Here is a 57,671-nt window from a genome sequence, read left to right on the forward strand (position 1 = left end):
TCATTGAAAAACTAATGCTCTTTAAAATATGGCCCCCATCAAGCGGTAGGATTGGCAATAGATTAAACAGATTGAGAAAGGCATTAAATACCGCAAGACCGGCAAAGAACATCTCACCAGTGACTAAATAAGCCACCAGCAAAAAGATCGATAAGATCAAACCAAACATCGGGCCCATAATCGAAATAACTACGTCTTGCCAGCGGGTATTTATTTTCTCATCGCTCAGAGCCAATCCGCCCAGAAATGGCACTAAGTAAATTCCTTTCGTTTTCATACCAAAGTATTTCATCGCTCGCACGTGGCCATATTCGTGAAACACCAAACAAGCAATCAATGCTAAGGCAAATTGAAACGAGAATAACCATGAATATGCCGCCAAACTGGCAGAAGCAAGTACCACTTTTATCAGTTTGGCACTTTTAAGCGCTTTCATACCCAGAGAAACCAAACCAATTAGACTGAATTTGCGCTCAGGCGTTGGTGGGTTAAATGGCACTTGTTGCTCGATATCTTTACTGTTTCGCTGCCCAGATAGAATGGTTTCACCATTGACGGTTGCGACAAATTCTAGTGAGAACGGTTGCCATACTAAGCGCGTCTCTAAACGACAGTTCAGTTCTTTATCACCGCTTAACAATGAAAACTGATGCTCAGTTTGCGCTTGGCGATCTGAATCGGCGTCAAGCTGAGAAACCAATTGGTTATCCCAATAGAGTTGTTGCCAGCCGGCAAGCGAGCCTTCTAAGCGTAATGGCTTGCCTAACAAATCGATGGAGAGTAATTGCAACTTATTGACCTATTAATTTGATATAACAACGCTGCAGATTATGCCTACCAAGTCTAAGCAGGTAAAGTAAATGGTCACTGCGTGACGTTGTCACTCTTGTTAACCCTATGAATCGTATGATTTTGTTTGCTTTTTAATCGACGGGTGGATAATAGGCTTTTTTATGCTGTTAATGGGGTGCAAATGAGTAAAGCCCTTTATTTTCGGAAGATAAAGTGCATAATAACCGCCGTTATTAATACCTTAAGAAATGTGAGTCCATTATGTCTTCTGAAGCAACTATGCTAGAACGCTGCCAATCAAAATGTGAACTATGTGCTGCTGAAGCACCATTAACGGCATTTGCTGTTCCTCCGCACAGCCATGTGACAGTAGATTACGCGATTATGGTTTGTGATAAATGTTTGGGCGAGATTGAAGATCCGCAAGACATTAACCATTGGCGCTGCCTTAACGATAGCATGTGGAGCCAAGTACCTGCGGTACAGGTCACGGCTTGGCGCCAACTGACTCGCTTAAACAGTGAAACTTGGGCGCAAGACGCGCTAGACATAATGTACATGGAAGAAGATCAAATGAACTGGGCAATGACGGGGATGTCTGCTGACGACAAACCATTCGATTGCAACGGCGTTGAACTTAAAAAAGGTGACGACGTAACGGTAATCAAAGACCTGCCAGTGAAAGGTACTAACCAAGTTATCAAGCAAGGTACGGTTATCCGTGGTATCAGCATCGGTAATGATCCTAAGTTGGTTTCAGGTAAAGCCAATGGCGGTCAGTCTATGTACGTGATTGCTGAGTTTACTCGTAAGAAGTAACTTCTTGCTGAACTAAATCGAGTATTAAAAAAAGCGCTCACTCAAGAGCGCTTTTTGTTTGCTGTTTCATCAGCTTATTTTACCAGTAACAGTCTACCCGTTATGGCTGGAAGCGAAATCTGGTTACCAGTATCAGTCAGATCAATCACCTCGCCACTGAGCAAATCGACCAGATGCGTTGTGGTTTTCAAGCGCGATAAATCAATCGTCAATGTGCGTGGTGTATCTGCGGTATTGAGCGCGTAGATAATTTGTTGACTGCTGTTGACCTTTAAGTCGGCGTAAAGCGCGTCATCAAGCCAAAGATTGCGGCGTTCACCAGCATAAAGCGCTGGATATTGGCTGCGTATCTCCATCAATTTGCTTAGATAAGCCTTCAATTCCGCCTGTTCCGGACTAAGTGTACTTGTTGTCACCCCCTCGATTTTAGCGCTCGAACGTGCAACGTGATCATCACATAGCCCTTGGTCAACACAATCAGTGCTGACTTTCGCGGCAAAGTTTGCGACTTCGTCACCAATCTCTTCACCGTAGTAAAGTGTAATTGGCCCTGAATAGGCAGCAAGAAAACTATAAGCGGCTTTGTGGCGTTTTGCATAATCACCCAGTTGACCACGTTGAATTAAGTCGCCTAGACGCACTAAGTCATGATTACCGATCATTAGATTTGGCATTGCATGATAAGGCGAATTAGATCGACTATTCCAACTGGCATCTAGCGCACGAGCGTTACCTTTAACGCCCGACTCTTCAACTGCCAGTGCTTGAACTAATCCATAACGAAGCGGAAAGTTAAACGCCGATGCTAAACCTGGTGCACTATCGCTGCCATATATTGTACGGGTAATTTCGTCAGCGCCGCTCCAAGCCTCACCGACCATATACCCTAGCGTTCCCCACTCTTTACCGGCAACCAAGTTGTCATTTGCAGCCTTTTCTACCGCATTATGAATGTTACGCCAGCTTTCTAGGGGCAATTGATAGGCTTGATCCAGTCGCCACCCATCGATAGCGAACTGCTCAATCCAGTAAGTTGCGACCTCAGTAAAGAAAGCCTCACTGTCTTGGTTGGGATAAGTAACATATTGTCCTGGGTAACCTTGCTTGGATGTTAGTGAAGGTAACTTACCTGTTGGAGAGGCTTTAACACCATTGATATGTGTATGGCCAAACACGCCGTCAAGCAATACGTATAGACCTTTGGCATGGGCTTTATCAATCAGTTCTTTTAACTGCTCGTTGGTGCCAAATTTAGGGTCAACGTTGAAGTAGTCACAAGCAAAGTAGCCTGTTGCATCAAGCTTATCATCAGTCCCTTGACCTGCACATGAATCAAACACTGGCGTTAACCAGAGTGCATTCATATTAAGATTCGCAATATAATCTAAACTGTCGATGACTCCTTGCAAGTCGCCATTGTGGTGCGAATTGCCATAACCAACACCATAATCATGATTAGGGTCACTATCGACGAACGATTCCAACATCACTTGGTAAATGCGTAGGTCACAAGCACGGTTATTATCGGCGTAACAACCATAATCAAGTTGACTATCAACCACTTCTAACCCCAACGATGTTACTTGGTTGGCATCGAGGATAAATTGATAAACGCCCTGATCAGTAATCGTGATCTGGATATTACCGTTACCTGCGTCTTGCATACTTACCATCCCCTGGGTCGTTGCAAATGCAGTAAAGCCTAAGTTGACGCTACTCCAATCCTCTGATGCAAGCTTAAACTCATACGTCCCAGGAGTGAAATAGCCATTAAAGGTATAAAGACCATCACCGCTGTAGACCATCTCATTATCTGTGCTCCAGCCATTCATTGAACCGCGAACATAGACGTTAGTATTGCCGTAGGGTGCAACATCAACTGGTTCTGTGCTGCTAGTTAGCCCCTCACCTTGCGTACCATTTTGCGGTTGTACGAACACGGCTGCCGTTAAGGCTGGTACCGTAAAGGTGCTATTGTTGAATGTTGCCTGCTTAACTTGTGGATCATCTGAATTAAGCTGAGCACTATGCAGCTCAAAACTTTGCGCCCCAGCCACCGTCAATTGTTGCGATGAAGTGTTAGCATTGATGATGACCATGATCGCATCGTTATTGTCATCAAGATCCGCACCGACAGAAACACCATCATTGACTGACATCGCAATCAATCCCGGTAACGCTTGATTGCCAGTGTTGTGGAAACGCACTCGATCGATCACTTCTTGCTCTGTGATCAGCTTTAGTAGAGGTGTCGAGGCACGAACCTGTAACAACGTCTTGAACGCGCTGTCTGTCCACTCGATATCGGTGGCAGAAGCAACGGTGTTAGGGTTTTTGATGACGGATTGGATAGCGCTCCAATTGGCTTGGTCTTTATCCGCTCGTGGTAAACCGATGTTCCAGTTATTGGACTGTTTACTGAAATCGACTTTGTTGTACCAATCTCCGCTGTCATAGCTGTCACGCTCCATCGATTTCGAGCGTAATAACTCAGAGCCCATATGCAAGAAAGGCACCCCTTGGCCAAGCATGACAGTTGATAGACCAACGATCTGCATTCTTGCTCGGTCCGCAGGGCTAACCTCAGCGGCGGCTTTATATTGGTTGAAATCCCACAATGTTTGGTTATCGTGTTTCGATACATAGTTGATCGACTCTTGAGGATCGAGAGTGTAAGCCGCGCCTTGTCCACCATATTGATAGTCTCGGCCATACACAACGCTGCCACTGTAGGTTTCAAGTGGATAGTTTTGTAAATTACCCGCCATACCATAACGGATCAGATCCATTTTCGATTTTAACGCATCATCAAAGCGGTTGCCTGCATTCGCAAAACCTGGAGTTTTCAGCAGCGCATCACCACTGTCGAATGGACCGCCACCACGAACACCATCGCGCAGTCGATCGTTATAGGTACCGATCCCCGTTCCTGCCATTGGCCATTGTGTTGCGTTCTCGCCACGTTGGCCGTTGGCGACTTCACCAAAGTTCCACCCTTCCCCATAAAACCAAGTATCAGGGTCAACCTGTTTGGTTTTCTCGTAGATGTGTAGCATGCTTGATTTCATTAAATGACCCATCAGGTCGAAACGAAAACCATCGATTTTGTAATCTGTCGCCCACATCATGACACTGTCGGCAACCAGTTTCTCGAACATACGGTTTTCAGAGGCGGTGTTGTCACAACAGCTAGAGTTTTCGACCGCGCCTGTGATTGGGTTAAGACGGTGGTAGTAACCCGGAACCGTCTTATCAAGTACCGATTTGTCGTACAGACCTGATGAGTATGTGTGGTTGTATACCACGTCTTGTACTACACGGAATCCCATTTGATGGAGTTTCTGTACCATTTCGCGGTATTCGCGTATGCGGTCAGTACCATCATTTGATACCGCATAGCTTCCCTCTGGCGCACTATAATGGAAAGGATCGTAACCCCAGTTGAAACCGTCTAATGGGCGAATGTCGGCGAGGAGAGCCTGCGCTTCACCCGTGCTTGGGTCCGTCTGCTCTAACAGCTCAATAATAGTCGAGCTGCGGCTGGTTCCGTCACTACATAAGGTCGCTTCAGGGTTGATCGTACAGAGCTTTTCAACGCTATCATGTAAATTGACGGTTTTCGCTTCGTCTTCAGGGACAGATGCTAAGTCGTAACTTGGCAATAAGTGAATCGTAGTTAAGCCTGCCTGACTAAGCGCTTCAAGTTGCTGAACACTTTCTCTTTCTTGCTCCAAGAAGGCACCATACTTACCATTACGTGCCCGCGAACCTTTGCTATCGCTGACACTAAAATCGCGAATATGCAGTTCATAAATAATATTGTCTTCTGGATTATCGAGTTCTGGAATAGGTTGAGTATCCCAACCATGCGGTTTGGTTGGCGCTGAGCTCAGATCAACCAGTTGTGAGTGCAAACTCGATGTACTGAGTGACAAAGAGTACGGGTCGGTTGCCATCATCCACTCAACGTGGTCAGTTTTAGGGTGATAGGCCTTAACACGATAGCGATAGAAAACATTTTCCAGCTCGCTACTTGCTTGGTAATGCCAGATGCCGGTTTGAGAGTCTCGCGTCATCGCGACTGGTGAGCTTGGCAATAGGCTTTTTTCGTTATCATAGAGATAGAGTTCAACCAGTTGCGCGGTTGGTGCCCACAAAGAAAAATTCGCGGTGTCAGCTTCAATCCAACTGCCGAGTTTGGCTTCGTCAGCGTCGTTTTCTCCCGCCGTGTATAGCTCATCAATGACGCCCGGAATTTGCACGCGAGTTGCAACCAAAGGTTGGCCATCTTGGTCGAGAGCGACGGCAATCAGCTGACCTTGTAGTATCGCTTTTGCTTGTTGTTCGGTGATAGCGAGCGAAAATTGCGTGCGACCATTGAGGTGTGGGTATTTAGTGTTGTCGATTTGACCAGCAAGCAACAAGTCATGCTTAGTGAATTGCTGCGGTTGGTTGATATCACCAGCGCCATCGCGTGTCGACCACAGTTGGTAGCTCGCAGCAGCCGAATGATCGAACCATGCCAATGTATCAGTACTTAGCCAGTGCGCTGCCGCACCTGATAACGTTACAACGCTCTGCTCGATTGGTGAATATTTGAGTGTTGAATTGCCATGGGTAGTGTAGAGCGTATTGCCTTTAGAGAACTCTATTTTCAGATCGTCCCCTCCAAGGGCCTTATCATTGCCCTTATGGACGATAAAGTTCATACACGAACCATGATTATCTTTTAAAGAGACAACAAATTTGGCGCCAAACTCAGGATCAATTTCTTGAAACGTCAGAGGATTATCCCAAGCAACGTTTTCTAGTGCTTGCTCATCAATGGCATCACAGCTGCCGTTATTCCATAGATGCAATCCCCAATCGGTGTAGTTGCCATCGGCACGTCGATAATAAATCACGGCTTGTTGGTAATGTGGCGCCGGTTGCGTCGAGGTATTATCAGGGCTGCTAGGATTGGGGTCGATAGAGTCAGGAATACCATCACCATCGTCATCACTTGAGGCAAAATCACCGAGCCCATCGCCGTTGGTATCACGACTTTCAAAGCGATCCTTAGGAAAAAGATCAAGCTGGTTAATCGCACCATCGCCGTCTATGTCTTGGTCATCAGCATCGGCAATGCCATCACTGTCGTAATCACTTGGCTGACTCGCTGCGGAGTACGGATCACTGCCTAGTCGCTGCTCATCATCGTTACTCCACCCGTCTCCATCGATATCTTGATCGAGCCGATCGGGGATTTTATCACCGTCTAAGTCGGCCGGTTGGCTATTGGCATCGTATGGACTGGTTCCTTCCGCCCACTCGTTTAAGTCACTAAAGCCATCGTTATCATCATCAAGATCGGCGTGGTCGCCAATGCCGTCGTTATCAGAATCGACTGATTCTTGAAAATTGTTAGGAAAACGGTCGATTTGATTGGCAACGCCGTCACCATCGCTATCGATACCTATGACTGGCTGTCCTGCCTCATCTAAATACAGCGTGGTATTATTCAACTGACCCTTTTGACGTTTGATCTCTTTACCCAGTACTTTGATACCCAGCTCCAACCGATTTAGGATCAGTTGGCGGTCTTGCTGTTGATAATCACTGGGTAAAATTTGACTCAATGCTTTTGCGCTCGCGGCAAGGGTCAGATTGTTTTGGGCGAGGTAATCGCTATCCAAGCGCAGCTTGGGTTGGTGTAGATAACGACGCAGTTTGTTGGTTGCGCGTTTCTCACTAAGTCCGCTCGCCATTTGCAATGAAATATAGGTAGTAAAAGGTGTAATCAAAGTGGTATCTGCTGGTGCAAGCATGGCGTAATCACGCGCCGCAGTGACACCCGGAATATCACTGTCGATTGATTGGCCACGCTTAACCTGAGCGATGAGTAATGCTTGACGTTCATCATTGGTTAAACCACTTAAGGAGATGGAAGCATACCCATTTTGATCGGTTATAGCCGATGGCTCTTGACTGCTATAGGTAAAGTCACCATTGATGTCTAACCACACTTGGGCATTATCTATGTACCCATCCATTACTTGGACGTCTAGTTGATCATTACAACCGGCAAGCAATCCTAGCGATGCCATAGCAAGGCTGAGTTTTGTTAGCTTGATGTTCATTATATTAATCCGTTATTAATTCACGTTCTTGTTTATGAGTGAGTCGTAACAACTCAAGCTAACGTTATAAGTTCACTTAGAATGATTACCTCATCCTATCTTTCTGATTCGGAAGGCGTAGAGCGTGGGGATGAGAAAAATAACTTGTATTGAGATCACAATAAGCACACCCATATCGATCATGAAATTACTAGATTTGGCGCTATTTAGTGAGTTGTGTGACAGTTTGTAGTAGGAGATGAAGGAGAAACTGTAGCAATAGCACAACATGTCTTATTGATGAGAATTATGACACTGTGCCAAAGTTTAAATCGTACTCAATGGTGAACGTAACCAAAGCGTGGCGACAAATTGCACCTACAAAAAAGCCAGCAACAAGGCTGGCTTTCTAAAATCGTCTATTTGAATTTAACGATACAATCCAATATCTCTTTGCATATGCCCAGATAAATCAGTTGCATAATGTGCACGTGGTTCACTGTTATCAACAAATAGAATATCTAATAAGTGTGCAATCAATCCTTTGAAAGAAACCGAGTAGGTTTTTTTATCCATAGAGATAGGAGCATTGATGCTACCCATTTGCATTGCTTGTGCCATGATTGCCTCTCTATAAACTGTTGTAGTTCGTTTTGATGGGCTAATGATAGGCAATAATTTACTGGTCAAAAAATGACAAATTTTCTTTTTTTAAATTAGAAAAACTAATGAAACAACTCATTAACAGACGTAAGTGCGCTCTATCTAGTAAATCTGCATATTCTTTCATTGTCAGTCATTATTAATGAATAATAATTTTTCAAACCACATGCCTTGCGTTGGTTTTTTACACATATTTTACAAGTTAATGTGTCTTGATACGCAAGGCATGATACTACGACAATACAATTACTTATTCAGCATTAGTCGCGATTTCAGGTGTTTGCTTGCGTTGCTTGATCATCGAAGCAACAACCGCAATGGTCATTGTCGCTAATAACACCATTAGAGACCACAAGGTTGGGATCTCCCAATCACTACCGACCAACATCATTTTGATACCAATAAATACCATAATGAATGACAGCGCCGGCTTAAGGTAAATAAACTTATCCATCATGCCTTGTAAAACAAAGTACAAGGAACGCAAGCCGAGTAGCGCGAATACGTTCGCAGCCAAAACCAGAAACGGCTCGCGTGTAACAGCAAAGATCGCAGGGATGGAATCTAAAGCAAACATCACATCCATAAACGCAATCACTGCAATCACGATGAACATAGGTGTTGCAACACGTCGCCCTTGCTCAATAACAGTGAGCGCATTACCTGAAAATGACTCACTGACAGGGATCCAACGGCGAATTAACCGCTCCGGTAGCGGGTTTACCGACTCTTCACCTTTGTCACGCGCTAGCTGAATACCCGTCCAAATCAAAAATAGTGCGAATAGATACAGCACCCAGTGGTATTGCGCCAGTAATTGCGCGCCGACCGCAATCATGACTGCACGCAATAACAGCGCGCCAATCACCCCCCATAACAGAGCTCGCGGACGTAAATGCTCTGGCACGAGGTATTGGTGAAAGATGATCGCAAACACAAACAGGTTATCGACGCTGAGTGATTTCTCAAGCAGATAGCCTGTGATAAAAGCAATGCTAGCATTATGTGCGCTATATTCACTGCCTGGTGCATATACATCCCAAAAAAGATAAATGCTTGCAGCAAATAGAAACGCCAATGCAAACCAGATGAGGCTCCAGATTGCCGCTTTTTTGATCGTTACTTTGCCACCACGCGTTTGCCAAATATCAAGGCTAACCAGTGTTAGGGTCAGAAGTGCAAAGCTGATGTAAGTTATTGGGGTCATATGTCCTCCTAAAACGGAGGGATCGCGTTGAAAAAAGATGACGTGTAACGATCCCTACCGCAAACAAAACCTCTACACAGCGAGTAAAGCTGTGCAGTATTTGAATACGTTGGTCTCGTCGAAACACACTGATACCGCCTATCAGTGGTGTTTATACTTACCGGATAGAAACAACGACTATCGAGATGACGATAAGTAAACCATTGGCGACTACTCCCCAAACAGCGCGGATTTTATGCCTCAATTTGGCGTTCGTCTATAATAAAAATCAAAAAAAGAGCAAAAAAATGCTCTTTTTTTAGTTGCTAATTAATAGTCAAATTCCGCCAAACGGTACAAAATACACTAAGGCAGTCCAGATCCCTATCCAACTAGCAATCACAGCGATATCTATCCAATCTTTACTCCACATAACTCCCCCCTTGAGTGCGATATCACGCAAGCTTGGACTCATAGAAGTATTAGCAACCTTTATGCCAGCGCTGATTAATGTCAGTTATGTTAGCTCGATTGAGCGCCTCTGGCTGGTCAGTCAAAAGGTCGATTAAGCAATCTGCCATCGAGACAGTGGTCACGATCCCCTCGCCCTGCATGTACGTTATTGCTTCATAGCCTTCTTTGCCTTTCATGGTATAGGCAGATGAAGTTCCACAATAAACTTTATTTTCTTCAACAGGTTGCCAAGTTCCGTCACGTTCTAAAAGCATCAGGTTCTTAATACGTTCACCCATTGGGGCATCGCATAAATAGTCAAAGCTTAACTGATGGGTATACGGATATGAGCCATCTCCAGTACCAACGACACCATTGTTGAGTGCATTGTTAATTGCCCCTTCTAATATTTGGGCAATATAGCGTCCTTCGATATGGTAGATACCAATAGGCACGGCAAAGGGCAATAATTTTCCTGCTATATCAGCAATGGAGATGCTACCCGCACTGAGTGAGTTGCGCACCCCACCGGCATTATGAATGGAAAAATCCACTTGATGACCGAGTTTACTCATCTTATACATAAAGGACTCAGCCACTAAAGGCGCAATTTCGCTCGGCCCCTGTTCATCAGGAATACGGACATGACGCAATTTACGCTCGCAAACGGCAATAACTTGCTTTTGCAACTGTCGAACTTGGCTGGTGTATTTTTCTTCAAGCAGTGCTTGCAGATCGCGATCTTTTTTACATACCACGACATTGGGGTGATTATCGATGTAGGATCGCGCGACCTGATAAGGGGAATCATTGTGGGTTTCGCTCATATTGGCATCAATAAACAGCCGACGACCAAGCAGTAATTCATTCTTACCGTTAAAGCTAAGTAGTGTCCCATCGGCGGCAAATTCAAGATCACAGTGACCTAGGCTCAACGCATGTAATCCCGCTTGAACGACGTACGTTTGCTTCACTTTAACGCCATAATCGTCATCTTTAACTAAACCTAGACCGCTAAAATCACCTTGCAGCCGGTGACTGTGACCGCCGACTACAACGCTAATGCCATCGACATGATTCGCCAGATCAAGGTCGGCCTCATAGCCCATATGGCTAAGAAGAATAATCTTATCGATGCCACTGGCCTGTATAGCTGCTACGGTGTTTTTCGCCGTTTCAATAGCATTGACGAATGGCGTATCCCAGTCGGGATTCGAGATGTCGGCCATTTTGTCCAGTGCTAATGAAAAAATCGCCAGCTTTTCACCATCGACAGATTTCTCTATCCATTGGGCACGATTTTTTTGCGCATCGAAACTGACAACTTTGCTGTTGTTGCCAAGCTTGATTGGTTTTGCGGCCAATTCATTTGACAGATCCCAGTTACCGGCAAGTAACGGAAATTGAATTCTATTGGCAAAATGTGCCACGGGTTCGTTGCCCATGTCCAATTCGTGATTGCCCAGTGCCATTACATCAATATTGAGCGCATTTAACATGGTGGCATTGGCTTCGCCTTTAAAGAGCGAAAAATACAGCGTGCCTTGGAAGCAATCCCCGGCATGCAAAAAAATAAAGCCTTGCTGGTTTTGCTCTGCTTGTTGTTTTAGCTGTTTGACGCGAGTCGCGATACGGGCGAAACCACCCGCGCTTACAAACGGGGCAAGTTCGACACCATCGACCGTAATGGCCAGTTGGAGCGATGTAGGTTCAAAGTACGAATGTGTATCGTTGATGTGCGCTAGACGTAGTTTCGTTGTTTTATTGTTTTTATCTGTCATATACCTTCTCTCTGTTCCATTACATCGTACCGCATTCAATATGACAGATTCATTATATTTCACATTAATTATGAAAACTGAATTCAGGCGACATTAAAAACTTTGATCTATTAGCGCTAAAGCGATTTAACCTTGATTACCACTCATATGTCACATTGTGAGCTAAATGTCTGCTATAACACGGTTTTTCTATTATGCTTAAATGAATAACAGCGTAATGGAGTCACTCTATGAAGCTAGAGCGCATTGAGATTTCCGGTTTTCGCGGCATTAAGCGCCTATCAATTGCATTCGATGAACTCACCACATTAATTGGTGAAAACACATGGGGAAAATCTTCGTTACTCGACGCTTTATGTGTCGCTCTCCCACCTGAAGGTGTGCCCTATCAATTTGAAATGACAGACTTTCATGTTGATTATTCCATCGCCCATCCACAGTCTCAGCATTTACAAATCGTGCTCAGTTTAGTCTCAACTGAAAAACAAGAAATCCATTCTGGACGCTATCGTAAAATTAAGCCCATTTGGGTTGATGACCCACATAATGGCTATCGGATTATCTATCGTTTGAGCGCTTCACGTGATGGGCACAATATCACCACCCGATATAGTTTTCTTGATGCAAATGGCAATCCACTTGCTCTTCATCATTCAGAAAAATTGGCGCAAGAGCTAATGTCACTGCATCCGGTCATTCGTCTTAAGGATTCACGTCGCTTTGAACGGCCTATTGTGAGCCATAAAGATGTGAATACTCGGATTGAAAAACGTATCGATAATACCTATCGGCGTTTAATGGCGATTCCAGGACATGTTAATAAAGGCGAAATGCGCAGTAGCATTAGTTCAATGAACGCATTAGTTGAGCACTATTTCTCGTTTAAACCGAGTAGTCGAAAGAATATGCGTAAACAGCGCGATGGTATTTTTTATAATGCAGCTCCGGGGTCTAAAAGTCTCGCCCAAGTTGTTGAAGAAACAAAAGATAAGCAAACCCGACTGCTTTTGATGGGGTTGCTCAATGCCTACCTCCAAGCGAAGGGGCCGAATACCCTGCGCCGCTGTGCACGGCCTTTATTGATCGTGGAAGATCCTGAGGGTAGATTGCACCCAACCCACCTAGCTCGAGCTTGGGGGTTATTACAATTATTACCAATGCAAAAGATCCTTACGACAAATAGTGGCGATCTATTGCGCCAAGTACCGTTATCTAGTATCCGCCGTTTAGTCAGACAGTCTGATCGAACAATTACGACCTATTTATCTGACCAAAAACTCGGTCATGACGAATTACGCCGCATTGGTTTTCATATTCGATTTCATCGTTCAGGCGCCCTGTTCGCTCGCTGTTGGTTATTGGTTGAAGGAGAGACTGAGGTTTGGCTGTTCAACGAACTTGCCAATCAATGTGGGTATAATTTGGCAGCAGAAGGTGTTCAAATTATTGAATTTGCACAGTCTGGTCTTAAATCTTTGATTAAAGTTGCTAAGGCTTTTGGCATTGATTGGCACGTGGTTACTGATGGCGATCCAGCAGGTAAAAAATACGCGGCCACAGTCAAAAGTCAGCTCGGACATGATCAAGAAAGGCATCGCTTAACGGAGTTACCTGATCGTGATATTGAACACTTCCTTTACAACAACGGTTTTGAAGCGTTCTTTAAGCACATGCTTAAGATTCCACTCGATCACCCAATCCCAGCAAAAAAAGTCGTCGTTCGTGTCCTAAAAAAATACGCGAAACCCGATCTCGCATTGGCGATAGTTTCTCATTGCGAAGAAAAAGGCATTGAAGGCATTCCTATCTTACTGCGTTGGACTTTAAAGCGCGTAGTGACAATGGCGAATGGCAACACATAAAAAAGCGGCACCAAACTAGGTGCCGCGTATCAAAACGGTTGATACAAATTAATCGGGGGTATCCCTAACAACATGGAGCCATGTTCAGGAATGCATCACAGACTAAGGGCGAGCTTGCAAACCACCATTTGCCTGAGATTGAGTTGACCGTTGATGTAACCACACTCCGCTTGTTTTCATTAGATATCCAAAAATTCCACCTAAAATCAGCGAAGGAACCACCAGTTTCCAGTTACCCTCTGCAGCAAAGGTTGCACAACAACCGATAAAGGTGCCGGGAATGTAACCGAGCCAGGATTTCTTTGCTTGAATACACATAACGAACGCAACCACTGCCGTAATCACATAACCTGCAATTTCCAATGAAGCGAATTGCGAAGCGTGGATGATCACCATCGCCCAAAAAACACCGCTGATATTGGTCATCAAACTGATTGATAGTCCTTTCAGGCCATCATTAGGTGAGGCAAAGAAACTGGTGCATCCGAGGAAGCCAGCCCAAGAAAGTAACCCCAGTGATACCGCGATCCAACCCCATAAGCCAGAAAGAATGCCAGTAGTAAGTGATATTGCAACGAGAGTGCTCATAACGTCTTGCCTTGTGTGGTTTGACACATCAAATGTACAAGGCACCATGGTAAGCAAAATACCGCCCAACAAATAACGATTCGATCACATTATCAAAGCAACAATGGTGTATGAATTTCATTAAATTGTGATGCAATCGATATTTCAACAGATATAGGAAATATCAGGTTAGCTCTACAACACGCTTGGTTTGCCTTTCATCATCCTAGCGCCCTCGCGCTTAATGCATTCGACCAGTGGATTTTCAACCATATCAGCACGCCAGATAAATGAGAGTGTTCTCTCCATATTAAGGTCAGGCACATTCAAAGCGATAAGCTTGCCACTATCAATAAAACGTTCAACGTCGAGATAAGGCAAACAAGTGAGATACTGACCATTTTCGACCATGCTGCGAAGCACAGGAACATGGTCGTATTCGCGCCAAACATCAAGGTCTGCAATTAGGTGATGCATTGAACTGTCAAAAATCATTCGTGTCCCACTACCATGTTCGCGTAACACCCATTTCGCTTGTTGCAGTTGAGCCAAACTAATGGTTTTGTGCTTAGCAAACGGATGGTGTGCGGCGGCAACGACTGTTAGGTGATCACGACACCACACTTCTTGTTCAATCCTATTGTCGTCACAGCGTCCTTCGATGATGCCAAGATCATATTGGTAATCCAAAACACCTTGGATCACGATATCGGTACTCTCGACACTGAGAGCAACTCTCATTTCAGGAAATGAATTATCAATAATACTGATGAGATCAGGAACTAAATGTTCAGCGGGTGTTTGGCTCGCGCCCAGCTTAATGGTGCCGCTTAACAAATGCTGATCATAAAACCCCATTTCTATCTGCTGGGCATCTTGCAATAAGCGTTTAGCTTTAGGCCGTAACCACATTCCCCAGTGCGTTAAGGCCATCTGCTTTCCTTGACGTTCAAACAGAGGTCGACCAAGCATTTTTTCGAGTTGAGCCAACGACATACTGGTCGCCGACTGAGTTAACGCTAATTTATCTGCAGCTTGGCTAACACTGCCTGTATCGGCAACGGTGTCAAAAACCGCAAGCTGTTTTAATGAATAACGCATCGCGTTCCAATCCTTGTGAGTAAGGTGACATTGTCACCAAATAAACTTAACGATTATCAAACTGTTACTCGTCTATAAGCAAGCCGTTTCATTTTACCTAGCTTCGTAACCATATCAATAATTTTGATACGGTTTTTAAATATTATCAATTTTACCTTTAGCACCTGACATCGTAGTTTAAATGGGCAGTGACGCAAAGTTCACTGTTTAATCAAGGAGTTATTTATGAATTTGATAGTCGGGAGTGCGTATGTCGACAGCGCAAGCGAATAACCAGTGCTTCTCACCCTCAGAAATGATGGCAGAGGCTGAAAAATTCGCCCTAAGTAAAACGAAAAAATCTAGCACCATGACATTAGGTCTTGCCGTGATGGCTGGCGCTTTTATTGGACTCGCTTTTCTGTTTTACATCACAGTGACAACCGGAAATAACGATACAGGCTGGGGTATTAGCCGTCTTGCTGGCGGACTGGCGTTCAGTATGGGATTAATTTTAATCGTGATATGCGGTGGTGAGCTATTTACCAGCTCAGTACTATCGAGTATTTCTTGGGCGAATAAGCAAATCAGCTTTGGCAAGATGGTTAGCATCTGGGGCAAAGTTTATGTCGGGAACTTTATCGGTGCCATGTTGTTGCTTGCGATCGTCACCGCGGCTGGTTTATACCAAATGGACCATGGCCAATGGGGATTAAACGCTCTCAATATTGCCCAACATAAGTTACACCATACAAGACTGCAAGCATTTGCTTTAGGGGTGTTATGTAACCTTTTGGTATGTCTCGCAATATGGTTAACCTTCAGCAGTACTAACGCACTGACCAAAGCAGCAATGACCATTATGCCAGTGGCGATGTTTGTCTCTAGTGGGTTCGAACACTGCGTCGCCAATATGTTTATGGTGCCACTTGGAATCGTTATTCAAACGTTTGCACCTGACAGTTTTTGGCAACAAGTTGGCGCCAGCGCTGGGCAATATGCAGACTTGAATATTCACCAGTTCATCGTGGCAAATCTCATTCCAGTGACACTCGGCAATATTGTTGGTGGCGCCGTGCTCGTTGGCCTCGCTAACTGGAGTCTTTATCGTCGGCCACAACTTAAATCCGCAAATGTACAAGCAATCACAACAACAACTCAGATAAATACGGCTAAGGAACTTACTATGAACAATAACATCACAGCAAACGACATTATGAACACCCAAACAGTAGTATTGAGCTCGGATACACTGGTTCCAGTTGCCATTGATACGCTACTCGACAATCAACAAGTTAGCGCGCCAGTATGTGATATTGAAGGACGTTTAGTTGGCTTTTTCTCCACGCATGACGTTATGGTTGATCTTTGGTGCCAAGACTATATTCCACAAAAACAACAAAAGGTGGTCGATATTATGTCGCGTGATGTCGTCGCAATTGATGCGCGAGATAAGCTGGTTGATATCGCCGAATTCCTGTGTATCGACAAAGATCAGCTTTATCCAACGACGAGTATGGGTATTGCAACCCATCTGACAACACTCTCTCTGGAAGAACGTGCGAAAGCGATAAAAGTACACAAGCCACATGTTTTGCCAGTACTAGAGAATGGTCGATTAGTCGGTGTGATTGAGCGTAAGGATGTATTACAAGCGTTACGTCCAATCTACGGTGAACGTATTACTGTCGTCAATGAACAACACTTAGAAACCGCGTAACAAAGCTCGTTCATTTGCTAAGGTTTTGGTTAGGAAATAAGTCGCTTGACCAAAAAAGCCCCCAACTTAGGTTGGGGGCTGTTTGCTTTTGATGGGCAGAAATTACTTTTTAATACCTTCAACATGCAGTTCCATGTCTACGTAGCTTGACGCTCCCATCACGGCGATGTTGAAATCAGCAAGCTCAAGACGTGTTGTGCCGTAGAAGCCAGCTCGTTCACCACCCCAAGGGTCTTGGCCTGCACCGATAAACTCAGCATCAATAGTAATTGGCTTAGTGACACCGTGTAGATTCAAGTCGCCATTTACGGCTAACTGACCATTGCCTTTGTCTACCACACTAGTGCTGGTAAAAGTGGCTGTGGCGTATTTTGACGCATCGATAAAATCTGAGCTGCGAATGTGCTTATCACGCTCAGCGTGATTTGAGTCAAGACTGGTTGTGTCAACGTTAACCATAACTTTTGAGGCACTTACATTGGCAGGGTCGTAAGAAAATTGACCGTCAAACTTGTTGAAACGTCCCTTGATGAAACTATAACCGAGATGACTAACTTTAAAGTTAACAGACGCGTGTGCGCCTTTGGTGTCAATCATATAATCTGCTGCGCTTGCGCCAAACGGTAATGCCATTACCATTGCTAATCCGGTAGCGAATAAAGTCTTTTTCATTTTGAAGCTCCTATCATCTTGCGTAGCGTATTGTCTTTGTTAATAAAGTGGTGTTTAAGTGCGGCAACCGCGTGTACGCTTGCCAAAATAATCAGAGTCCATGCTGCGTAGAAATGAATTTCGCCAGATAAATCTGCCTGTCCTTCAAAAAACGCGCCAAGACCAGGAACGGTGAACCAATTAAATACTTCGATTCCCCGACCATCTTCTGTCGAAATCAGATAACCTGAGACAAACAGGATGAAAAGAATCGCGTACATCGCTAAATGCGCTAATTTTGCGCCCAGTACTTCATAGCGTGTACCTTCAATTTTTGGTGACGGTGTAACCAGATTCCAAACCACTCGAAATAACGTCAAGCCAGCTAAAAGAATCCCTATCGATTTATGCCAGTGAGGTGCAGTGCGATACCATTCACTATAATAAGAAAGGTCAACCATCCACAGTCCAACTCCAAACATACTGATCACCACCAAAGCCGATATCCAATGCATAGAGCGCTTAGGCAAACTGTAGTTTTTTACGTCTGATTTCATTTACTTATCCTGAATTATGATCAGTCTTTTTTTCAGAGTACATCTCATCTCTGTTGTGTAATACAGTATTTACTATTATTTACACAGTCGACAGCGGTTTGACTTGATGAACTCGTTCGAAAAATTTGAAGAAACTTTTAAAACTCACTGATCTGCGATATTTCATCAAACTCATCAATGATATCAAGCATCCTACGCTGCATTACCGCTTGTGCATCGGATAAGCCTTGGTTATAAAAGGCGGGGCCAAATTTACTGACAATGTAATCAAAAAGAAAATCACTATCAAACTGGCCAATTTCTACATCCAATTCGTCTTCTAGGTAACGCTGTAGAGCGCGGCACATCGCCTGTTTTTGTTGTGATGTAAATTCAATCTTAGACATAAACCATTAAAGCTCCGTGATTTTTCTCGATTAAGTGTAACGAATCATAACCAGCGCGTGTTAGTCTTTAACTGCTAATTGCTCATAATGGAGAGATGGATCTTGTTATTGGATGTGCTCGTACAGAGCGTTAATGAATTCCAAGCTGACTGTATGACATTGTGTGAAAAACACTACCCTACCATTCACAACAAAGGAATGACTGAACATCACCTAGGTTTGGCTTTCGCGCGTCGTCTGTCTCGTACACTGAACGAATTCGGTCATGATTATGATTACAAGCCGTTAGACACATCGAGCTCGGTGGAATTGCCGCATCATTACCGAGTCAGCTCTGAAATTGGAACCGTATGGATTCTCACCTCACATTTGGTCAGTGCGGGCTCTTCTTGCCGTAAAAAACTGTTTAGAAATGTCGCCCAATGGCAGCAAGAATATGGTTTCGCCGTTCAACCTAACGATCTGTTGCTTTTATTGACTGATCACTGGATTACCCGCAGCAAACAAAGTCGCGAACTCCTTCATTGGTGGACAGGTCAGCTTCCTGAAGAAGTGGACGAATACAAGGTACAAGGCATTACCCTGTATGAAAGTGAATCATTGTTGGCGCAAACAATGGACAAACATTTCAACCTCAGTCCCTACTTTGTCAAATTTACACACCCGTTGAAACGTGCAACAGACCAACAGTTAGTGCGTAAATACATCCAACTCTATTCTGTGGTTCAACTTAGTTAACTATCTAGCATGTTTTCTGTCTAGCTTATGGCTTTGTTTCGTCGTTGAATCATGTGTAATGTGAGTTAGTGTTCTTACGCCTGGCAACTCACAACGTCTGTTACTCTATGATTAATGGTGAAAAATTGCTCGTTTGTGCGACTTGTGAATAGTCAATGATGAGATCTGGATTCAAAAAAATCACCCCCCATAACTTGCTGTCTTCCAATCCGTAGATTGCTCATATAACTTGAATGATTAATGCAGGTTTACTAACACTTTGTTCAGTTAAACTGATTGTTATATATCGACTATTTTTTAAGCGCTGAGGGCAACACTTGCTATGATACTCTCTACTAAACAGCAGTTCGTTGATTGCTTAGCGATGAATGACCAATCACAATATATTGCTAAGTATAAGAAGCTAGTCTTAAGCAGTGTTTACCAGCCGATATTTGACTCTCGCGGACAAATCATTGGTGTCGAAGCCCTAGTCCGAATTGAAGATATTGAACAGGGGAACGTCCGACCTGATACTTTCTTTCACTCGGATAAATTCGAATTCAATGACAAAATGAATGTCGAACGCCTCAGCCGTGTGATTCATATCCGTAACTTTGCTCACTCTAAATATCGTCACCTACAACTTTTTCTCAATGTTCTGCCCTCGTCTGGACAATACCTGTCACTTGATAACATCGACTCGAGTCTACTGTCGCAACGTATCAAGGCGCTCAACCTAAATAACTCTCAGTTAGTTATGGAAGTCGTCGAACTTGAAGTTCCCGATGAACGACAGCTGCAAGTGTCCATGGATAAACTCGCTAAAAGTGGCTTTCATATTGCTATCGACGATTACGGCGTTGACGCATCGAATCGACAGCGTGTCGAACAACTTCAACCATCAATCGTCAAACTTGACCGCTCACTAATGCTTGCCTACATGAAAGGTGAACCATTTCCATTAATGTCAGGTATCCACTTAGCGAGACGAGTAGGCGCCAAAGTGGTTGTAGAAGGCATAGAGACTCAGCCGCAGCTTGATGCGATGCATGCGCTACATATTGATATGTACCAAGGCTATTATTTAGCAACTCCAGAGCCACTTGAGGCCGTTTATAGTGATGATGCCACTGAGTTGGCGGCACTCGGTGATCCAAGCTGTGTTTATCGCTAATTTAGACGACATTATTCGCTTACTGCACATTTTACGATCACGTCGACCTTGCGCCCCACGTTAGTCCCGCCCTCTTTGCTCTGTCATTTCATTACTATCACTTTTAACAACTACAAAACCTCATTAGAACAATGGACTTATCTAATAATGATGAGATTAATGATATTTTGCTCTAGATCATGAGATGTCCAAGTTGCTCTCGTGCTACAAGATAGATTTCTGTACATTACCAGACATAATTTGAAACACTTCTTATAAGATTATTATTATTTCAGGAGATTTCTATGTTGGAGCTCTTAATTGGGTTAGTTGTGACCATTGCGGTTGGATACTTTATTGTAAAAGAATACAAACCGGCAGGGGTATTACTGGCGGCGGGTATCTTGCTGCTAATTCTTACTGGCGTAATGGGACATGCTGTTCTGCCTGCTAAAATTAGTTCGACCGGTAATATGCTGACCGACGCGTTAGAGTATGTGAAGTATATGTTGCAATATCGTGGCGGTGGCTTAGGTATGCAGATCATGTTGCTGTGTGGTTTCGCCGCTTATATGACTCATATTGGTGCGAATAACGTGGTTGTAAAACAGTTCTCTAAACCACTATCAGTTATTAAATCACCTTATGTGTTACTCGTTGCCGCTTATATCGTGGCATGTTTGATGTCATTAGCAGTAAGTTCAGCGACGGGTCTTGGTGTTTTGTTAATGGCTACCCTATTCCCTATGATGACCGCAATGGGTATCTCTCGACCTGCAGCGGTCGCGGTTTGTGCGTCACCGGCGGCGATCATTCTCTCACCGACTTCTGGTGATGTGGTTATTGCCGCGGAAAAGTCTGGGTTGAGCCTTGATGTGTTTGCTGTCCAAACCGTACTACCCGTTTCTATCTGTGCGATTATTGTTATGGCCGCCGCTGCCTTTTTCTGGAACAAATATCTGGATAAAAAAGACAACTCGCCAATGGAACGTGTTGATGTATCAGAGATCGAAGTCAACGCACCTGGATTTTATTCGGTGTTACCATTTTTACCGATTGTTGGCGTGTTCCTTTTTAACGGTCGTACGATTCCAGGTTTAACACTTGATATCTACACTATCGTCGTACTGTCTATCTTCATTAGCGCTATGGTCGATTATGTGGTGAAAAAGTTCGATGGACAAAAAACCCTCGAAGACCTTGAGTCTTGCTATGAAGGTATGGCAGATGCTTTTAAAGGCGTGGTTATGTTGTTGGTGGCCGCGGGTGTGTTTGCACAGGGGTTAATGTCGATCGGAGCGATTGATAACTTACTTCATTTGGCAGAAAGTGCTGGTGCAGGTGGCATGGCGTTAATGCTAATTCTAACCGCTTTAACGGTAGCCGCCGCCATCGCGACTGGTTCAGGTAATGCCCCCTTCTACGCGTTTGTCGAGCTTGCCCCATCACTCGCGGCCAAGATGGGAATCAACCCTGCCTTTCTTATCATTCCGATGCTACAAGCCTCTAACTTAGGCCGTACGATTTCACCAGTATCAGGGGTCGTGGTGGCAACCTCAGGCATGGGTAATATCAGCCCGTTTGAAGTAGTAAAACGTACCTCAGTACCCGTGCTATGCGGTTTGATTACCGTCATTTTAGGCACGGTGGTCTTGGTACCTATGTACGCTTAATACAAGCAAGTAAAATGTCAAAAGCAAAGGGGGCGCACACGCGCCCTTTTTATTTGTTCTCGCCAAATCGCTCAAGATAGAGCACAGTCGCTGCCGTACGTGAAGGCACTTTAAGCTTTCTCAGCAAACTCTTCATATGGACTTTAACGGTCGACTCAGAAATAAACAACGCATTGGCAACTTGTTTGTTTCTTAGCCCTTTTGCTACCTGCTGCAATATTTGTGTTTCTCTATCCGTTAGCTCATCAAACACGCTAGTTTGATTGCCATAATCAACTAAGAATTGCGCGACTTGTTTACTGTAAGCTTTATTTCCCTTTAGCGAAGATTTGAGCAGATCAACCAACTCATCAGGTTCTGTATCTTTAAGTAAATAGCCATCTGCGCCAGCTTTGACGATTGCCTCGATATCCGCGGTACTATCAGAAACCGTTAGAATGACAATCGTTGCGTCACACTCGTCAGCACGTAGTGCATTAAGAGTATCAAGGCCCGACATGCCTTTCATGTTCAGGTCTAGCAAGATTAAATCAGGCTCTAGATCATGATTCAGCGCCACGGCATCAGTGCCGTTGCTCGCTTCAGCGATGACATTAAATTCATCTTCAAAACTAAGAAGTTGCTTAATGCCTCGGCGCATTAAGGGGTGGTCATCGACCAATAATACGTTACATTCTATCAACGTTAGAGTCCTTCAATTTTGGGTATGTTAGATAGACTTCACACCCGGTATCTCGATTAGTGATAATGTTCAATTGTCCATTTAGCCTTTCGGCACGTTCTTGCATAATGCTCAGACCATAATGGTTGGCTTTTTCGCTCTTGCCATCAAAACCGACACCATCATCTTTAATGACCACGGTTACGTCATCATCATTTTCAGTACATTCAATTGTAATGGTATTCGCTTGAGCGTGTTTGATCGCGTTGATGGTTGCTTCTCGAATCAATTGCAATAAATGTACTTGTTGGTTTGTTTCAATCGCAATAGATGAAAGCTCATTGCGAAGAGAAATCTTAGCGTCCGTTTGTTCTGAAAGTTGCTCTACCATGCTTTGCAGCGCGTTACCAAAACTGCCCTCTTTGATCGACAATCTAAATGTTGTCAGCAGCTCTCTCAATTGAGTATAGGCGGCGCGAAGACCAGTATCTAACTCAAGGATAAGCGGGGCGGTTTTTTCTCGTTCACTACAATCAGGCAGTTTGTCCATACTACGTTTTAGCAAGGAGACTTGTATCTTTAAATATGACAAAGATTGGGCGAGTGAGTCATGTAACTCTCTTGCGATCGTGGTGCGTTCTTCCATTACTAACAGTTGCTCTGCTTGACGCTGAGCTTGATTGTAATAGATCGCGCGTGACAGCATCTGAACAAAGTTATCAATCAACGCTTGGTCTGGGCATGGAAGTGCTGCTTTCCAATATAGCGTTCCTAGGGGAATATCATCAAGAATCAACGGATCTTGATGATAATCATCGGTTAATGAGTTCACGATTTGTCCTTCGCTTAACACTAATGCCTTCTCGCCGGGTTGAAGTATTTCTAAGCGCACAGCAACGACGCCTTCAAGGCTCATCATCTGCTTAAGAATCGCCGCAAAGTTATGGGCCGTAATTCTTGCAGCAGTCAGTTCTTGGGACGATCGATATAACACGCTGAGAGAGTGATTGGCGTGTTGGAGTTTATGCGTTTTCTCACTGACAGCTTGCTCGAGGCCTTGGTATAACTGGCCAAGATCACGCGCCATATCATTAAACGCGCGCGCTAAAATACCCATTTCATTGTCACTTTTTGTATCAAGTTCAACATCAAATGAGCGTGATTGAATTTGTTCACTGGCCAACACTAAAGTGTTTAATGGCCCAACGATATGTTTACGGGTGTAATGGACAACAAATATGCTAATCAGTAACACCCCACCGAGCCCTAATCCGCCAACAACGGCAAGCGAGATGAGTTTTTTCTCAGAATAGTCTTGCAACTTATACACAAAAGCGTCGATCTGCTGGACAAAACCGGCGACCAAATCAAGATATTGCCGCTTATTGTCACTCATTAATACCTGTGTTAACTCATGCCAGCGCGTAATAATTTGGTAGTAATCGTCGGTGATATTTTGTGGGACAGACCAATGTTGCAGTGCCTTCATCGACGGCGAGTACATCGATCGCTCAAACTGAGTAATATGCAATTTGTATTCGTCTGATTGAGCCAGAATATCATGAGCCAATCGGTAACTTTGCATACGCATTGAGCCTGAAACATTGACAGCTTCAGCATCGTTTAAACTAGAAGCTAAGGTAAAAATCGCAAAGCCCGTTGTTGCAATAGAAAGCAATAAAATCATCACCATCGCTTTCGCAATCGTGGTGGTGACCGAACTTTTTACCTTTTTTGTTAACAATTTTTAAACCTTAAATAGAAATAGTGCCGCTATTGACTAAGCTTAATGTTATTTTACTCGACAATATGTGATCACTCACGTGTAAGTTTATTGATCTGAAACAACTTTAACACTCAATTACCTCCTTGGGGGTATTTATACAATTATGTCAAAAACTAGAATTTCTATATACAGAAGTGACAAATAATGAACAGACTCTCAAGTGGTTTCACAATTTTCAATTATTTGAGGTATGAGAGTGGTAGATCTTACCAAGAGAAACTTGTTTTTTAGAAGCAAGTTACAAGATAGCGCAGCGCGATTGCCTTGGTTGAAACAAACCGACAATTTTACCGATTTGTGTACACGCTGCGGTCAATGTGTCGATAGCTGCGAAACAAAAATTATCGTTAAAGGTGATGGTGGTTTTCCACAGATTGATTTTTCTCTCGGAGAATGCACGTTTTGCTACCGCTGTGCAAAGTCGTGTCCTGAACCACTGTTTCTTTCACAGCAACAAACACCTTGGAATATAAAGGCCAACATCAGTGAATCGTGTTTGGCTTATAAAAATGTCGAATGCCGCAGTTGCGGCGAACAGTGCGACACCATGGCAATCCAATTTAAATTGGCGATTGGTCAAGTAGCACAACCCAGTATAGAGATAGACGCATGTAACGGATGCGGTGCTTGTGTTTCATCATGCCCTACTTCGTCAATCTCTGTGAGCAATGCAGTTTAGTATGGAAAATATCTATGTCACTTAATGAAGTGCACATCTCTAGTTTAGTCATCCATTGCTCTCCAGAGCACTTGGAAACGATCAAACAACAGATCGAAACGTTCGATGGTGCTGAGATCTACGGCGATAGCCCCAAAGGAAAGATCATCGTCGTGCTAGAAACCGAAAACCAAGGTTTCATCACTGACACAATCGAAGCGATTAATAATTTACCGAATGTTTTAAGTACGGTTTTGGTTTATCACCAAATCGAAACTGGGCTTGATGAAGAAAATACCAATAACAACACTGGAACACAGTATTCCCACATCGAGGGCGAAGTATGAAGATGACAAGACGAGCGTTTGTGAAAGCAAACGCAGCAGCATCAGCCGCCGCAGTCGCAGGTGTTACCCTACCCGCGTCAGCAGCGAACCTGATCGCTAGCTCAGACCAAACAAAAATTACCTGGGACAAAGCGCCTTGTCGTTTCTGTGGTACAGGTTGTTCTGTGCTTGTGGGTACGCAAAACGGAAAAGTTGTGGCGACTCAGGGCGACCCTGAATCGCCAGTAAACAAAGGTTTAAACTGTATTAAAGGCTACTTCCTTTCAAAGATCATGTATGGCAATGACCGTTTAACTCAGCCTTTACTTCGCATGAAAGACGGTAAATACAGTAAAGATGGCGAATTTGCTCCTGTTTCTTGGGATGTTGCTTTCGACACCATGGCTGAAAAATGGAAAGATGCACTCAAAAAACAAGGCCCAACTGGCGTAGGCATGTTTGGCTCAGGTCAATGGACGGTAATGGAAGGTTACGCGGCAGCAAAAATGATGAAAGCTGGTTTCCGTTCTAATAACATAGACCCGAACGCACGCCACTGTATGGCATCAGCTGTAGGTGCATTTATGCGTACCTTCGGCATTGATGAACCTATGGGTTGTTATGATGACTTCGAAAATGCTGATGCTTTTGTCCTTTGGGGCTCAAACATGGCTGAGATGCACCCGGTACTTTGGACACGCATCACCGACCGTCGCTTAAGCCATCCTCATGTTAAAGTGAACGTGCTCTCTACCTACTACCATCGTTCATTCGAACTTGCAGATACTGGTTACATCTTCGAACCACAAACTGACTTGGCTATTGCTAACTTTATTGCTCACTACATCATCGAAAACGATGCGGTAAACTGGGATTTTGTTAACAAACACACTAACTTTAAACAAGCGACCACTGATATCGGTTATGGCTTACGCGACGACGATCCACTGCAAAAAGCCGCGGCTAACCCGAACTCAGGCGCGATGTCTTCAATCAGCTTTGAAGAGTACAAAAAGTCAGTTGCACCTTACACTGTAGAAAAAGCGTCTCAAATGTCAGGGGTATCAGAAGAGAAGCTGATCGAACTTGCAAAACAGTATGCCGATCCAAACATCAAAGTAATGTCCCTTTGGACGATGGGCATGAACCAACATACTCGTGGTGTGTGGATGAACAGCCTTGTCTACAACATTCACTTGTTGACGGGTAAAATTGCTACCCCAGGTAACAGTCCATTCTCATTAACAGGCCAACCATCAGCATGTGGTACGGCTCGCGAAGTGGGCACATTCTCACACCGTCTACCTGCTGACATGGTGGTAGCGAACCCTAAACACCGTAAGATTGCTGAAGGGATTTGGAACATTCCTGACGGCGTGATTCCGCCTAAACCGGGTTATCATGCAGTCGCTCAAGACCGTATGCTGCACGATGGTAAGCTTAATGCTTACTGGGTGATGTGTAATAACAATATGCAAGCAGGCCCTAATATTAATGGCGAGCGTCTGCCAGGTTATCGTAATCCAGACAACTTCATTGTATGTTCAGACCCTTACCCTACTGCCACTGCTCAAGCCGCTGATTTGGTATTACCTACTGCGATGTGGATCGAAAAAGAAGGCGCTTATGGTAATGCAGAGCGTCGTACTCAAGCTTGGTATCAACAGATTGAGACCGTAGGCGAAGCCAAGTCTGACTTATGGCAGGTTATGGAGTTCGCTAAACGATTTAAAATGGAAGAAGTGTGGACTGAGGAACAATTGGCCAAAGCCCCTCAATATCGTGGAAAAACCATGTATGACATGCTATTTGCCAACGGTGTTGTTGATAAGTTCCCGGTTGAAGAAGCGCGTGAACTCAACGACGATGCTCATCACTTCGGCTATTACGTGCAAAAAGGTCTGTTTGAAGAGTACGCCCAGTTTGGTCGCGGGCATGGCCATGATCTTGCACCATACGATGTTTACCACCAAGTGCGTGGTATGCGTTGGCCTGTCGTTGATGGAAAAGAGACGTTGTGGCGCTTTAAAGAAGGTTCAGATCCATACGCAAAAGCGGGATCGGGTTGGGACTTCTACGGTAAGCCGGACGGAAAAGCGCTGATTATTTCTGCCCCTTACGAAGCACCACCTGAATCACCAGATTCTGAATATGATATGTGGCTTTGTACTGGTCGTGTTCTTGAACACTGGCACACAGGCACAATGACTCGTCGCGTGCCTGAGCTTTACAAAGCCGTTCCAGATGCAGTTTGTTACATGCACCCTGCTGACGCCAAAGCAAAAGACGTTCGTCGTGGTGATGAAGTGTTATTGTCCAATAAACGTGGCGAGGTCCGTGTACGCGTTGAAACACGTGGCCGTAACCGTCCACCTGAAGGTTTGGTGTTTGTACCATTCTTTGATGCTCACATTCTAATTAACAAATTGATTCTTGATGCAACGGATCCTTTGTCGAAACAAACCGACTTTAAGAAGTGTCCGATTAAAATTACCAAAATCGCGTAATAAGTTGCTAATGGCTGCCTCTCGAGAGAGGTAGCCAAATCAAGAATTTTGCCTTAGGTGGAGAATGAATAATGAAAAAGATGTTACTTGCACTGTTATCGTTCAGTGCGCTTATTAGCGGTATTGCGTTCGCTGAACTCGACAATCCTGGCGGTATAGGCGGACTAGAGTCACTGCGTGGTAGTGCTCAGTTAGAAGATACACGTCCTGCGGATGAGATGAAAAAATATCCAAAAGATCAAACTGTCGCCACAAACTATGTGTATCAGCCGCCTTTAATACCACATAGCATTCGTAACTATGAAGTATCGCTGAATGCCAACAAGTGTCTTGCATGTCACAGTTGGAAAAATGCCAAAGAAATGGGCGCAACTAAGATTAGTGTCACTCACTACGTAAACCGCGAAGACGCCGTATTAGCTGACGTCTCACCACGACGTTACTTCTGTCTGCAGTGTCATGTTCCTCAGGCTGACGCGCAGCCACTAATAGAGAACGAATTCAAAAAAGTGGACTCACTGAAGTAATTCGTGCGTGACTAATTAAGAGGCTATATATGAAATTAATTAAAGCGTTTTGGAAGCGACTAACAACCCCGAGTAAAGCTGCTGTAGGTGTGGTTTTGTTTATGGGTTTTACGGGTGGTCTTCTATTCTGGGGCGCATTTAACACGGGGATGGAAGCAACCAATACCGAAGAGTTTTGTTCTGGTTGTCACGCCCCTATCGTCGCAGAAATACAAGAGACTATTCACTACTCTAACCGCTCGGGTGTTCGAGCTATTTGTAGTGACTGTCACGTTCCACATGAATGGACAGATAAGATCGTGCGTAAGGTTCAAGCATCGAAAGAACTATTTGCCCACTTCGTGACGAAAACTATTGATACACCTGAGAAATTCCAGGCTCGACGAGCTCATTTAGCGGAACGTGAGTGGCTACGTTTGAAGGGCAATGATTCACTTGAATGTCGTAACTGTCACGAATTTGAATTTATGGACTTTTCTGAGCAGGGTCAACGTAGTGCTAAACAACACTCAACTGCACTCGCATCGGGTGATAAAACGTGTGTTGATTGTCATAAAGGTATCGCTCACAAACTACCTGACATGAAAGATGTCGACGGCTGGCAATAAGGGAGAGCACCATGAGTACGTTAGAATCTGTAATATGGCACATCCTTGGTTACACTGCCATGCCGTTTATTATTTTGTCTGGTTTTGCAGTCGTGGCGGTAATTTGTATGTGGTTACTGTCATTAGGTAAAGATAAACAAGTGTAATTAGTTTAATTACAAACCATGACAATAAAGCCACCGAAAATACGGTGGCTTTATTTTATCAAGCGTCCAAGTTAAATATCTGGGTAGCCTTGAGGGTTATTCGACTGCCAACGCCAGGTATCTGTTGTCATATCGTCCAAGCTACGTAGCGCTTTCCATCCCAATTCTTGCATCGCTTTCGATGGGTCTGCCCAGCACTCTGCAATATCACCAGCACGTCGTGCTACAACTTGATAAGGGACTTGCTTACCACTGGCCGCTTCAAACGCTTTGACCATTTCCAACACACTTGAGCCATTACCCGTTCCAAGATTGTAGATGTGCAAACCCATTTTGGCCCCAACGTTTTCCAGCGCTGCAATATGACCATCAGCCAAATCAACAACATGAATATAGTCACGAACGCCCGTGCCATCTGGGGTTGGGTAATCATTGCCAAAAACGGATAAACAATCACGTCGCCCTACTGCAACTTGTGACACGAACGGCATCAAGTTGTTAGGAATACCTTGTGGATCTTCACCAAGTTCACCACTCGGATGCGAGCCAACGGGGTTAAAGTAACGTAATAAGGTAATACTCCAGTCTGGGTTAGCGTGATGAAAATCTGTTAAACACTCTTCAACCATTAACTTGCTGCGCCCATAAGGGTTGGTCGCGCTAGTTGGAAAATCTTCGGTAATAGGCACAGACGCTGGATCACCATATACGGTTGCAGATGATGAAAAAACTAATGATTTAACGCCTGCTTCTTGCATTGCAGCCACCAAAACTAAGGTTCCATTAACGTTGTTGTCGTAGTATTCAAGCGGCTTTTCTACCGATTCACCAACGGCCTTAAGACCTGCAAAATGTATCACTGCATCAATAGCGTGGGTTTTTAACGTCTTGGTTAGCAGTGCTTTGTCACGAATATCCCCTTTTACAAAATCAAGCCGGTGTCCAGTGACTTTTTCTATACGTTGCAACACTGCTTGCTTGCTGTTGTAAAGGTTATCAAAAATAACTGGAGTAATGCCGGCACCCAGCATTTGAATGCAAGTATGGCTGCCAATGTAGCCCATTCCACCAGTGACTAAAACTTTCATATTACGCGCCTTTTTTAGAATATTTTCATCATCATACCTAAGCATAATGAGTCAATACAGAAACATTATAAATCTTATACAAACAACAAAATGGACTTCACTTAACCTGTCTAGATCACGTCAATGACTTTTCGTTATCGCTAAGTTGAGTACCGATTAAGTAAACAATGAAATTGATCACTGAATATTTAAGTCAATTGAAACATGTTACTGAATAACATGCATAAGGATATGAGTAATTAATGACAAAACGTTCAATCAGTCTTAATTGTGATATGGGTGAAAGCTTTGGCCATTGGGTGATGGGCAACGACGCGCAAGTGATGCCACATATCGACATGGCCAGTATTGCTTGTGGTTTTCATGCTTCTGATCCACAGATAATGAGTAAGACCGTTCAACTTGCGCTTAGCTACGATGTTCAGATCGGCGCTCATCCGAGTTATCCCGATCGACAAGGTTTTGGTCGTCGCAGCATTCCTATGTCGGCAGACGAAATAACCAATATGCTGATCTATCAAATCGGTGCACTAAAAGCGCTGTGCGAAAGTCACAATGCCGAACTGCGTTATGTCAAACCTCATGGCGCCTTATATAATGATATGCAAACTAATCTAACGGTGTTTGAAGCGGTACTTGATGCCGTGTCGAGTTTTGATCTGCCGCTAATGACACTGGCCATCACCGATAACCAACCTCTGCTTGACCTTGCCGACCGATACGATGTCCCTTTGCTATTTGAAGCCTTTGCTGACCGACGCTATCAAGTAAATGGTCAACTTGCCTCACGCAGCAATTCTGATGCGATTTTGACAAGTCCTGACGATATATTAAGCCAAGTACAACAAATTGCACTTTACGGCAAAGTGCGCACTATCGATGGCTTCACGATTCCCTTAGAAGTCGACACCATTTGTGTTCATGGTGATAACCCGCAAAGCATCAGCGTCATCGAGCAAATTAAACAACTGTTGACTAAGGAGGGCTCTTTGTCATGAAGCTCAACGCCTCAATCGATCCCGTTGCAGAATGCTCAATATTAATTCGTTTTGATAGTGAACCCAGTGATCACTTGTCATGGGTCATTGGTGAAATCAGCCATTATCTCAGCAATCAATTAGGCGCATGGGTGATGAATGTAACACCTTCATTCAACACCATCTTGGTTGACTACCTGCCTCATCGCATTTCGATATTTGAGTTTGTCCCGTACCTTGAACATTTGGTCACTGAAGCATTAGAAAACATGCCTGAATCTCATCAATCAGAGGTGATCACACTTCCTATTTACTATGACTTATCTGTCGGCCCAGATCTGGCGCTTTACCAATCCGACGGAATCGATATTGACCGTTTTCGTGATCTTCATAGTCAAGTTGAGTATACCGTTGGTGCAATTGGTTTTTCTGCCGGGTTTGCGTTTCTGACTGCGGTTGATCATCAAATCAGGCGTCCGAGAAAAGCGTCGCCACGTGTCACCGTGCCTAAAGGCAGTGTGGGGATCGCGAACAATCAAACGGCGATTTATCCTAGTGAGTCGCCAGGTGGCTGGAATATCATCGGTAACTGTCCAACTCAGCTTTATCATCCAGAGAGAGCAAAAGTATTACCGTTCAGTATCGGGACTAAAGTGCGTTTCGAGTCGATTGATTACGACACGTTTGTTCAGCTTGGTGGCAAGGTAAACAAGGATTGGCAATGACATCAACAAACTTTATTGAAGTAATAAAACCTGGCCAACAGACACTGATTCAAGACTTTGGACGTTTTGGTTTAGCTCATTTTGGTATTACTCAAGGTGGCCCGGTGGATGACTACGCGTACAGTTGGGCAAACCATTTACTTGGTAATACTGTAAATATGGCGGCGCTTGAAATCACTTTAGGTCAGGCAGAGTTTCTTATTCATGCTTCTTGTGAGATGGCGATTGCTGGCGGCGATCTCTGCGCTCGTCTTGATGGACAACTGCTGACTAATTGGTCAACGTTTCGGGCGGTTAAGGGACAAACACTCACCTTTGGCTTACCGAAAAACGGTTTACGTGCCTATTTGGCCATCAAAGGGGGATTTAACGTGATGCCTCATCTTGGTAGTGTCGCCACTGTGACTCGTGATCAATTGGGCGGATTAGCTGGTGGAAACCCTCTATCTTTGGGTGATGTACTTAATTTTACACCACATACGATTCGTGCTCGTCCTGTTCAAACAACATTTCGTTTTAAGCCTGATTACAATTTACCACTAGAGCTGCGGTTTATTGAAGGATACCAAGTTAATGATTTTGATCGTGATGCGGTCGACTCGATATATAGCCAACAGTTTGAGGTCAGCCAGTTAATCAACCGCATGGGTTACCGCCTGTCAGGAAGTCGAATTCAACCGCCAAACAAAGAGTATTTATCAGAAGGCATTGCGCTGGGCGCAGTTCAAGTAACGCCTAGTGGTGAACCAATTGTGCTGCTGAATGACCGACAAACGATTGGTGGCTATCCTAAAATTGGTTGTGTCGCGCGCATCGATCTACCACGTCTTGCTCAAGCGAAACCAGGGCAAAAAGTGTCATTTGTTCGTGGCGACTTACTCGGTCTGCAAGATGTATGGGGACAATGGGCGCGATTTTTCGGCTATTAATATTGTGACTCTGTGGATAGCAATCTGTGGATGGCAATGGGCAGTGACCTCGCCCATTGTTATTCAGAAATTTATTAGCCCGTAATATAAATACGTTAGCCCTAAACACTAACCTTTACTCGCCGCAATTAACGCTTCATTTTCTATCACTTGCGACCATATGTCAGTCAAGATCAAATGGTCGAATGGTCGCCATCTCATCGATGGAATATTCAGAACTGCATAAAGCTGTGCACTGACGTCATGCCAGTATTTGTCACTGAGGTAGACTTGGCGATTTACTGGCTCAGTAAGATAGGTTTGATGGTCTTGCCCCATTTGCAAAAACCAGTCTTCGGGAAACCGCTCATTATAGTGAGGTAAAGTGTGTGCCCAGGTCTGAGACGACAAATACCAGTAAGGCTTGCTTAGGTAGGCATTAAACATAGGACCATAGACAGATCCAGGCCAAATGTGCTGCTGCCACGACACAGGTAAAAAATGTAACCTTTGTTGTTGGCGCAGTTCATATTGAAAACGAAACACAAAATCACCGAGTACTGTCCAAGCTTTATGCGTATCCATGGATGAAATAATTTCTCTTATCGATTGATACATATAGGGTAGAGCTTGCTGCGCAGTTAAACTTTCAGGGATTTCTTCAAGTACGTCGATAAGCTGCGGCATATCTTTTTCTATCACCTGCAGCGAGGGATTACCCAAATAAGGTAACGCAAAAAAATGATCCTCATTTCTGTGTTGCCATTGAGTCCATAAGTTGATGTAAGGCTCATCTAATTCAGCGTCAGACCAAGCATGCTGATAATGCTGGGAGAGGTATTCTTGTGTATCGAGTGTGAGTAAAGGCTGGCTTAATCTCGTCAGCAGCGGATCTTTTGTCTCATCGAATAACACTTCTCGCCCTTCGTATACACTGCAGCTATAGATACCACACACCAACTCACCCTCATTGACTAGAAAACGTCCCGTCTCAAGTTCAATGAAGGTCGCAGGACGCTGCATGATCTGGAGAGAAAAGTTGTTAATAGCAATGTCTCTCGCCCTTTGGTAGAGATTTCGCTGATAAAGGATAAGATCATCGCTTGCGATAACCGATTTAATTGCTTCATCAATCGCGGTTTTCTGCATATTAATTAAAGTCTGTCGCCAATTTGATATATGCTCAATAGCTTGGTCAACCATTTTTTGCTTGTAGGAAAAAAAGTGACTTCTAGCCTGCTCATTTATTTGATGTCTTCCAACACCTATAACCATAAGGTTTGCTATTAACGCTTGGTAACTACATTCTCTAAGGCTCTGGCGTTCATTAGCACTGGTACTTTCATCCGCTTGTAATTTATTCTCAATCAACTGGCGTTCACTGATGCAAGCTCTGTCACCAAAAGGATGAGTTAAGTGCTCCGTCGAATTATAACGGTTGAGCATAAGATGAACGAACTCTGAATCCATTTGTGCGAAGGTCTCATCCAACACCTTTTCGATCTCTAATACTTTTGCACTATAAGCCGCATCGTAATGCAACATGTGAACACTAATGATCCGTTTAGCAAGCTCATTAGTATGGTTTTTCAGCTGTTGGTACTGATGATAGAGATGAGTCGCTGTAGCTCTATTGACGATGGCTTCCGGATTGTCGTTGACATAAGTGTAACGACCCAGTTTCACAAATTTCTCAAGACGATTAGAGCTAACCATATGAGACAAGGTGTCATAATAACTGACTGCAAAACCTATAAATGGTATTGGTTCTAATGTTACTGCAAGTCTATCTAGAGCACTGGCTGAGTCATCCCACATCGTTCTTACCAATCGGTCGTACCAAGGAAGTAAAGTCATGACATCTGAGCCTGCGGATAAGCCTCCCGCAACTCCATGAAGCAGTTGTCGGCTCAAGGTACGTTGTGCAAGACGCTGAAACTGACTTTTTCTTGAGCCAGAAGCGGTGCCTATTGCTTGAGTATTTTCCTGTAAGGCCAATGCTAAGCCAGACCAACCTCGACCTTCTGCAAGGACACTGTCTTGTGGAAAAACCAAACTCGGTATTTGCTCGATAGCAGAGAGAGATTGAGCATTTTGCAAGCTAGATGAGAATTCCGTATCAAGTCGAGAGAGCCAAGCCTCTTCTTGCTCAAGCTGGCTATTAAGTAAATTACACCTTTGTTCTGCTTGGACTTGAAAAAATATAAGGGAGAATGAGATAGCTAAGCAGTATCTAAATTTCATTACAAGAACCAGCATTTTTTGAGTTGAGGAAGAGGTTTTTCTGGAATGAGCGTTACGTCTTGCTGCAATGCAAGTTCGGTCCATGCTTGTTTTAACTGAAATGGATGCATTCTAGCATGTACCGCAAGCTCTCCAGTGTGATTAATCATGAGTGAGGTACCCTGCCCGGAAATATGCTGAGCTAACCGAATTGCGTTGACTTCATTGTTGGGAGCAAACAAAGCAACATGACGGGCTTGTCGAACACTTGCTAGCCCTTCACCTGTGATTTCACCTGTTCCCATCGACACAAATTTAACCTCTGCATTTCGATTATTAGTGGCGCTGGCAATTGTCTTTTGTTGCAATTCACGAATAAATTTCTTTTTGCCATAAGAAAGGCGTCCAAACTCATCGCCCTCAAGAATAACAATATCGCTGTCTGTGGCGAGAGCGATATCAATAGCATTCTTAGCATCTCGGTTAATCTTTGCAGTTGTGTTATGCCCTCCAAACATACTTGAGCTCATAACAACTAACGGGTTGTCAGACTTATCCAGGTAAGAAGTTGTGGTATAGGTACGTTCAGCCATGGCACTGACTTTACCCGGCCGACGACGAATCATAGAGGTACTTTTACTGCCAAGACTAGGCGAGTCCATATGTCGATAGGGTATCATCCGACTTGGCCAGTACATATCTCGACTTGGTGCTCCTAACTCCTTGGCTAAGTGGTATTCACTCACTGGTTTTTCTTTTTTTAACAATGCAAGATTGGTTTTTACTTCTTTGTATTCATCCTTTGATACACTGCCTTGCTTTTTGGCTTGATACCAAAGATCACCATAGCTCTCACGACGCTCAATTGATCGCTGGCGCGTAACGGTAGGTTTTTTTATCGCTGTAGAAAACTCCTTATTGCGATAAGCAAGCCCTGTTGCTTCGAATTCTTTTCGTGCAAGCTGAAACTCAACGCGATCACCTTGCCTAAAAGCCATCCCTTGCTCACTCACCCCATCAACAGGCGCAACATGTGACACAGTGCGAACTCCTGTAGGTAAACCACCAGAGAGATAATCTCGGGCATGCACCAATTCATGGCCTAGCGCCACAGATGGCTTAATAGTCTCAGTTGACCCCGGAATGACAACCTCTGCATTGGGATTAAAATAAATACGAGAAGGTACACCAAGACCATTTGATTGGTGACCAATGTATGATGGGTCCGCAATTAAAGGCTCAGTGACAAAGTTTTTGTTCGCCGTTGCATCACTTATGACAACATGGATTTTTTTCAGCACGCTTTCAGGTGCAGTTGAATTCGAGTAAGGCAAAGCCCTTGGTTGGCCAGGTAGTGGTAGTGGGTGATAATGTGAGACTTGATTTAAAAGCGCTCTACCACTTGGTGTGCTTTTAATCTCATCTAACAAATTAGCTATATCAGCAATATAATCATGAGACGCACTTTGTACATAAATCCCTTTTTCCATCTTAAACAGATAGCCTTTAGGATCGTTAACATCAATGATGACCTCACCATCGGCAGGACCATAATATATATTGGCTGAGGTATTAACAGCATAAAACAAGAATAAGATGACAAGTAAGCCTCTCATTTTTAACCTCTTTTATTAGCTTATCAATTTATAGTTCAAACAGGAGCCCATTGACCTTTTTATAATCCTGACAATACTCACTTAGTTGCATTTATTTTAAACGTCGAGAGTCTGCAATAAGCGAGTTAAATAAAAAATCATTATGACCAAACTATGCACATTAATGTGATCTGAAACACGAAATGTGGAGGGTATTGATAAATCAAATGCTGTAGGGGCCGCTTAACTTCTCGGAGCGGAATAGAAAGGACGCCATGAAGGCTTGTTGGTTTTGAGATCCAAGAGATCCAAGCTTACGGCGCCAAGTTTAGGTTGAACTTGGCGCCTTATTAGACTTTTATTGACCGTAGTATTGCGCCAACTGAGCAGGATATGACCTCTGCTGAGCTAACTGTTCAGCACGCAATTCTACCTCTTCAGCGCTTAAGCTGTGCATGACAGGATGCAGATCTTCAATCACGTCAGTGTGATATTCGAAAAGTTGCCATTGCTTAACTAGCTTTATCGCCGCTTCTAAAGCCGAAGACCCTTTAACTACCTCGACGCGCGCATAGTGATCGCCTTCAAACGTCACATCAGCCGCACGCAGCGTTTCGTCTTGTCCTGGGATCTGCTGTGCACCAAATAGTGGCGTTCCATATTCGTTGGCATCAACATAACTTGGAATATATTTCGCCATATGTTCAATCGCACGTTGACTACGCTCGACCACAACAGACGAGTCCCAACCTTTTTGAATCTTGTTAAGCAGCCTCAACGGTAACTTAGGCTGAGACGACCCATGTTCATTGGCGACAAGACCATCTTCAAATAAAGTGATGTCTTTGGTCATACCGTGCAATTGAAATACCCCATCCGGATAGGGGGTTAACTGAGCCATACCATTTGGGGTCCCACGTTGACCATGGAAAATCACCTCAGGCCACAGTTCATTGCACTGCGACCAACGCGTTACATAGGCCGCTTTGAACTCAACCAGACGCTGACGTGACTTTTTGGCTAAGTCATCAATTGACCCTGTTTCATAGCCACAAGCATTGACAAGATAATCGACCTTGAGACAACTAAGTTTGCCACTGTCGCTGCGGTATTCTATTTTCCAACCATCGTCATACTCTTCAACGCCGATGACTTGCGTATTAGTCATTAACTGGCAATTAGGCATCTGCTCTAAGGCTAAGGTTGCCGATGCCGCAATACGAAAGACACTCCAGCCTGGCTCTTGCACCCCAACAATTGGAAATTGCAAAGCATCGAGATCGGTATGTTTGGCAAAAGGGATCAACCATTCATCGATTGAATTTGGTTGAGCCGATTGCTCCTGCATGGCTAACATTTCGATCTCTTCACGAGTGTAGAATTTATAGTACTGAGACGGCTCACCCAATACTTTATTCGCAGGATCTGCCTCAACTAACTCACGATAACAGTTTTGGATAGTGACTAAACGATCTCTGAGCGCATCCGGACTGCCATCATCACTGCATGGTACTGCAATCACGGTTGGGCGGTGGTTTATCGTTTGTGGATAGAGTCGCACCGTATCAATAGACTGTTTAAGTAATTCAACACACTGCTGAGTTGATATCTCTCTGTACAAATTTCCACCAGCATGCAAATGACAGATTGGTGGACCACAGACCAAACTTGCGCTCTTTTCTATTAGAGTGATATTCATACCGAGTTCGGCTAAGTGAACCGCGGCCGTTGCTCCTGCAATACCACCACCGATGATCGCGATTTTTGGGCTGACTGATGTCTGTTGTTCAGATTGCATTAATTTTGCTAATTCATTCATTATCAGAACATTTTACTCGTTATATCGGGCGAAAAAAATCACAATTTTTACAGGGTAAAAATGCGACGTTGAAACGTAAAAAAAATGCAAAAAAAGTCTTGACTTAGATTTGAATAATTCAGAAATGAACAACATTGTGAATAACAGAAATGCCAAGGACTTTACGGCTATTGGGCTATAACAAAATCACCTTAAGAGTCGGGCTGAGTTATCCCAAACTTTATCCACCGTTTTTGTGGATAACTGTAATTCTCAGCCCGTATGATGTTAGCTAACTGCTTTATTTATAGGGGTTAGTAGCCGTTTAATCAAACTATTAACCACTAAAGCAAGTGTGCAAAACGTGCTTATAGGTAGCGCCAACCACAGCATGCCATGCAGCTTAGGTGGTAAATCGAAACCAAACCATACAATCGCAGCAACCACCGCCTCAGAGCCTAATATGGCGATAAAACTGGCGACTAATGCCATCAAACCATACTCTGCCCAGATGGTCTGTTCTACCCGCTTTTTACTTGCCCCTAAGGTGCGATAAAGCTGAATTTCGTCTTGTCGCTGACCTAAGCTTAATCTAAGTAACGTGAATATTAATAACAAGCCTGATAGCACACCAATCCCAGCTAATAACGTAATCGACCAGACTATTTGCTCTAAGAGTTGTTGTATCTTCTCGCCCATCACTCGAATATCCATCAAACTAACCGTCGGGTGTTGCCGTGACAAACGGTTTAACAAGTCACCTTGATTGTCTGCAAGTCTAAAACTGACCAAATATGTGGCGGGTATATTCTCAAGTACATCGGGGGAAAAAATGAAGTAAAAATTCGGCTTCATATCTCGCCACTCGACCGCGCGTATTGAATTTACCTGTGCACTCACCAATTGGCTGTTAATGACAAAATCGAGCGTATCACCAATCGCTAAACCTAAATCTTCAGCCACATCCGATTCGACAGACACACCATTCTTCGCAGTCCAATCGCCTTGCAGCAACTGGTTATGCTCAGGAATGCCTGTCGCGAAGGTAAAGTTAAGCTCTCGCCTTAAAGCGTCACTGGCCTCTTCACCGTTAGCCGCCTGCTTAGCGTCAATGCCATTGACTTGCGTTAAACGTCCGCGAATGATCGGATAAGCCTCTGAACGCTCGATACTATTGTCATCAAGCACCTGCAAATACGCCTGTTTTTCATAAGGTGCAATGTTGAGCGCAAATGCGTTGGGTGCATTTTCAGGTAGAGTACGTTGCCAATCGGATAACAGATCAGTGCGAACTAGCCACATGGTAGAAAGAAGCATTAATGACAGCGCGAGTGCGCCAAACTGTATGCCAGTTGCCGTCATTGAGCGATTGATTCGGCTCAGCGCCAACTTAAATGCCGTATTGAGTGGTGCTTTACCCAGTAATTTGGTTAAACCAATACTGACAATGGCTAAGGCCAAAAACAGCACAATAATGCCACCAAGAACAATCCAAACCAGTAGGTTGTCGTAGTACGCCAGAATCATAGGAATAATCGGTACCATCACCAACCAATAGTGAGCTCGTTTTTGGTTATGATTCGCTTGTGGCTGCATGACATTGATTGCACTAATGTTGACCAAACCAATAAGGGGAATACCTAGTGCAGGAATCGCGATAAGCGAACTGGTAAGTATGGACACCAGCACAGGTTTTAGTCCATAACTTGGAAGCGGACTGGGTAGTAAATCAACCAAAGGAATACGCAGTAAGTACTCTAATAATACCCCGACGCCAATACCTATTACGACAGCTGTGATGAATAACATTGCCACTTGAATTAGCAACCAATGGCTTATCCAACGTCTGCTCGCCCCTAGGCTTTTCAGCATCGCAATGGTCTTGCGTCGCGTCGAAACGTAGTGCTGGCATGTCAAGACTAGGGTTGTCGCTGCCATGATCACAACAATTGCTACCGTCAGCGATAAATATTGCTGCGTACGTTGAAACACTTCATTAGTGCGACTGGCACTATTTTGATCGCGCCATCGGTCGCTAGGCGTAAGTTCTACCGATTGCTTTAGTTGCTCGATGACCTGTTCGTCACCATTGATATAAACATTAAAACGCACACGGCTGCCTAACTGAACTGCGCCCGTTTTATCAAGATCATTGCTATGAATAAATGCAGATGGCATTTGCTGAAATGGATTGAAGCTCAATCCAGGCTCCTCGTTGATTTTTCCGCTTACGACAAAATCAGCATCACCCACAGTGACAGCGTCACCAATTGAGACTTCAAGTTGAGAAAAGAGTCGCTCATCTAACCACAATTCGCCAGGTTGAACGCTCGACGAGGTATTTTTGCCGTCAAACAAAACCATTTCACCACGCAGTGGATAACGGCTGTCGACCGCTTTAACCGTGATTAACTGCATCGATTTATCACTAAACGCCATAGTGCGAAATCGTGTTTGCTGCGAAGTGATTAAGTCAAGTGATTGAGTCAGTTGATAGAACTGTGAGTCGATCGGATTAGAGGAGACAAAGACCGTATCGGCAGTTAATGCTTGTTTGCCCTGTTTAACAATCACCTGCTCCATACGTTCAGCCAGTGCCGTTAATGCAAAGATACAAGCGATGATCAAGGTCAAGGCAATGCTAACGGGCCACAGTTGACCATGTTTTATCTCGCTAAGACTCCAACTCACTAAGCGTTTGTTGAGTCCAATCGGGGTTGCAGCAGACATTATGACTCCTCCAACAGACCAGCTTTCATTGTGAAGGTGCGATCGCAGCGCTGGGCCAGTTTAGGATCATGAGTCACCAACACCAACGTTGTGCCATGTTGTTTATTTAGCTCAAACAGCAATTCAATGATCTTGCCTGCCGTTTGTTGGTCGAGGTTACCCGTTGGCTCATCGGCAAACAGTACACGGGGCTGAATCATAAACGCTCGTGCAAGTGCGACGCGTTGCTGCTCTCCCCCAGAAAGCTGCGATGGAGAGTGATGTGTTCTACTACCAAGCCCTACTGACTCCAACAAATCAATGGCCCGCTGCTTATCTTCTGCATCGCCTTTTAACAAACAAGGAAGCGTCACATTGTCGATAGCACTTAGACTTGGTATTAACAAAAAGCTTTGGAAGACAAAACCCACTGCCTCGCTGCGAATCGCTGCACGTTGCTCGTCATTAAGTTGATGAATGGGCTTTCCTAATAAATGAATCTCACCCGTTGTCGGGGTATCTAGGCCAGCCAATAAAGTCATTAGTGTTGATTTACCCGCTCCTGAGGTGCCGACAATCGCAACACTTTCACCCTCTTTGATATCGAGATTTACATCATCAAGGATTGTTAATTGCTCTTGATTAGTAGAGACTATTTTACACAATGATTGAGCTTTAATAACGGACGTTTGCATGATGCGACTACTTTCCTTTGTCTTAATAATTTTTTGTTTAAACCCAGCCTATGGCAAAACCCTGTTAATTCTCGGTGACAGCTTAAGTGCGGGTTATCAAATGCCGATTGAAAAAGCTTGGCCCTCTCTTATTACGCATGATTTAGCGGAAAAGGGTCAAAACATTCAAGTCATTAACGCAAGTATCTCAGGAGATACGACCGGTAACGGCCTTGCAAGGTTGCCCAACTTACTCAGCCTACATCAACCAGATTACGTCTTGATTGAGCTTGGCGCAAACGATGGTTTACGCGGTTTTCCACCCAGCCTGATTCAAACCAACTTGGTGAATATGATTGAGATGGTACGCAGCGCACAGGCCAAGCCACTTTTGATGCAGATCCACGTATTACCAAATTACGGAAAGCGCTACACTGAAGCCTTCTCTGCTATTTACCCACAAGTTGCTGAAAAACAAAAACTTCCACTGTTACCCTTTTTCTTAGAAGGGGTGGTTATTAAACCAGAATGGATGATGAGCGATGGGTTACATCCTAAAGCAGAAGCGCAAGCTTGGATTGCAAATTTTGTTGCCAATCAATTGATTAATTACCTCTAATTGCCCTAGCTCAATAAACTTTGTAACACTTTACGTTACCTTGTTGAGATGCCTATGGCGGTTGAAGGAATAAACAATGATTATCGAACCTGTTATCCATGGTGTTGTTGCACGCAGCGCTCATCCTCTGGGTTGCCAACAAGCAATTCTAAATCAAATTAACTATGTTAAGTCAGCTCAACCAATCAAGCATGGTCCTAAACGTGTACTGATCCTCGGCGGATCATCAGGATTTGGTTTAGCGTCGCGTATCGCGCTTACCTTGGGTGGTGCAGAGGCTGACACCATTAGTGTTTCATACGAGAAAGCACCGTGTGCTGATAGAACCGCCTCTGCTGGATTTTACAACGATTACTACTTCCAGCAGTTTGCCAATCAACATGGTCGTCAGGCGATTAACATTCACGGCGATGCTTTTTCCGATCAGATCAAGACTGAAGTCATTGAAGCAATAGAGACGTACTTCGAAGGTGAAGTGGATCTGATCATTTACAGTGTCGCCAGTGGCATTCGTCCCGATCCAGAAAGTGACAAAATTTGGCGCTCTTCAATAAAACCGATGACAGAGCCAGTATCTGGCGCGACTTTAGTGCTGGAAAATGATCATTGGCAACAGGCCCATTTAGCAGTAGCGTCCGAGCAAGAAGCGCTCGAAACAATTAAAGTAATGGGTGGAGAAGATTGGGAGCGCTGGATTGATGCTTTAATTAACGCAGAATCAATAGCCACTGGTTGCAAAACCGTCGCTTTCTCATACATCGGCCCAGAGATCACTCATCCCATTTATCTTGACGGTACCTTAGGGCGTGCGAAAGTTGATTTGCATCAAACTAGTCACTCACTTAATCTAAAATTGGCCAATTTTGATGGCGGCGCTTATGCGAGTGTTTGTAAGGCTTTAGTGACCAAAGCCAGTGTGTTTATACCCGGACTAAGCCCTTACTTGATTGCACTGTACAAAGTAATGAAGCAGCAAGGCACACATGAAGGCTGCATTGAACAAATGCAACGCCTATTCACAACCAAGCTCTATGGACAAGACAAAGTTCCTGTTGATGGAGAACGCTTGATCCGTATTGATGATCTTGAGTTAGAAACATCGACACAGTTAAAAGTCGCTCAACTGATGGAAAGCTTAAACGCGGACAACTTTCGACACGTTGGCGATTATAACGGGTTCAAGCAAGAGTTTTTGAATCTTAACGGGTTTGGCTTTGAAAATATCGATTATTCTCAAGAGATAGATACTGATATGTTTATTAAATAAACTATCTGTTATAAAAGAAAATCTTAATTTTGAGACAATAGAAATTGAACGTCCCAGAGATTCTCTCTGGGCTTTTTTTTACCATAGCGATAGGGCATTCTGCCTACTAGACAAGAGTGTGGCCGTTTCCCTGACATAAAGTTTACCTGCGAACGTATCACAACGACTATGATTAATTGAAGGTGCAAGGATTGCACCTGTGACCATTTATCGCTCATGGAATATTTTATGTCCAAATTAAACACCAGCAATATGGCTATTCCGGCAGAAATGAGTTCTGCGTGGCAAGGTATTTTAAATCTGCTCGCCGAGATTGTTGCTACACCTGCGGCTCTGGTCATGCGAATTCATCCCCAGCACATTGAAGTGTTCTCAGCAAACAACAACCACCCCCATCCCTATCACATCGGCGATCAAGAATCATTGGGCTGCGGATTGTACTGTGAAACCGTGATCGAGACCAACCAACCGCTTTTGGTTGCTAATGCAATGCACGATAAGCAGTGGTGTCATAACCCAGATATCAAACTCGGGATGATTGCCTATTGTGGCTTACCCTTATTGTGGCCCAATGGTGATGTGTTCGGTACTATTTGTCTCCTAGATGATCAAGAGAATGCGTTTAATCGAACTTACCAACAACTTCTTGCGTCGTTTCGAGATTCCATTGAAGCTCAACTAACGACTCTGTATCAAAATCAGCGCCTTGAACAGGTCAACTCTGAGCTCAAGTCACGCGTAAAAACCCGTACCCAAGACTTAGTTGAGCTGAACTACTCACTCAACCAAGAGATAGACAAACGTCGCGCAGCAGAGCGCAAAGTGCGTTATCAGCAACGGCACGACATTGGCACAGGCTTTCTCAATCGTGCCGCGCTTGAATCAAAAGTCGCTGAAAAAATGAACACACTAGCTGGTAATACACAGCGCAAGATCGCCGCATTACACATTGGTTTTACCAACGGACGTCGCATTCAAGCGAAATATGGCTATGCGGCTTGGGAACAAATTCTGGTCACTTTTCGCCAACGGCTTATTAAGCATGATCAACGTGATGTGATGACAGCACGCCCCTCATCAAACGATCTTGTTTTGGTGTTAGACAGTGAACATTTTGAGCATGACATCAATCTTTTGTGTAGTGAGTTAGTGGCTGTAAGCCAGTCTGAATTTTTCGTCGAAGATCAAACGCTTCATCTACACAGCTATATCGGGGTAGCCAGTTCCGACGATACGCAGTGTGGAAAAGACTTAATCAAATATGCGACTGAGGCAATGCAATCGTGTAAAGATTCTGGCCATAAATTCAGTTTCTACAACCAAGATATTGCTGATACACAAAAGAACATCAATCAACTTGAAAGCTATTTATTACAAGCGGTTCGTAACGATGACTTACTGCTCTACTTCCAACCTAAGGTTGCCCCGCTGACACGAAAATGGATTGGTGCTGAAGCATTACTCCGCTGGCGACATCCGATACTAGGGGATATTTCTAATGAAACCCTTATTCACCTCGCAGAGCAAAATGGGCTGATTTTTGAGGTCGGCAGTTTTGTATTACGCTCGGCGATTGAGAAAGCGTCTGAATGGTTAAACTCTGTCGATGACTTTACCATCAGTATTAATGTTTCAGCAGTACAATTACAGAGCCCACAGTTTGTCAGCCAGCTTAAAGATTTACTCTCTGCTTATCAGCTTCCAGCGTCATACATTGAACTTGAAATCACTGAAAGTGGATTGATTGCTGACGAAGTTATCGCGCGTAATACACTGACATCATTAAGTAACCTTGGGGTTACACTGTCACTTGATGACTTTGGGACCGGCTACGCTTCATTCAACTATTTAAAAAAATTCCCATTTGACGCGATTAAAATTGATAAGAGTTTCATTCAGCAACTTGAACACAGCGAGCAAGATAAAGAAATCGTTCGCTCGATCATTAATATCGCTAAAAAACTCGACTTGGCAGTCACCGTTGAGGGGATTGAGAATTCTGCGCACGAAACGTTCATATTAGCGGAAGGATGTGACATCGGCCAAGGCTATCTTTATGGTAAACCTATGCCTTGCGATGAGTTTGAATTGAGCTTTCTTAACCAAAATCATTCCCCTAACCGGTACTCATATTCGTAACTCGTCGCTTAGGTCTTTACTCTGCGACGAGCGGTTCCTATAATCCTCGCCCTTATCGTCACTAAATCATGAGTTCAATATGGACCAATTAATCAATACGCTAAAAAAAATCGAAAAACAAAACTATCGTGCCTACCAACAGATCAAAGGCCAGTACGACTTTAGCGATTTTACACTCCATATTGATCATGTTCAGGGCGACCCATACGCTTCAGCATCTCGCCTACGCGCGATCCGTCCTTGGTCGGTGACTGGACTTAGTTGGTTGCAAGAGCAATCAACCGCTTATCAAGTGGGCGCTCGCGACTATATCGCTCGACGATTCGCTGAATTAGCTAAGCAAGATGCGGCCATTAGTATTGCGCTTACAGGTCAGACTGTAATAGATAGCACCGCCGTCATTTTCACACCACAAGGTGTCGAAATTAGATTACGCGTTAACCTTCCTGCTGAAGGCCGTTCCGTATTAGGCAAAAAATCAACGAACCTACTGACGTTCCATTTACCTAAATTCATTCGTCGTGCCACGATTGAACGAGAGCTTGATCTTGACGACTTAAAACGCCATTGCCAAGTTGTCGAAGACCAAGCGGCACTGCGTACTCAGCTTGCTGAAAACAACCTAGTTGCGTTTATTGGTAACGGCTCCGTACTGCCACGCGTGGCAGGAAATTGCGACCTTCCGATGAAAGAAGCGGTCGCATTTGTTGCGCCTAGTTCGTTAGAAGTGACGCTACAAACTCCCAACCAAGGAGCGATTAAAGGCTTGGGTGTCCCGAAAGGCATTACGCTGATTGTGGGCGGTGGTTTCCACGGCAAATCGACCCTACTCAGTGCGATTGAGCGTTCTATTTACGACCACATTCCAGGCGATGGCCGAGAGATGATTGTCACTGATTGCAATGCCGTGAAAATCCGTGCGGAAGATGGTCGCTGTGTCCATAACCTCAATCTGTCTAATTACATCAACCACCTGCCTATGAATAAACAGACTGACAACTTCTCTACTCAAGATGCATCTGGCTCAACTTCGCAAGCTGCTTGGTTACAAGAGTCCATTGAAGCTGGTGCGAGTAGTATTTTAATTGATGAAGATACGTCTGCGACTAACTTTATGATTCGAGATGAACGTATGCAGGCACTAGTGAGTAAAGGTGACGAACCGATTACTCCGTTGGTTGATCGCATTGGACAACTCAGAGACGAGCTGGATATTTCAACACTAATTGTTATGGGTGGATCGGGTGATTATCTCGATGTGGCTGATACTGTGATTCAAATGAGCGACTACCAACCTTTGGATGTCACTGAAAAAGCACAACAGGTGGTTGTACAGCATCCAAGTCAGCGCGAAAATGAATCAGAATCTAACCTTGCCACCTTCCCGCCACGCCAATTTAACTGTCCAGCGTTACAAGCGCTGCTCGTTGACGGAAAATTCCGTGTTGCGGCAAAGGGAATTGATTCGCTACGGTTTGGTAAAGAGTACGCCGATCTATCAGCGCTGGAGCAAATCGAATCAAGTAGTGAAGTTCATGCGATTGGTTGGCTGTGGTTTCAGTTTGCTCAGCAACCAGGATGGAGTCAAAACCCAGCCAAAGACTTTGCTAATTTACTCCATGATGAGTGGTTTTCGGCGATGCCTAACTACGGTGACTTAGCCAAACCTCGCGTTGTTGACGTTTTAGCCGTTTTAAATCGTATGCGTAAGTCTCAATTTAAATCTGCGCTGTAAGTAGTAGACCGATCACCCTATCTAAATATCTAAAGGCACCGATGGTGCCTTTATTTTTAAACTGGTTGATTTAACGTAAAACGTTCCACGCTTCACACAGAATTCGAAAGCGCTCACTATTTCCAGACTCTCTATCAGGATGCCACTTTAATGCCAGTTTACGCCATGTTCGGCGTATTTCGCTTTGGCTAGAATCATAGGGTAATTCAAACAACCGGAGCGCTTTTTCACGGTCCATATCTTTGCCATTGTGACTACCAACAAAGTGACGGTATTTAGACCAAAAATCGTTCAGTAGTCGCTTCACCTCGCCTTCATCCGCTTCATAATTGTGCCATTGAATATAGTAGTCGCGTAAAGGATCTTGATGATCCACCTCGTGGCCACAGGCATGATGTGACGACATCAAAACAATGTCCATTGCCGCGACTTGCAGCCAATTGTCGGGATAAAGAGTCTCCTGTAACTGATAAAGCGCGTTCATGATAAGGAAGTTACGTTTAAACAAATCTTTTTCAGGCAAAGGATCAAGCAAGGGGATATAGCCAAGATCACCCAAGTGAGACGCCAAAGTGTGCACTTTCCATCCACTGGGCTGCTTCCGTAGTACGTCTAAAATCGGCCACAACAGTGGGTTTTCCATGTACTGTTGAAATTGCGCTGTAACTTGCTGACCTTTTTCCATAAACCAACCTAACTGTTTTTATTTTACTTAAAGCTATTCGCCTTCATTTGTCGAGTCTTGGTCATGACAATTGTCGCCTGAGCCAAAAAAAGAGCCGCAATTGCGGCTCCGATATCTAGATAACACCTAACTCTCTTAAACGTTCCATCAGGTAGCTGTCTGCGGTGTATCTCTCAGACAAGACCACTTGCGGCTTCGGATGCAGAAACAGTGGCAATGAGATACGTGATTGCTCCTGACGCGCGCCTGTCGGGTTAATCACTCGATGCGTTGTTGATGGGAAGTATCCGCCAGATGCCTCTTGTAGCATGTCACCGATATTGATAATAAGATTGCCGAAATCGCATGGGACATCAAGCCAGTCACCTTCTTTGCTCATCACTTGCAGGCCAGGTTCATTTGACGCCGGCAGAACCGTCAGCAAATTAATATCTTCATGAGCCGCAGCTCGGATTGCGCCCGGCTCTTCACTGCCTGTCATTGGTGGATAGTGCAGTATACGTAACAAGGTTTTATCACTGTCTTTGATCATCTCTGATAATGCGACAGAGAACTTTTCTTGAACTTCTACCGGTGCATAGGCTTCAACCCAGCCCAGTAGCTCTTCAGCGAACGCATTAGCACGTTGGTAATAATCTAAAATCTGTTCACGCAGTTCATCAGGAATCTGTCCCCAAGGGTAAACGTGAAAGTACTCTTTAATATCTTTAACCGAATGACCTTTCGCCACTTCCGACACAGAAGGTGGAAAATAACCATCTTGAGTTTCAACGTTAAAGTGAAACGCATTTTTACGTTCTGAAGTGAAAAATTGGTACCAGTTTTCATAGATAGATTCAACCAACTCCTTCGGTATGGGATGGTTCTTTAGTACACCAAATCCTGTCTCACGCAGTGATTTTACAAAGTGTTGCGCCGCATCAGGTGCACGATAATCAACGGTTTCCAGTTTCATGACTTTACTATTTTATTTGTTATTAGATTGGGCGAACGATTTTATGTGTGCCATTTTTATAAAGCAATCGTTACACTTGTAAACAAAGTTAAATGCATAAAGAGTGTGCAACGTCGTGTGTTTTCAACAATTATTGTGAATAAGTATAGCGCTTAAAATCTCACACCAATTGAACAATGTTTTATTAAATGCCATCATTAGCGCACTAAAATAACTAAGGATTGGTAACAGCTGATGAAACTTCCAAGAATACTGATGGTACTATCTCTACTCTATAGCATTGTTTTTCTGTTTAGTGTTATAGAACCCGTATCACGTGCTGTTTGGTTCGCCGAGATCATTCCCGTATTGATGATTTTTGGCCTGATTGTTTTTGCCTCAACGCGTTTTCGTTTTTCCAACACTGCCTATATATTGATGTTCATTTGGCTCTGCTTGCATACCATAGGGGCTAAATACACTTTTGCAGAGGTACCTTTTGAGTGGTTTAACGATCTGATTGGTTCACAACGCAACAATTTTGACCGTCTAGCTCACTTCTCTATCGGTCTTTACGCGTACCCGATTTGCGAATATTTACTACGCCGCCATAACATCAAGCCGACAATTGCCTTCAGTTATGCCTTGTTCGCTCTGATGGCACTGGCCGCAGGCTATGAGATCATTGAATGGTGGTATGCAGAGCTTGCTGGCGGCGATGAAGGCATCGCTTTTTTAGGATCGCAAGGCGACATTTGGGATGCACAAAAAGACATGATGATGGATACGCTAGGCGCACTTACTTCGCTAGCCCTACTTGCGTTTCAGCAACGTGTATTCTCTTCAAGCCAGGTTAGATAAGGGTTAAAGCCTTTTGTAAACGGGATTTGAACAACCTGAGGAACATCATAACTATGTAAGTCGACAATCGTTTGTTCTAACTGTGGGTAACACGATTTTTTAGTTTTGATGATCATCAGTATCTCACTGTCACTACATACTTTCCCCTGCCAAACATAATGGCTTTGAATTGGCATGGTTTGTATACACGCAGCCAAGCCAAGGTGTAAAACCTTGGCGATGATCTCGTCACAGTTTGGCTGGCTATTGGTTGTGGTCAGCGTAATACAGTATTGTCCACTCATAATGATCCCTATTATTTAGCAATGATAACTGGGTAATCTTGTTCGATCAGCTCTTGCACAAAACTGGAACCTGACCCTGTATAAGCGATCCACACTTTCTTCTTCGCCCGAGTGAGTGCTACGTAAAATAGTCGGCGCTCTTCAGCGTATGGGAAACGGTCGCTTGATTGGGTCAACGCATCACTGACATGCAACGCTTTCACTCGTGCAGGGAACTGGCCTTCGTCAACTCCGAGTACAATGACAAAATCGGCTTCTTTTCCTTTACAAGCGTGACATGTCATAAACTCGATTGATAATAGCGCAAACTGTTTTTGCCAATCAGCCAACAAGTCCGGGCGGTGGTAATGGTTGCGACCAAGAAGAAGAACACTTTGAGTCGATTTTGCACTGCGGTTAAGCTGTTCTAGGACTTTCTCTACTCGACTTTGCGCTAACAGCGTCACCGCCTTATTCTTCTGCTCTTTATGGCTGTTGAGTGGTTTACTTAGCTGACGCGGGTTTTGTTGAACGAATCGATTCGCCACCTCACCAATGCGATTATTAAAACGATAAGTCGTATCAAGATAATGAATTGTTGAATGTGGGAAACGCGACGCAAAATCGGTAGTGAGATCGACATCAGATCCAGCAAACTGATAAATCGACTGCCAATCATCACCGACGGCGAATAACACACTGCTTTGTGATTGTTGGCATAACGCTTCAATCAAGGCTAAACGCTGAGGTGAGATATCCTGATATTCGTCTATCATGATGTATTGCCATGGAGAGACGAACTTACCACTTTCGACCAATTTCGTCGCTTTGGTGATCATCAAATTAAAATCTATATGCTGCTGCTCTTTAAGTTGCTGTTGCCAGGCTTGATAACATGGCCACACCAATGAGAGCTCGCTGTTTAAGCGAGTGTAGTCTGGGTGTTCTATTAACTGTTGTTGGAGATCTTTTTTCGTCATGCCCATGGCTGCAAGTTGAGAAAGTTGCTTTTCTAACCAAGCAATCAGTTTCGGATTCTCAACATGACTACCGAGTTCATCATCACCGGCTAAATAGGCAATCGGCCATTTATTGAGGTGTTTTTGCCAACGTTTAAAGTTAGTTGGTGTCATCCAATGTTTCTTTAGCCAATCAATGCACCAGTTAACGCGTTGATTATCTTCAAGTGCCAACGGAGATATCGTCACAGGCTCGTTTTCTATCTGATTGAGGATGTATAAGCCTAATTGATGAAAAGTGTTCACCTTCACTTTTTCTGCGCTCAAGCCAACCTTATCATTGAGTCTTTGTTTCATCTCATTGGCCGCATCACGTCCGAAAGCGAGCAACAAGATTTGCTCTGGATGCGCTAAATGGCTTTGCAATAAATACGCAACCCGAGCCGTCAAAACACTGGTCTTGCCTGACCCTGCCCCAGCAAGAACAAGGTTATTATCGTCGTTAAGAAGCACAGCGCGCTTTTGACTGAGGTTAAGCGGGGACGACTCTATCTGCGAAAACAGGACCTGCCAATTTTCAAGCTCCGTTTCCATCCATTGCTGATTGCGTTGATGTAACTGTACATCTTGTTGGGTCATCCATGAATCAATTTGCGACATACGCTGCGGCATTCTTAACTGAGCATCTTCCAATGTCATCCTCATCTCACTCAAATTGTTTTTGACTTCATTTCGCCATTGTTCAAGTTTTGAGTGAGTTAAAAAAGCCGGTTGACGTTCAAACTGTGTCACCGCTTCTTCCCAGCGTGGAAGATACTTAAATAGTTGCTGACATTGATTTTTATGCCATTGTTGATAACACGCTACGGCACTGCGAGCAAACTCACGACATTTATCCTGCGGTAAACCTTGGACCAACCACGCTCGCTGTTGCTCGTCATCACCATGATGAGAAAAAAACACCAACCCACCCCACAATAGCCCATGCTTAACTTGGATCTGCCCATTCCAAACATTAAACGGAATATGCTCTTCACTCGTTTCACAACCAATAATGAGGGAGTCTGACGCGATTTCTACTTGATAATATTCTTGCTGGATAAAAAACCGTGCAGTCTTGTTTGCTGATAGCTGCATTATTCGAATAAGCCTATAAATTACGTTGTCAGCATGATAACTGAAATGTTGCCTATTTTGCGTGTTCAGCGACAAATTTTGTCATCGTAATGTTGAGATAAACAGCCCGAAAACGAGAAAGCTTTCAAGTCAAGCTTAGGTGGGTTATTTTTCAAACAAACACTATGGTATCTTTATTTAGATCAGGGCGTTACCATATCAGCTCTGTTAATGTACACATTCTCTGTCGGTAATAAGTACAATTTAAGTGAAATATTTCAGTCAACTGCGCCACTTATGGGCCAATCAGACCATTAACTACAGCCTTCTCATCTTCGTGACCTTGCTGGGTGTGGTTATTCCTACTTGGTACCTTAATCTTAACACCTTGATCGTACCGCTTATTTTAGGTGTCATTGCCGCGGCGCTGTCCGAAAGTGACGAAAGTTTTACCGGACGCCTCAAGTCCCAGCTATTGACCTTGATTTGTTTTGCCATTGCCGCCTTCTCGATAGAAATTCTATTCGACACCCCATGGTTATTTGCTGTTGGCCTATTTTGCTCGACGTTCGCATTCATCATGCTCGGTGCAATCGGGCCACGCTATGCGAGTATTGCATTTGGTTCACTATTAATTGCTATTTATGCCATGCTCGGCGCCGACCAAAGCACTAACATTTGGTTTCAGCCACTGATGTTACTGGCCGGTGCCACTTGGTATTACTTAGTGTCGATGATTTGGTACTTAATTGCGCCTATGCAGCCCGTCCAACACAGTCTGGCTGGTGTTTTTGAGCACCTCGCCAACTACCTTGACTCGAAAAGTCAGTTGTTTTATCCCGTGGCCAATTTAACCCCTCAGCCTTATCGACTCGAAGAAGCTCGACTTAACGCAGCAACCGTTAGTGCATTAAACCAATGCAAAGCGACTTTTTTAAGCCGTTCAAAACGTGGGCACGTTGATAGTGCCAGTGACCGCTTCCTCAATACCTATTTCTTAGCTCAAGATATTCATGAACGAATTAGTTCAACTCACTATCGTTATCAAGAACTTGCCGAGCATTTCGCTCGCACCGATGTCTTGTTCCGTTTTAAGCATTTACTTGAGTCTCAAGCAAAGTCATGTCGGCAAATCGCTGAAGCTATCCGACTAGGCAACGAGTACCAACACACTGGTGACTCGATTATCGCGCTTGATGAGCTGCAAAACTCGCTGCAACACCTTCAACAGCAAAATCAACCGTCATGGCGCTCATTATTGGCACAGCTCGGTTATCTGTTTAGCAACCTTGCGACAGTAGAAAAGCAACTAAGCAACGTCAACAATCCCGACATCAATAAACTTGAAGAGGGTATGTTAGATGATACTGAAGCTCATGGTCTTAAAGCCATGTGGCGGCGTATTTCAGCTAATTTTAATCGCGATTCGATGTTATTTCGTCATGCAGTCAGGATGTCAATTGCACTCACCATCGGCTACGGCGTCATCCAAATGTTTGATATTGAACGTGGATACTGGATATTGTTGACGACATTGTTCGTTTGCCAACCCAACTACAGTGCCACGAGACAAAAACTGGTTGCCCGTGTTATTGGTACTTTTGCTGGCCTACTTGTTGGGGCGCCGCTGTTAGCGATACTGCCTTCTCAAGAAAGCCAGCTAGTTTTGATTGTGATATCAGGGGTCGCCTTTTTCGCTTTTCGCTTAGCCAACTACGGCTACGCCACGGGCTTCATCACTGTATTGGTGTTGTTTTGCTTTAGTCAATTAGGTGAAGGCTTTGACGTTATCTTGCCACGCATTGCAGATACTTTAATCGGCTGTGCCCTTGCCGTAGTTGCCGTTACCACCATTTTTCCCGACTGGCAGTCTAAGCGTTTGCATAAGGTCATGGCCGACGCCATTGCCGCTAATCAATCTTATTTAGCTCATATTATTGGCCAATATCGAATTGGTAAAAATGACAGTCTTAGTTATCGGATTGCTCGACGCAACGCTCATAACCAAGACGCCAATCTTACTTTGGCGATCAGCTCTATGCTTGCCGAACCAGGGCGCTATGTTTCGGCTATTGATGAAAGCTACCGCTTTCTAACGCTCAACCACGCATTGCTAAGTTATATATCGGCGCTAGGCGCACATAGGACCCAAATTGCTGATGACACTACTCACAAACTGATCTTGGATGCACACAGGGTTATCCATCAACATTTGGATATTCTATTTAACCAGTTAAATCAACATAGTGAAGAATGCAACACTTCAAGTATTAGTGACCCTGTCACCGAGACTCGTTTGGCAGAATGGCGTGATGATGATGACAGTTCCGTGCGTATGGTGCTGCAGCAGCTTCATCTAATCTATCGCATGCTTCCTGAGCTGCACTCGTTAGCCAGTAAGTTTGCAGTTCGCGTTAAACCGAATATTCAACAACCCAAATTGCGCTAGTCGACTCGGCTGTCACTTAACAGTTTTCGGACATAATCTGACAGTATCCCGACACCACTCCATTCGTTTTCGTTTAGTCTATTTATTAATTAATAATATTGACAGGAACAAGATGATGAATGGACATGTCTCTTACCTGCATAAAAATGTAAGACAACCATTTAACGAGCGTATAGACATGACACCGCAACAGTTTGAATTGATGAAATCTCAGCTCAAGACACTGACTCCACAACAACTAAGAGCATTACAAGGTGTGATTAATAGCACACTCAACGGTACACAAAGCTCGCTCATCAGTGACGAAGAGATGCAAATGATTTCGAGTCTGTTTTCCTAGCACAACTTGCTCATAATGCAAACTGATCTTAAACTGTAAATAAGAGAGGTGTTGTATGTCAGTATCATCAATTCAATCCGGTTATCAGATTGTTGATATGTCATCGAAGATGGCGGAAGATGCTGCGGCTGAAATTCAGCGTCAGCAGCAAATGCAATCAATGCCGAAAGACAACAGCTATCAATTTAATCAAGTAGAATTCAAAGCGCCACTCCCTTCTGCTTCCGAAATAGATTCACTAACAAAGCTTTCTAGCGCTGAACGTTATAGTCAAATCGGAACTAACGTTATTCAACGCGATCAAGAGATGATTGGATCCCTGCTCGATATCCACATTTAATCAGCGTAAATTGTTGCAGAACTTTAAGCAGTGGTTGAGTTCACGCCAAGTTCGGTTAGAATGCTGGCAAACTTATCGTGTTAACTTGTAATGCCGAAACTAAATATCTCACACCTATCGCGACACCCACTCTTAACCGCAAACGATAATGCCTCGACATTAGAACAAAAGCTCAGCCCAAAATTTCATCGCCCAACGCAGCGGTTAACGCCAAGCCCCTATATTTCCGATAAGGCCATTACAAAACGTTGGCAGAAGCTTAATTCCTACACAGACTCATCTCTGTTGCTTGATCAACAAACAAAGCTTCACGCACAAAGCTACAACAAAAACATTGAGCACTTTATCGGTACAGTCAAAGTACCCGTTGGCATTGCAGGACCACTACGCGTCAATGGTTTATATGCCAATAGTGATTATTTAGTGCCACTCGCCACGACCGAAGCGGCGTTAGTAGCCTCGTATAACCGTGGCGCTCAGTTGATCACCGCAGCAGGAGGCGCCAGTGCTATGCTGATCAATGAAGGTGTGACGCGCACTCCTGCATTCTTATTCGATAGTCTAATTGATGCCGGACAGTTTGTGGCTTGGGTCGTTGGACAATATGATGCCTTTAAACAGTTGGCTCAATCAACCACTTCGCACGGCAAGCTTCAAGACATCAATGTCAATATCGAAGGCAATCAGGTTTACTTGATATTTGAATACCACACTGGTGATGCGTCAGGGCAAAACATGGTCACCATTGCGACGAATGAAGTGTTTCAATACATTCTCGATCACTCGCCAATCGTACCGAGAGAAGCGTTTTTAGATGGCAATCTATCAGGCGATAAAAAAGCCAACGCCTATACATTACGGCATGTACGTGGCAGAAAAGTGACGGCTGAAGTGCAACTTTCAAAGCAGTTGGTCGAAAAATACCTTCACACCACCCCAGAAAAGATGGTGCGCTTTGGTCAGGTGACGACGACAGGCGCGGCGCTAAGCGGCAGTATTGGCGTCAATGCCCATTATGCCAATGCCCTCGCTGCACTTTATATCGCATGTGGTCAAGATGCCGCTTGTGTTTCTGAGTCGGCAATAGGAATGACGCGTATGGAAATCGCGTCAAGCGGCGATCTTTATGCCAGCGTTACCTTGCCGAATTTAATGGTTGGTACGGTTGGTGGCGGAACTGGACTTCCCAGTCAAAAAGCGTGTTTAGATATTCTGGGCTTATATGGCAGTGGCAATGCGCAGGCTCTGGCTGAAGTGGCCGCGTCACTTTGTCTTGCCGGAGAGCTTTCCATCGTTGGTGCGTTTTGCGCCGGTCATTTTTCTCGCGCGCACCAAAAGCTCGCCAGGTAACATCGGCTGTGAATCAATGATCGACATGGCAATAGCGCTGCTTAAAATGAATCAGCGCTTTGTTAAGAGCCAGTTCTTTGATCGGTTTCACTATTACATAATCTGCACCCGCACGAAGAAACTCTTGTTTGGTTTCTTCCATTCCATCAGCAGTACAAGCGTAGATTGGAATAGCGAGATTGAGCTCATCACGAATAATTTCTGTTGCAGCAATGCCGCCCAAACTTGGCAATTGGTTATCCATCAGGATTAAGTCGACGTTAGGATCTTGCTGTAAATAGTCGATAGCGCTTAGTCCATCCTGAACCCAGGTCACTTTCATGCGATATTTTTCACAAAATGCTTTAGCGATAAAGGCATTAGTATGATTATCCTCGACCAATAAAACATTGACCGTTTGGTCAAATAACAAGTGAGGTTCAATAATTAAGCTATTTGATACTTCAATCAAGTCGCTATGGCTGGTGAGTTTTAGTGGCACGGTTACAATGAAATGAGTTCCTTTATTAACTGCACTGGTTAATGAAATTTGGCCAC

Annotated in this window: 47 protein-coding genes (2 of these 47 running past the window's edge); 24 read left to right on the plus strand and 23 right to left on the minus strand. The window is 44.1% G+C overall.

The annotated features are described in order from the left end of the window. Nucleotides 1-790, minus strand: the 5' portion of a protein-coding gene (locus BS19_RS15765) for a site-2 protease family protein (protein ID WP_038176571.1). Its footprint begins 293 nt before the window's first position; the window shows 790 of its 1,083 coding nt (coding positions 1-790); it begins with the start codon at nucleotides 788-790; its stop codon lies off the left edge, out of view. Between the two features lie 263 nt (nucleotides 791-1,053). Between BS19_RS15765 and BS19_RS15770 the strand changes: the two genes are divergently transcribed. Further along, the gene (locus BS19_RS15770; RefSeq protein WP_038176572.1) at nucleotides 1,054-1,611 is read left to right on the plus strand and encodes a PhnA domain-containing protein; all 558 of its coding nucleotides are present in this window, start codon (nucleotides 1,054-1,056) and stop codon (nucleotides 1,609-1,611) included. A gap of 74 nt (nucleotides 1,612-1,685) precedes the next feature. On the opposite strand, the gene pulA is transcribed toward BS19_RS15770, so the two are convergent. From pulA to BS19_RS15790, 4 genes are all read right to left on the minus strand, one after another. Beyond that, a complete protein-coding gene (pulA, locus tag BS19_RS15775; RefSeq protein ID WP_038176575.1) occupies nucleotides 1,686-7,730 on the minus strand; it encodes a pullulanase-type alpha-1,6-glucosidase in 6,045 nt (2,014 codons plus the stop codon). A 408-nt stretch (nucleotides 7,731-8,138) separates the two neighbouring features. After that, nucleotides 8,139-8,330 (minus strand): hypothetical protein, encoded by a 192-nt coding sequence (locus BS19_RS15780; protein ID WP_038176577.1) that lies wholly within the window; start codon nucleotides 8,328-8,330, stop codon nucleotides 8,139-8,141. A gap of 292 nt (nucleotides 8,331-8,622) precedes the next feature. Further along, nucleotides 8,623-9,579 carry a TerC/Alx family metal homeostasis membrane protein gene (locus BS19_RS15785; protein ID WP_038176578.1) on the minus strand — a complete coding sequence of 319 codons (957 nt, stop codon included), beginning with the start codon at nucleotides 9,577-9,579 and terminating at the stop codon, nucleotides 8,623-8,625. Nucleotides 9,580-10,040: 461 nt separating this feature from the next. After that, nucleotides 10,041-11,792, minus strand: a complete 1,752-nt coding sequence (locus BS19_RS15790) for a bifunctional metallophosphatase/5'-nucleotidase (RefSeq protein WP_038176579.1) — start codon at nucleotides 11,790-11,792, stop codon at nucleotides 10,041-10,043. A gap of 230 nt (nucleotides 11,793-12,022) precedes the next feature. On the opposite strand from BS19_RS15790, the gene BS19_RS15795 reads away from it, so the two are divergent. After that, the gene (locus BS19_RS15795; RefSeq protein ID WP_038176580.1) at nucleotides 12,023-13,654 is read left to right on the plus strand and encodes an ATP-dependent endonuclease; all 1,632 of its coding nucleotides are present in this window, start codon (nucleotides 12,023-12,025) and stop codon (nucleotides 13,652-13,654) included. A gap of 102 nt (nucleotides 13,655-13,756) precedes the next feature. Here the strand turns inward: BS19_RS15795 and BS19_RS15800 are convergent, their stop codons facing one another. Together BS19_RS15800 and BS19_RS15805 are read right to left on the minus strand one after the other, a co-directional pair. Further along, on the minus strand, nucleotides 13,757-14,242 hold the full coding sequence (locus BS19_RS15800) for a DUF1097 domain-containing protein (protein ID WP_038176581.1): 486 nt from the start codon (nucleotides 14,240-14,242) through the stop codon (nucleotides 13,757-13,759). A gap of 174 nt (nucleotides 14,243-14,416) precedes the next feature. Further along, on the minus strand, nucleotides 14,417-15,322 hold the full coding sequence (locus BS19_RS15805; RefSeq protein ID WP_038176582.1) for a LysR substrate-binding domain-containing protein: 906 nt from the start codon (nucleotides 15,320-15,322) through the stop codon (nucleotides 14,417-14,419). A gap of 250 nt (nucleotides 15,323-15,572) precedes the next feature. Here BS19_RS15805 and focA point away from each other — a divergent pair, with 250 nt between their 5' ends. Then, nucleotides 15,573-17,021: a formate transporter FocA gene (gene focA, locus BS19_RS15810; protein ID WP_038176583.1), complete on the plus strand. Its 1,449-nt coding sequence runs from the start codon at nucleotides 15,573-15,575 to the stop codon at nucleotides 17,019-17,021. 102 nt (nucleotides 17,022-17,123) lie between these two features. Here focA and BS19_RS15815 read toward each other — a convergent pair whose 3' ends face one another. The 3 genes from BS19_RS15815 to BS19_RS15825 all read right to left on the minus strand — a co-directional run bounded on the left by BS19_RS15815 (nucleotide 17,124) and on the right by BS19_RS15825 (nucleotide 18,615). Then, nucleotides 17,124-17,693, minus strand: coding sequence for a YceI family protein (locus BS19_RS15815; RefSeq protein ID WP_038176584.1), 570 nt, complete (start codon nucleotides 17,691-17,693; stop codon nucleotides 17,124-17,126). Beyond that, nucleotides 17,690-18,229, minus strand: a complete 540-nt coding sequence (locus BS19_RS15820; protein ID WP_038176586.1) for a cytochrome b — start codon at nucleotides 18,227-18,229, stop codon at nucleotides 17,690-17,692. Before BS19_RS15820 ends, BS19_RS15815 begins: the two co-directional genes overlap by 4 nt. A gap of 137 nt (nucleotides 18,230-18,366) precedes the next feature. Beyond that, a complete protein-coding gene (locus BS19_RS15825; RefSeq protein WP_038176587.1) occupies nucleotides 18,367-18,615 on the minus strand; it encodes a DUF2164 domain-containing protein in 249 nt (82 codons plus the stop codon). 102 nt (nucleotides 18,616-18,717) lie between these two features. Here BS19_RS15825 and BS19_RS15830 point away from each other — a divergent pair, with 102 nt between their 5' ends. The 3 genes from BS19_RS15830 (at nucleotide 18,718) to dcuC (ending at nucleotide 22,161) form a co-directional block, all read left to right on the plus strand. Then, nucleotides 18,718-19,353: a hypothetical protein gene (locus tag BS19_RS15830; protein ID WP_038176589.1), complete on the plus strand. Its 636-nt coding sequence runs from the start codon at nucleotides 18,718-18,720 to the stop codon at nucleotides 19,351-19,353. Nucleotides 19,354-19,675: 322 nt separating this feature from the next. Beyond that, nucleotides 19,676-20,509 (plus strand): EAL domain-containing protein, encoded by an 834-nt coding sequence (locus tag BS19_RS15835; protein ID WP_038176591.1) that lies wholly within the window; start codon nucleotides 19,676-19,678, stop codon nucleotides 20,507-20,509. Nucleotides 20,510-20,793: 284 nt separating this feature from the next. Beyond that, nucleotides 20,794-22,161 carry an anaerobic C4-dicarboxylate transporter DcuC gene (dcuC, locus tag BS19_RS15840; protein WP_038176592.1) on the plus strand — a complete coding sequence of 456 codons (1,368 nt, stop codon included), beginning with the start codon at nucleotides 20,794-20,796 and terminating at the stop codon, nucleotides 22,159-22,161. A gap of 49 nt (nucleotides 22,162-22,210) precedes the next feature. Here the strand turns inward: dcuC and BS19_RS15845 are convergent, their stop codons facing one another. Continuing rightward, on the minus strand, nucleotides 22,211-22,843 hold the full coding sequence (locus tag BS19_RS15845; protein WP_038176593.1) for a response regulator: 633 nt from the start codon (nucleotides 22,841-22,843) through the stop codon (nucleotides 22,211-22,213). Continuing rightward, complete coding sequence (narQ, locus tag BS19_RS15850; RefSeq protein ID WP_051686568.1) at nucleotides 22,830-24,515, minus strand: nitrate/nitrite two-component system sensor histidine kinase NarQ; 1,686 nt, start codon at nucleotides 24,513-24,515, stop codon at nucleotides 22,830-22,832. The genes BS19_RS15845 and narQ overlap by 14 nt, the downstream gene beginning before the upstream one ends. A gap of 289 nt (nucleotides 24,516-24,804) precedes the next feature. On the opposite strand from narQ, the gene napF reads away from it, so the two are divergent. The 6 genes from napF (at nucleotide 24,805) to BS19_RS20040 (ending at nucleotide 29,380) form a co-directional block, all read left to right on the plus strand. Further along, nucleotides 24,805-25,287 (plus strand): ferredoxin-type protein NapF, encoded by a 483-nt coding sequence (gene napF / locus BS19_RS20035; protein WP_084186036.1) that lies wholly within the window; start codon nucleotides 24,805-24,807, stop codon nucleotides 25,285-25,287. Nucleotides 25,288-25,301: 14 nt separating this feature from the next. Further along, a complete protein-coding gene (locus BS19_RS15855) occupies nucleotides 25,302-25,613 on the plus strand; it encodes a chaperone NapD (RefSeq protein ID WP_038176596.1) in 312 nt (103 codons plus the stop codon). Next, complete coding sequence (gene napA, locus BS19_RS15860; protein WP_038176597.1) at nucleotides 25,610-28,099, plus strand: periplasmic nitrate reductase subunit alpha; 2,490 nt, start codon at nucleotides 25,610-25,612, stop codon at nucleotides 28,097-28,099. The genes BS19_RS15855 and napA overlap by 4 nt, the downstream gene beginning before the upstream one ends. 71 nt (nucleotides 28,100-28,170) lie before the next feature. Then, nucleotides 28,171-28,626, plus strand: a complete 456-nt coding sequence (locus tag BS19_RS15865) for a nitrate reductase cytochrome c-type subunit (protein WP_038176598.1) — start codon at nucleotides 28,171-28,173, stop codon at nucleotides 28,624-28,626. Nucleotides 28,627-28,655: 29 nt separating this feature from the next. Further along, nucleotides 28,656-29,234, plus strand: coding sequence for a NapC/NirT family cytochrome c (locus BS19_RS15870; RefSeq protein WP_038176599.1), 579 nt, complete (start codon nucleotides 28,656-28,658; stop codon nucleotides 29,232-29,234). Between the two features lie 11 nt (nucleotides 29,235-29,245). Beyond that, nucleotides 29,246-29,380 carry a TIGR02808 family protein gene (locus BS19_RS20040; protein WP_084186037.1) on the plus strand — a complete coding sequence of 45 codons (135 nt, stop codon included), beginning with the start codon at nucleotides 29,246-29,248 and terminating at the stop codon, nucleotides 29,378-29,380. A 71-nt stretch (nucleotides 29,381-29,451) separates the two neighbouring features. Here BS19_RS20040 and galE read toward each other — a convergent pair whose 3' ends face one another. Beyond that, nucleotides 29,452-30,468, minus strand: coding sequence for a UDP-glucose 4-epimerase GalE (galE, locus tag BS19_RS15875; protein WP_038176600.1), 1,017 nt, complete (start codon nucleotides 30,466-30,468; stop codon nucleotides 29,452-29,454). Between the two features lie 242 nt (nucleotides 30,469-30,710). On the opposite strand from galE, the gene BS19_RS15880 reads away from it, so the two are divergent. The 3 genes from BS19_RS15880 to BS19_RS15890 are packed head-to-tail and all read left to right on the plus strand — an operon-like array spanning nucleotide 30,711 to nucleotide 33,099. Then, complete coding sequence (locus BS19_RS15880; RefSeq protein WP_038176603.1) at nucleotides 30,711-31,466, plus strand: 5-oxoprolinase subunit PxpA; 756 nt, start codon at nucleotides 30,711-30,713, stop codon at nucleotides 31,464-31,466. Beyond that, nucleotides 31,463-32,170 carry a 5-oxoprolinase subunit B family protein gene (locus BS19_RS15885; RefSeq protein WP_038176606.1) on the plus strand — a complete coding sequence of 236 codons (708 nt, stop codon included), beginning with the start codon at nucleotides 31,463-31,465 and terminating at the stop codon, nucleotides 32,168-32,170. Before BS19_RS15880 ends, BS19_RS15885 begins: the two co-directional genes overlap by 4 nt. Beyond that, nucleotides 32,167-33,099: a 5-oxoprolinase subunit C family protein gene (locus tag BS19_RS15890; protein WP_038176607.1), complete on the plus strand. Its 933-nt coding sequence runs from the start codon at nucleotides 32,167-32,169 to the stop codon at nucleotides 33,097-33,099. The genes BS19_RS15885 and BS19_RS15890 overlap by 4 nt, the downstream gene beginning before the upstream one ends. A 108-nt stretch (nucleotides 33,100-33,207) precedes the next feature. Here the strand turns inward: BS19_RS15890 and BS19_RS15895 are convergent, their stop codons facing one another. The 5 genes from BS19_RS15895 to BS19_RS15915 form a co-directional block, all read right to left on the minus strand. Then, entirely contained in the window at nucleotides 33,208-35,322 is a 2,115-nt protein-coding gene (locus BS19_RS15895) for a hypothetical protein (protein WP_051686556.1), read from the minus strand. Beyond that, nucleotides 35,322-36,917 (minus strand): M91 family zinc metallopeptidase, encoded by a 1,596-nt coding sequence (locus tag BS19_RS15900; RefSeq protein WP_038176608.1) that lies wholly within the window; start codon nucleotides 36,915-36,917, stop codon nucleotides 35,322-35,324. The genes BS19_RS15895 and BS19_RS15900 overlap by 1 nt, the downstream gene beginning before the upstream one ends. Nucleotides 36,918-37,254: 337 nt before the next feature. Beyond that, on the minus strand, nucleotides 37,255-38,694 hold the full coding sequence (locus tag BS19_RS15905) for an FAD-dependent oxidoreductase (RefSeq protein WP_038176809.1): 1,440 nt from the start codon (nucleotides 38,692-38,694) through the stop codon (nucleotides 37,255-37,257). A gap of 288 nt (nucleotides 38,695-38,982) precedes the next feature. After that, nucleotides 38,983-41,424 (minus strand): ABC transporter permease, encoded by a 2,442-nt coding sequence (locus BS19_RS15910; protein ID WP_038176609.1) that lies wholly within the window; start codon nucleotides 41,422-41,424, stop codon nucleotides 38,983-38,985. After that, on the minus strand, nucleotides 41,424-42,098 hold the full coding sequence (locus BS19_RS15915; protein WP_038176612.1) for an ABC transporter ATP-binding protein: 675 nt from the start codon (nucleotides 42,096-42,098) through the stop codon (nucleotides 41,424-41,426). Before BS19_RS15915 ends, BS19_RS15910 begins: the two co-directional genes overlap by 1 nt. Between BS19_RS15915 and tesA the strand changes: the two genes are divergently transcribed. From tesA to BS19_RS15935, 4 genes are all read left to right on the plus strand, one after another. Then, nucleotides 42,097-42,696: a multifunctional acyl-CoA thioesterase I/protease I/lysophospholipase L1 gene (tesA, locus tag BS19_RS15920; RefSeq protein ID WP_038176613.1), complete on the plus strand. Its 600-nt coding sequence runs from the start codon at nucleotides 42,097-42,099 to the stop codon at nucleotides 42,694-42,696. The two genes, BS19_RS15915 and tesA, sit on opposite strands and share 2 nt — an antisense overlap. Nucleotides 42,697-42,772: 76 nt before the next feature. Continuing rightward, entirely contained in the window at nucleotides 42,773-43,963 is a 1,191-nt protein-coding gene (fabV, locus tag BS19_RS15925; protein WP_038176614.1) for an enoyl-ACP reductase FabV, read from the plus strand. Nucleotides 43,964-44,191: 228 nt separating this feature from the next. Then, the gene (locus BS19_RS15930; protein ID WP_038176615.1) at nucleotides 44,192-46,102 is read left to right on the plus strand and encodes a sensor domain-containing phosphodiesterase; all 1,911 of its coding nucleotides are present in this window, start codon (nucleotides 44,192-44,194) and stop codon (nucleotides 46,100-46,102) included. A 79-nt stretch (nucleotides 46,103-46,181) separates the two neighbouring features. Further along, entirely contained in the window at nucleotides 46,182-47,837 is a 1,656-nt protein-coding gene (locus tag BS19_RS15935) for an ABC-ATPase domain-containing protein (protein ID WP_038176617.1), read from the plus strand. Between the two features lie 70 nt (nucleotides 47,838-47,907). On the opposite strand, the gene BS19_RS15940 is transcribed toward BS19_RS15935, so the two are convergent. Next, the gene (locus BS19_RS15940; RefSeq protein WP_038176618.1) at nucleotides 47,908-48,522 is read right to left on the minus strand and encodes a DNA-J related domain-containing protein; all 615 of its coding nucleotides are present in this window, start codon (nucleotides 48,520-48,522) and stop codon (nucleotides 47,908-47,910) included. 115 nt (nucleotides 48,523-48,637) lie between these two features. Beyond that, a complete protein-coding gene (locus BS19_RS15945) occupies nucleotides 48,638-49,477 on the minus strand; it encodes an isopenicillin N synthase family dioxygenase (protein WP_038176621.1) in 840 nt (279 codons plus the stop codon). Nucleotides 49,478-49,711: 234 nt separating this feature from the next. Here BS19_RS15945 and BS19_RS15950 point away from each other — a divergent pair, with 234 nt between their 5' ends. Continuing rightward, complete coding sequence (locus BS19_RS15950) at nucleotides 49,712-50,317, plus strand: DUF2238 domain-containing protein (RefSeq protein ID WP_038176622.1); 606 nt, start codon at nucleotides 49,712-49,714, stop codon at nucleotides 50,315-50,317. Here BS19_RS15950 and cutA read toward each other — a convergent pair. Both cutA and helD read right to left on the minus strand, forming a co-directional pair. Next, nucleotides 50,281-50,601: a divalent-cation tolerance protein CutA gene (gene cutA / locus BS19_RS15955; protein ID WP_038176623.1), complete on the minus strand. Its 321-nt coding sequence runs from the start codon at nucleotides 50,599-50,601 to the stop codon at nucleotides 50,281-50,283. The genes BS19_RS15950 and cutA overlap by 37 nt on opposite strands. Nucleotides 50,602-50,612: 11 nt before the next feature. Next, nucleotides 50,613-52,676 carry a DNA helicase IV gene (gene helD / locus BS19_RS15960; RefSeq protein ID WP_038176625.1) on the minus strand — a complete coding sequence of 688 codons (2,064 nt, stop codon included), beginning with the start codon at nucleotides 52,674-52,676 and terminating at the stop codon, nucleotides 50,613-50,615. Between the two features lie 247 nt (nucleotides 52,677-52,923). On the opposite strand from helD, the gene yccS reads away from it, so the two are divergent. From yccS to BS19_RS15980, 4 genes are all read left to right on the plus strand, one after another. Next, nucleotides 52,924-55,104, plus strand: a complete 2,181-nt coding sequence (gene yccS / locus BS19_RS15965; protein ID WP_038176626.1) for a YccS family putative transporter — start codon at nucleotides 52,924-52,926, stop codon at nucleotides 55,102-55,104. A gap of 112 nt (nucleotides 55,105-55,216) precedes the next feature. Next, nucleotides 55,217-55,444, plus strand: coding sequence for a hypothetical protein (locus BS19_RS15970; protein WP_157631199.1), 228 nt, complete (start codon nucleotides 55,217-55,219; stop codon nucleotides 55,442-55,444). 55 nt (nucleotides 55,445-55,499) lie between these two features. After that, on the plus strand, nucleotides 55,500-55,784 hold the full coding sequence (locus BS19_RS15975) for a hypothetical protein (protein WP_038176628.1): 285 nt from the start codon (nucleotides 55,500-55,502) through the stop codon (nucleotides 55,782-55,784). Nucleotides 55,785-55,874: 90 nt separating this feature from the next. Next, the gene (locus tag BS19_RS15980; protein WP_038176630.1) at nucleotides 55,875-57,134 is read left to right on the plus strand and encodes a hydroxymethylglutaryl-CoA reductase; all 1,260 of its coding nucleotides are present in this window, start codon (nucleotides 55,875-55,877) and stop codon (nucleotides 57,132-57,134) included. Between the two features lie 13 nt (nucleotides 57,135-57,147). On the opposite strand, the gene luxQ is transcribed toward BS19_RS15980, so the two are convergent. Further along, nucleotides 57,148-57,671, minus strand: partial view of a quorum-sensing autoinducer 2 sensor kinase/phosphatase LuxQ gene (luxQ, locus tag BS19_RS15985; protein WP_038176632.1) — the end only. It continues 2,023 nt past the right edge of the window; only the last 524 of its 2,547 coding nucleotides appear in the window; its start codon lies beyond the right edge, outside the window; it ends in the stop codon at nucleotides 57,148-57,150.

It is taken from the genome of Vibrio pacinii DSM 19139 (assembly GCF_000711795.1).
Classification (GTDB): domain Bacteria; phylum Pseudomonadota; class Gammaproteobacteria; order Enterobacterales; family Vibrionaceae; genus Vibrio; species Vibrio pacinii.

Coding starts and splice junctions, on each gene's coding strand:
- BS19_RS15770 (WP_038176572.1), top strand. CDS start 1,054: ATGTCTTCTGAAGCAACTATGCTAGAACGCTGCCAATCAAAATGTGAA.
- pulA (WP_038176575.1), bottom strand. CDS start 7,730: ATGAACATCAAGCTAACAAAACTCAGCCTTGCTATGGCATCGCTAGGA.
- BS19_RS15780 (WP_038176577.1), bottom strand. CDS start 8,330: ATGGCACAAGCAATGCAAATGGGTAGCATCAATGCTCCTATCTCTATG.
- BS19_RS15785 (WP_038176578.1), bottom strand. CDS start 9,579: ATGACCCCAATAACTTACATCAGCTTTGCACTTCTGACCCTAACACTG.
- BS19_RS15790 (WP_038176579.1), bottom strand. CDS start 11,792: ATGACAGATAAAAACAATAAAACAACGAAACTACGTCTAGCGCACATC.
- BS19_RS15795 (WP_038176580.1), top strand. CDS start 12,023: ATGAAGCTAGAGCGCATTGAGATTTCCGGTTTTCGCGGCATTAAGCGC.
- BS19_RS15800 (WP_038176581.1), bottom strand. CDS start 14,242: ATGAGCACTCTCGTTGCAATATCACTTACTACTGGCATTCTTTCTGGC.
- BS19_RS15805 (WP_038176582.1), bottom strand. CDS start 15,322: ATGCGTTATTCATTAAAACAGCTTGCGGTTTTTGACACCGTTGCCGAT.
- focA (WP_038176583.1), top strand. CDS start 15,573: ATGTCGACAGCGCAAGCGAATAACCAGTGCTTCTCACCCTCAGAAATG.
- BS19_RS15815 (WP_038176584.1), bottom strand. CDS start 17,693: ATGAAAAAGACTTTATTCGCTACCGGATTAGCAATGGTAATGGCATTA.
- BS19_RS15820 (WP_038176586.1), bottom strand. CDS start 18,229: ATGAAATCAGACGTAAAAAACTACAGTTTGCCTAAGCGCTCTATGCAT.
- BS19_RS15825 (WP_038176587.1), bottom strand. CDS start 18,615: ATGTCTAAGATTGAATTTACATCACAACAAAAACAGGCGATGTGCCGC.
- BS19_RS15835 (WP_038176591.1), top strand. CDS start 19,676: ATGATACTCTCTACTAAACAGCAGTTCGTTGATTGCTTAGCGATGAAT.
- dcuC (WP_038176592.1), top strand. CDS start 20,794: ATGTTGGAGCTCTTAATTGGGTTAGTTGTGACCATTGCGGTTGGATAC.
- narQ (WP_051686568.1), bottom strand. CDS start 24,515: ATGGTGATGATTTTATTGCTTTCTATTGCAACAACGGGCTTTGCGATT.
- BS19_RS15855 (WP_038176596.1), top strand. CDS start 25,302: ATGTCACTTAATGAAGTGCACATCTCTAGTTTAGTCATCCATTGCTCT.
- napA (WP_038176597.1), top strand. CDS start 25,610: ATGAAGATGACAAGACGAGCGTTTGTGAAAGCAAACGCAGCAGCATCA.
- BS19_RS15865 (WP_038176598.1), top strand. CDS start 28,171: ATGAAAAAGATGTTACTTGCACTGTTATCGTTCAGTGCGCTTATTAGC.
- BS19_RS15870 (WP_038176599.1), top strand. CDS start 28,656: ATGAAATTAATTAAAGCGTTTTGGAAGCGACTAACAACCCCGAGTAAA.
- BS19_RS20040 (WP_084186037.1), top strand. CDS start 29,246: ATGAGTACGTTAGAATCTGTAATATGGCACATCCTTGGTTACACTGCC.
- galE (WP_038176600.1), bottom strand. CDS start 30,468: ATGAAAGTTTTAGTCACTGGTGGAATGGGCTACATTGGCAGCCATACT.
- BS19_RS15880 (WP_038176603.1), top strand. CDS start 30,711: ATGACAAAACGTTCAATCAGTCTTAATTGTGATATGGGTGAAAGCTTT.
- BS19_RS15885 (WP_038176606.1), top strand. CDS start 31,463: ATGAAGCTCAACGCCTCAATCGATCCCGTTGCAGAATGCTCAATATTA.
- BS19_RS15890 (WP_038176607.1), top strand. CDS start 32,167: ATGACATCAACAAACTTTATTGAAGTAATAAAACCTGGCCAACAGACA.
- BS19_RS15895 (WP_051686556.1), bottom strand. CDS start 35,322: ATGAAATTTAGATACTGCTTAGCTATCTCATTCTCCCTTATATTTTTT.
- BS19_RS15900 (WP_038176608.1), bottom strand. CDS start 36,917: ATGAGAGGCTTACTTGTCATCTTATTCTTGTTTTATGCTGTTAATACC.
- BS19_RS15905 (WP_038176809.1), bottom strand. CDS start 38,694: ATGCAATCTGAACAACAGACATCAGTCAGCCCAAAAATCGCGATCATC.
- BS19_RS15910 (WP_038176609.1), bottom strand. CDS start 41,424: ATGTCTGCTGCAACCCCGATTGGACTCAACAAACGCTTAGTGAGTTGG.
- tesA (WP_038176613.1), top strand. CDS start 42,097: ATGATGCGACTACTTTCCTTTGTCTTAATAATTTTTTGTTTAAACCCA.
- BS19_RS15915 (WP_038176612.1), bottom strand. CDS start 42,098: ATGCAAACGTCCGTTATTAAAGCTCAATCATTGTGTAAAATAGTCTCT.
- fabV (WP_038176614.1), top strand. CDS start 42,773: ATGATTATCGAACCTGTTATCCATGGTGTTGTTGCACGCAGCGCTCAT.
- BS19_RS15930 (WP_038176615.1), top strand. CDS start 44,192: ATGTCCAAATTAAACACCAGCAATATGGCTATTCCGGCAGAAATGAGT.
- BS19_RS15935 (WP_038176617.1), top strand. CDS start 46,182: ATGGACCAATTAATCAATACGCTAAAAAAAATCGAAAAACAAAACTAT.
- BS19_RS15940 (WP_038176618.1), bottom strand. CDS start 48,522: ATGGAAAAAGGTCAGCAAGTTACAGCGCAATTTCAACAGTACATGGAA.
- BS19_RS15945 (WP_038176621.1), bottom strand. CDS start 49,477: ATGAAACTGGAAACCGTTGATTATCGTGCACCTGATGCGGCGCAACAC.
- BS19_RS15950 (WP_038176622.1), top strand. CDS start 49,712: ATGAAACTTCCAAGAATACTGATGGTACTATCTCTACTCTATAGCATT.
- cutA (WP_038176623.1), bottom strand. CDS start 50,601: ATGAGTGGACAATACTGTATTACGCTGACCACAACCAATAGCCAGCCA.
- helD (WP_038176625.1), bottom strand. CDS start 52,676: ATGCAGCTATCAGCAAACAAGACTGCACGGTTTTTTATCCAGCAAGAA.
- BS19_RS15970 (WP_157631199.1), top strand. CDS start 55,217: ATGATGAATGGACATGTCTCTTACCTGCATAAAAATGTAAGACAACCA.
- BS19_RS15975 (WP_038176628.1), top strand. CDS start 55,500: ATGTCAGTATCATCAATTCAATCCGGTTATCAGATTGTTGATATGTCA.
- BS19_RS15980 (WP_038176630.1), top strand. CDS start 55,875: ATGCCGAAACTAAATATCTCACACCTATCGCGACACCCACTCTTAACC.